This window comes from Xanthomonas sp. BRIP62411 (genome assembly GCF_003993525.1).
GTDB lineage: Bacteria > Pseudomonadota > Gammaproteobacteria > Xanthomonadales > Xanthomonadaceae > Xanthomonas > Xanthomonas euroxanthea.
The window spans coordinates 54,891-112,561 of the sequence record NZ_QEZI01000014.1; the positions used below are offsets into that span (position 1 = coordinate 54,891).

Annotated in this window: 50 protein-coding genes (2 of these 50 cut by a window edge); 31 read left to right on the plus strand and 19 right to left on the minus strand. The window is 64.0% G+C overall.

Annotated features, from left to right (window positions below; all coding sequences use genetic code 11):
• Positions 1-365, plus strand: the 3' portion of a protein-coding gene (locus EO139_RS12325; protein ID WP_126970860.1) for a hypothetical protein. It extends 109 nt beyond the left edge of the window; the window shows 365 of its 474 coding nt (coding positions 110-474); its start codon lies beyond the left edge, outside the window; it ends in the stop codon at positions 363-365.
• A gap of 229 nt (positions 366-594) precedes the next feature.
• A complete protein-coding gene (locus tag EO139_RS12330; protein WP_126970862.1) occupies positions 595-783 on the plus strand; it encodes a hypothetical protein in 189 nt (62 codons plus the stop codon).
• 62 nt (positions 784-845) lie between these two features.
• On the opposite strand, the gene gloA is transcribed toward EO139_RS12330, so the two are convergent.
• The 4 genes from gloA to EO139_RS12350 all read right to left on the minus strand — a co-directional run bounded on the left by gloA (position 846) and on the right by EO139_RS12350 (position 5,207).
• Positions 846-1,370 (minus strand): lactoylglutathione lyase, encoded by a 525-nt coding sequence (gene gloA / locus EO139_RS12335; protein ID WP_104583264.1) that lies wholly within the window; start codon positions 1,368-1,370, stop codon positions 846-848.
• Between the two features lie 218 nt (positions 1,371-1,588).
• A complete protein-coding gene (locus EO139_RS12340) occupies positions 1,589-2,920 on the minus strand; it encodes a copper resistance protein B (RefSeq protein WP_126970864.1) in 1,332 nt (443 codons plus the stop codon).
• Positions 2,917-4,725 (minus strand): copper resistance system multicopper oxidase, encoded by a 1,809-nt coding sequence (locus EO139_RS12345; protein WP_206515147.1) that lies wholly within the window; start codon positions 4,723-4,725, stop codon positions 2,917-2,919. The genes EO139_RS12340 and EO139_RS12345 overlap by 4 nt, the downstream gene beginning before the upstream one ends.
• Before the next feature lie 80 nt (positions 4,726-4,805).
• A complete protein-coding gene (locus EO139_RS12350; RefSeq protein ID WP_126970868.1) occupies positions 4,806-5,207 on the minus strand; it encodes a CopL family metal-binding regulatory protein in 402 nt (133 codons plus the stop codon).
• A 132-nt stretch (positions 5,208-5,339) separates the two neighbouring features.
• Between EO139_RS12350 and EO139_RS12355 the strand changes: the two genes are divergently transcribed.
• Complete coding sequence (locus EO139_RS12355) at positions 5,340-6,443, plus strand: PLP-dependent cysteine synthase family protein (protein ID WP_126970869.1); 1,104 nt, start codon at positions 5,340-5,342, stop codon at positions 6,441-6,443.
• A 99-nt stretch (positions 6,444-6,542) separates the two neighbouring features.
• A complete protein-coding gene (locus tag EO139_RS12360; protein WP_126970871.1) occupies positions 6,543-8,567 on the plus strand; it encodes a M3 family metallopeptidase in 2,025 nt (674 codons plus the stop codon).
• 97 nt (positions 8,568-8,664) lie between these two features.
• Here EO139_RS12360 and fabB read toward each other — a convergent pair whose 3' ends face one another.
• Both fabB and fabA read right to left on the minus strand, forming a co-directional pair.
• Positions 8,665-9,873: a beta-ketoacyl-ACP synthase I gene (gene fabB, locus EO139_RS12365; protein WP_119128306.1), complete on the minus strand. Its 1,209-nt coding sequence runs from the start codon at positions 9,871-9,873 to the stop codon at positions 8,665-8,667.
• The gene (fabA, locus tag EO139_RS12370; RefSeq protein ID WP_104649437.1) at positions 9,873-10,388 is read right to left on the minus strand and encodes a 3-hydroxyacyl-[acyl-carrier-protein] dehydratase FabA; all 516 of its coding nucleotides are present in this window, start codon (positions 10,386-10,388) and stop codon (positions 9,873-9,875) included. The genes fabB and fabA overlap by 1 nt, the downstream gene beginning before the upstream one ends.
• Positions 10,389-10,725: 337 nt before the next feature.
• Between fabA and dinB the strand changes: the two genes are divergently transcribed.
• From dinB to EO139_RS12395, 4 genes are all read left to right on the plus strand, one after another.
• On the plus strand, positions 10,726-11,805 hold the full coding sequence (gene dinB, locus EO139_RS12380) for a DNA polymerase IV (protein WP_104583272.1): 1,080 nt from the start codon (positions 10,726-10,728) through the stop codon (positions 11,803-11,805).
• Positions 11,806-11,986: 181 nt separating this feature from the next.
• The gene (locus EO139_RS12385; protein WP_104649375.1) at positions 11,987-12,667 is read left to right on the plus strand and encodes a phosphoglycolate phosphatase; all 681 of its coding nucleotides are present in this window, start codon (positions 11,987-11,989) and stop codon (positions 12,665-12,667) included.
• A gap of 369 nt (positions 12,668-13,036) precedes the next feature.
• The gene (locus EO139_RS12390) at positions 13,037-15,280 is read left to right on the plus strand and encodes a TonB-dependent siderophore receptor (RefSeq protein ID WP_126970875.1); all 2,244 of its coding nucleotides are present in this window, start codon (positions 13,037-13,039) and stop codon (positions 15,278-15,280) included.
• A gap of 91 nt (positions 15,281-15,371) precedes the next feature.
• A complete protein-coding gene (locus EO139_RS12395) occupies positions 15,372-16,286 on the plus strand; it encodes an alpha/beta hydrolase-fold protein (RefSeq protein WP_126970947.1) in 915 nt (304 codons plus the stop codon).
• Between the two features lie 118 nt (positions 16,287-16,404).
• Here the strand turns inward: EO139_RS12395 and EO139_RS12400 are convergent, their stop codons facing one another.
• Both EO139_RS12400 and EO139_RS12405 read right to left on the minus strand, forming a co-directional pair.
• Positions 16,405-16,797 (minus strand): TfoX/Sxy family protein, encoded by a 393-nt coding sequence (locus tag EO139_RS12400; protein ID WP_104583274.1) that lies wholly within the window; start codon positions 16,795-16,797, stop codon positions 16,405-16,407.
• Positions 16,794-17,276: a GAF domain-containing protein gene (locus EO139_RS12405; RefSeq protein ID WP_126947103.1), complete on the minus strand. Its 483-nt coding sequence runs from the start codon at positions 17,274-17,276 to the stop codon at positions 16,794-16,796. Before EO139_RS12405 ends, EO139_RS12400 begins: the two co-directional genes overlap by 4 nt.
• 117 nt (positions 17,277-17,393) lie before the next feature.
• On the opposite strand from EO139_RS12405, the gene bioD reads away from it, so the two are divergent.
• Entirely contained in the window at positions 17,394-18,068 is a 675-nt protein-coding gene (gene bioD, locus EO139_RS12410; RefSeq protein WP_126970877.1) for a dethiobiotin synthase, read from the plus strand.
• Between the two features lie 311 nt (positions 18,069-18,379).
• On the opposite strand, the gene EO139_RS12415 is transcribed toward bioD, so the two are convergent.
• Positions 18,380-18,715 carry a phasin family protein gene (locus EO139_RS12415; protein WP_104583276.1) on the minus strand — a complete coding sequence of 112 codons (336 nt, stop codon included), beginning with the start codon at positions 18,713-18,715 and terminating at the stop codon, positions 18,380-18,382.
• Positions 18,716-18,907: 192 nt separating this feature from the next.
• Positions 18,908-19,261: a 6-carboxytetrahydropterin synthase QueD gene (queD, locus tag EO139_RS12420; RefSeq protein ID WP_039529685.1), complete on the minus strand. Its 354-nt coding sequence runs from the start codon at positions 19,259-19,261 to the stop codon at positions 18,908-18,910.
• A gap of 282 nt (positions 19,262-19,543) precedes the next feature.
• On the opposite strand from queD, the gene EO139_RS12425 reads away from it, so the two are divergent.
• Positions 19,544-22,165, plus strand: coding sequence for a TonB-dependent receptor (locus EO139_RS12425; protein WP_126970879.1), 2,622 nt, complete (start codon positions 19,544-19,546; stop codon positions 22,163-22,165).
• Positions 22,166-22,269: 104 nt separating this feature from the next.
• Positions 22,270-24,555, plus strand: coding sequence for a transferrin receptor-like dimerization domain-containing protein (locus tag EO139_RS12430; RefSeq protein WP_126970881.1), 2,286 nt, complete (start codon positions 22,270-22,272; stop codon positions 24,553-24,555).
• A 147-nt stretch (positions 24,556-24,702) separates the two neighbouring features.
• On the opposite strand, the gene EO139_RS12435 is transcribed toward EO139_RS12430, so the two are convergent.
• A complete protein-coding gene (locus EO139_RS12435; RefSeq protein ID WP_104649381.1) occupies positions 24,703-26,091 on the minus strand; it encodes a DEAD/DEAH box helicase in 1,389 nt (462 codons plus the stop codon).
• Between the two features lie 308 nt (positions 26,092-26,399).
• Between EO139_RS12435 and EO139_RS12445 the strand changes: the two genes are divergently transcribed.
• A complete protein-coding gene (locus EO139_RS12445) occupies positions 26,400-27,458 on the plus strand; it encodes a fumarylacetoacetate hydrolase family protein (RefSeq protein ID WP_206515146.1) in 1,059 nt (352 codons plus the stop codon).
• Between the two features lie 43 nt (positions 27,459-27,501).
• A complete protein-coding gene (maiA, locus tag EO139_RS12450; protein WP_126970883.1) occupies positions 27,502-28,164 on the plus strand; it encodes a maleylacetoacetate isomerase in 663 nt (220 codons plus the stop codon).
• A gap of 1,001 nt (positions 28,165-29,165) precedes the next feature.
• On the opposite strand, the gene EO139_RS12455 is transcribed toward maiA, so the two are convergent.
• Positions 29,166-30,299: a PilT/PilU family type 4a pilus ATPase gene (locus EO139_RS12455; RefSeq protein WP_104583280.1), complete on the minus strand. Its 1,134-nt coding sequence runs from the start codon at positions 30,297-30,299 to the stop codon at positions 29,166-29,168.
• 98 nt (positions 30,300-30,397) lie between these two features.
• Here EO139_RS12455 and EO139_RS12460 point away from each other — a divergent pair, with 98 nt between their 5' ends.
• The 14 genes from EO139_RS12460 (at position 30,398) to EO139_RS12525 (ending at position 46,601) form a co-directional block, all read left to right on the plus strand.
• Positions 30,398-30,781 carry a DUF4398 domain-containing protein gene (locus EO139_RS12460; protein ID WP_039525328.1) on the plus strand — a complete coding sequence of 128 codons (384 nt, stop codon included), beginning with the start codon at positions 30,398-30,400 and terminating at the stop codon, positions 30,779-30,781.
• Positions 30,778-31,668 carry a hypothetical protein gene (locus tag EO139_RS12465; RefSeq protein ID WP_115677892.1) on the plus strand — a complete coding sequence of 297 codons (891 nt, stop codon included), beginning with the start codon at positions 30,778-30,780 and terminating at the stop codon, positions 31,666-31,668. Before EO139_RS12460 ends, EO139_RS12465 begins: the two co-directional genes overlap by 4 nt.
• A gap of 345 nt (positions 31,669-32,013) precedes the next feature.
• A complete protein-coding gene (locus EO139_RS12470) occupies positions 32,014-32,232 on the plus strand; it encodes a YdcH family protein (RefSeq protein ID WP_002814034.1) in 219 nt (72 codons plus the stop codon).
• A 280-nt stretch (positions 32,233-32,512) separates the two neighbouring features.
• The gene (locus EO139_RS12475) at positions 32,513-33,883 is read left to right on the plus strand and encodes a pyridoxal-phosphate dependent enzyme (RefSeq protein WP_104583283.1); all 1,371 of its coding nucleotides are present in this window, start codon (positions 32,513-32,515) and stop codon (positions 33,881-33,883) included.
• Between the two features lie 101 nt (positions 33,884-33,984).
• On the plus strand, positions 33,985-35,184 hold the full coding sequence (locus EO139_RS12480) for a cystathionine gamma-synthase (protein ID WP_126970885.1): 1,200 nt from the start codon (positions 33,985-33,987) through the stop codon (positions 35,182-35,184).
• A gap of 92 nt (positions 35,185-35,276) precedes the next feature.
• Positions 35,277-36,560, plus strand: a complete 1,284-nt coding sequence (locus EO139_RS12485; RefSeq protein ID WP_241235955.1) for a glycosyltransferase family 4 protein — start codon at positions 35,277-35,279, stop codon at positions 36,558-36,560.
• Positions 36,561-36,652: 92 nt separating this feature from the next.
• The gene (locus EO139_RS12490) at positions 36,653-37,438 is read left to right on the plus strand and encodes an ABC transporter permease (protein WP_042827951.1); all 786 of its coding nucleotides are present in this window, start codon (positions 36,653-36,655) and stop codon (positions 37,436-37,438) included.
• On the plus strand, positions 37,435-38,721 hold the full coding sequence (locus tag EO139_RS12495; RefSeq protein WP_102580569.1) for an ABC transporter ATP-binding protein: 1,287 nt from the start codon (positions 37,435-37,437) through the stop codon (positions 38,719-38,721). The genes EO139_RS12490 and EO139_RS12495 overlap by 4 nt, the downstream gene beginning before the upstream one ends.
• Before the next feature lie 39 nt (positions 38,722-38,760).
• Positions 38,761-41,049 carry a methyltransferase domain-containing protein gene (locus EO139_RS12500; RefSeq protein WP_241235956.1) on the plus strand — a complete coding sequence of 763 codons (2,289 nt, stop codon included), beginning with the start codon at positions 38,761-38,763 and terminating at the stop codon, positions 41,047-41,049.
• Positions 41,050-41,098: 49 nt separating this feature from the next.
• On the plus strand, positions 41,099-42,160 hold the full coding sequence (locus tag EO139_RS12505; protein ID WP_102580568.1) for a glycosyltransferase family 4 protein: 1,062 nt from the start codon (positions 41,099-41,101) through the stop codon (positions 42,158-42,160).
• A gap of 20 nt (positions 42,161-42,180) precedes the next feature.
• Complete coding sequence (locus tag EO139_RS12510; RefSeq protein WP_126970951.1) at positions 42,181-43,929, plus strand: glycosyltransferase; 1,749 nt, start codon at positions 42,181-42,183, stop codon at positions 43,927-43,929.
• 35 nt (positions 43,930-43,964) lie between these two features.
• A complete protein-coding gene (locus EO139_RS12515; RefSeq protein ID WP_206515039.1) occupies positions 43,965-44,564 on the plus strand; it encodes a glycosyltransferase in 600 nt (199 codons plus the stop codon).
• 77 nt (positions 44,565-44,641) lie between these two features.
• The gene (gmd, locus tag EO139_RS12520; protein ID WP_012439287.1) at positions 44,642-45,676 is read left to right on the plus strand and encodes a GDP-mannose 4,6-dehydratase; all 1,035 of its coding nucleotides are present in this window, start codon (positions 44,642-44,644) and stop codon (positions 45,674-45,676) included.
• A complete protein-coding gene (locus EO139_RS12525; RefSeq protein WP_102580566.1) occupies positions 45,660-46,601 on the plus strand; it encodes an NAD-dependent epimerase/dehydratase family protein in 942 nt (313 codons plus the stop codon). The genes gmd and EO139_RS12525 overlap by 17 nt, the downstream gene beginning before the upstream one ends.
• Before the next feature lie 898 nt (positions 46,602-47,499).
• Here the strand turns inward: EO139_RS12525 and EO139_RS12530 are convergent.
• The 6 genes from EO139_RS12530 to EO139_RS12555 all read right to left on the minus strand — a co-directional run bounded on the left by EO139_RS12530 (position 47,500) and on the right by EO139_RS12555 (position 53,673).
• Entirely contained in the window at positions 47,500-49,680 is a 2,181-nt protein-coding gene (locus tag EO139_RS12530; RefSeq protein WP_126970889.1) for a hypothetical protein, read from the minus strand.
• 40 nt (positions 49,681-49,720) lie between these two features.
• Positions 49,721-50,137: a GtrA family protein gene (locus EO139_RS12535; RefSeq protein WP_164739832.1), complete on the minus strand. Its 417-nt coding sequence runs from the start codon at positions 50,135-50,137 to the stop codon at positions 49,721-49,723.
• Positions 50,134-51,084, minus strand: coding sequence for a glycosyltransferase family 2 protein (locus EO139_RS12540; RefSeq protein WP_102580563.1), 951 nt, complete (start codon positions 51,082-51,084; stop codon positions 50,134-50,136). Before EO139_RS12540 ends, EO139_RS12535 begins: the two co-directional genes overlap by 4 nt.
• Entirely contained in the window at positions 51,074-51,772 is a 699-nt protein-coding gene (locus EO139_RS12545; RefSeq protein WP_104561987.1) for an NAD-dependent epimerase/dehydratase family protein, read from the minus strand. The genes EO139_RS12540 and EO139_RS12545 overlap by 11 nt, the downstream gene beginning before the upstream one ends.
• 210 nt (positions 51,773-51,982) lie before the next feature.
• The gene (locus EO139_RS12550; protein WP_126970891.1) at positions 51,983-52,927 is read right to left on the minus strand and encodes an electron transfer flavoprotein subunit alpha/FixB family protein; all 945 of its coding nucleotides are present in this window, start codon (positions 52,925-52,927) and stop codon (positions 51,983-51,985) included.
• Positions 52,927-53,673 (minus strand): electron transfer flavoprotein subunit beta/FixA family protein, encoded by a 747-nt coding sequence (locus EO139_RS12555; RefSeq protein ID WP_126970893.1) that lies wholly within the window; start codon positions 53,671-53,673, stop codon positions 52,927-52,929. Before EO139_RS12555 ends, EO139_RS12550 begins: the two co-directional genes overlap by 1 nt.
• A gap of 230 nt (positions 53,674-53,903) precedes the next feature.
• Between EO139_RS12555 and rfbB the strand changes: the two genes are divergently transcribed.
• From rfbB to rfbD, 4 genes are all read left to right on the plus strand, one after another.
• On the plus strand, positions 53,904-54,959 hold the full coding sequence (rfbB, locus tag EO139_RS12560) for a dTDP-glucose 4,6-dehydratase (protein WP_126970895.1): 1,056 nt from the start codon (positions 53,904-53,906) through the stop codon (positions 54,957-54,959).
• A gap of 61 nt (positions 54,960-55,020) precedes the next feature.
• A complete protein-coding gene (gene rfbA / locus EO139_RS12565) occupies positions 55,021-55,908 on the plus strand; it encodes a glucose-1-phosphate thymidylyltransferase RfbA (RefSeq protein WP_104583292.1) in 888 nt (295 codons plus the stop codon).
• The gene (gene rfbC, locus EO139_RS12570) at positions 55,905-56,462 is read left to right on the plus strand and encodes a dTDP-4-dehydrorhamnose 3,5-epimerase (RefSeq protein WP_104583293.1); all 558 of its coding nucleotides are present in this window, start codon (positions 55,905-55,907) and stop codon (positions 56,460-56,462) included. The genes rfbA and rfbC overlap by 4 nt, the downstream gene beginning before the upstream one ends.
• Positions 56,459-57,367 carry a dTDP-4-dehydrorhamnose reductase gene (rfbD, locus tag EO139_RS12575; protein ID WP_126970897.1) on the plus strand — a complete coding sequence of 303 codons (909 nt, stop codon included), beginning with the start codon at positions 56,459-56,461 and terminating at the stop codon, positions 57,365-57,367. The genes rfbC and rfbD overlap by 4 nt, the downstream gene beginning before the upstream one ends.
• A gap of 115 nt (positions 57,368-57,482) precedes the next feature.
• On the opposite strand, the gene EO139_RS12580 is transcribed toward rfbD, so the two are convergent.
• Positions 57,483-57,671, minus strand: the 3' portion of a protein-coding gene (locus EO139_RS12580) for a mannose-1-phosphate guanylyltransferase/mannose-6-phosphate isomerase (protein WP_104535074.1). It continues 1,215 nt past the right edge of the window; only the last 189 of its 1,404 coding nucleotides appear in the window; the start codon falls outside the window, past its right edge; its stop codon occupies positions 57,483-57,485.

The following is a 57,671-nucleotide window of genomic DNA, read 5'->3' on the forward strand; positions in this document are numbered from 1 at the left end:
TGGTGTTCGTGCTGCTTCGCCTGCAGCGCGATGCGCAGCTGGTCTCGCGCACCCAGGCGCTGGCCTGGCTGCACGCGCAGGACCAGACCGGCAGTCTGCGGGCGGATGCATTGCGCGACATCGGAGATCAATGCCTGCTGATTGCAGGCCTGTTTCCCGGGATCGCGCAGCGCCGCCGGCTCAGCGTCGACTACTTCATCGAACTGGGCCGCGGCGCATATTTCGAAGTGGCCGACACGCAATACAGCGATGCAGGCCTGTTTGCACAGTTGGCCGGGACCTACCGCGAGCTGGTCCGCACACTTGCCGCACTGCGCCCGCCGCGCCAGTGGCAGCGCAGTCACGGCGGACTGCTGCATGCGTAGCTAAGCGCACTTCCGGGGCGGTCCCGACAGATGTGGGGACCGCCCCGACTGCCAAGTGCGCACGATGCGCTCACACTCAGCCCGCAACTGAGCGTTCTAGCCGACTGCGGACCGTTGTCTGATGGACCAAAGCACTGTGCGGTTGATCGCTGTCCGCGCGATCTGACAGTGCCATGTCGCATTGCGTGGGGGACACGCAATGCGACGCTGTTTCCAGGGGAAGGAATCCATGAAAGCGTTTATTGCGGTGGCGGCCTCGGCGCTGAGCGGCGCCGCAATGGCCAGCGATGTCCCGCCCGGCGTCGTGGCGCACGATGGCACCCGCATCTGGGTGCATGGCGCGCGGACACATGCGGGAGCGGTGGTCTCCGCTGGCGCAGCCTGTTCGCGCGCGGCGTTTGGTGGCAAGTGCCGGTAGCGTAATGCTTGAAATCGTCGGTGCCCGGGAACTCCGGGCACCTTGCCATGCGGTGTTATGCGTTACGCCAGCGGCGTATTGGAGATGATCTCCACCCAGTAGCCGTCCGGGTCCTTGATGAAGGCCAGGTGCTTCATGCGGCCGTCTTCCAGGCGTTTCTGGTACGGCACGTTGAGGCTGTCGAAACGCGCGCAGGCGGCGTGGATGTCCGGTACCGAGATGCAGATATGGCCGAAGCCGCGTGGGTCGCTGTTGCCGTCGTGGTAGACCGGGCCGTCCTGGGTTTCGGTGCCGTGGTTGTGGGTGAGCTCGAGCACGCCGGGGATGCCGGCCATCCATAGCCGACGCGCGGCATCGTCGTCGGGGATCGCGGTGCCGTCGGGCAGCAGGGCCAGGAAGTACAGGCTGAACTGCGCATCGGCAAAATGGCGCGCATCCAGCAGGCGGAAGCCCAGCACGCGCGTGTAGAAATCCAGCGAACGCTGCGCATCCTTGATGCGCAGCATGGTGTGGTTGAACACGAAGCCGGCGGTGTCGGCAGGTGCGGCGCTGGCGCCGGGGACGTGTTGCAGGTCGGTCAAGGGCATTGTGGTCTCCTCGGTGGAATGTGGTGGCAGGTCGGGCTGCGCTGGGCGCCGATGGTAGCGGGGCAGGGGTTGTCGGTATGTCTGCAGGGTGCGTATCGGTGATCTGGCACTCGCGCTCTGATCGATCGCGCGCGACAGCACGACTTGGGCTGGTCAAGCGCGTGGCATGGGCCTGCATTGGAATCCCGATGGCCAGGCCCATGCGCACACCGGCTGTCTCAGAACCAGATGCGCACGCCGGCGACGAACCGGCTGTCGCGTGCAGGCTCATCGTCGATCGCAGCGCGGCGGGCGGTGTCGCCGAAGCTGCGGCTGTGCACCCAGCCGATATAGGGCGCGAAGCGGCGGGTGATTTCGTAGCGCAGCCGCAGGCCGACCTCGACCTGCTCCAGGCCGCTGTCGACGCCGCGCCGGTCATCATCGGTGAGGGCGATGCTGGCTTCCACACGCGGTTGCAGGATCAGCCGGTTGGTGAGCAGCACCTCGTACTCGCCCTCCAGCCGCAAGGCGGCGCGGCTGCCACTGCCGACGTAGAGCGTGGCTTCGGTCTCGAACTTGTAGGGTGCCAGTCCCTGCACGCCGAAGGCGGCCCAGCTGCGATGCTCGCCCGCCCCGATGTCCTGGCGTGCACCGACCAGCAGATCCCACCATGGCGAGATGGCGTGGCCATAGAACGCCTCCACCGATGCGGCCTGCGTGCGCCCGTCCTGCCGCTCGCCTTCGCTGCGCAACCAGAGCCGGTCGATATCGCCACCGATCCAGGCGCGTGCTTCCCAGTCCTGGCCACTGCCGCGCGTGGTGTCGAAGGCTTCCAGCCGATCGAGCAGGACGTAGTGATTGATGCCTGGCGCGTGCATCGCATGGTGCTGCAGGGGTGCGAATGCCGCAGCGATTTCCTCGGCCGTGGGCTCGGGGATCGGCATGCGTGGCACTGCGCTGGCGGTGGGTGATGCCGGTGTTTGCGTCGTTGCTTGGGGATGCGGCGCGTGTTCCATCGCGGCGTGATCCATCGCCCCGTGCTGCGCCTGTCCATGTTGCATCGACGCATGCTCCATGGACGCGTGATCCATCGACGCGTGCTCCATCGCGTCGTGGTCGCTGTCTACCTGTGATTGCAGGGTGTGGTCCAGTTGCGGATTGGCAGAGGTCTGGCGTGCGGCGTGCTTGACATCGGCGTGCTGCATGCTTGCGTGGTGCGTCGATGTCGGCACTGCCGAAACGTCGGCGTGTACCGGGCGTTGCGCAGGCGTGCCGTCAGCAGCGTTTGTCGATGCCGATGCCGATGTGGTGCTGGAGTGCTGCGCGTGGTGCAGATGTGCATGATCCATCTGCATTGCATCTGCGCTCACCTGCGCGGATGACGGCGATGTCGCTGTCGCGATGGACGTTTGCGGCTGGGAAGCCGTCGCCTGCTCAGCCACCTGCATTGCATGCGCGTCATCGGCATGCGCGGATGGCGCCATCGCTGCATGCTGATGCTCCTGTGCAGCAGCCGATGCGCTCAGCAGTAGTGCGAGCAGCGCCACGTGTTGCGTATGCAGTGCGCTCATGCCTCCACCCGCACTTCGCGCATCATGCCCGCTTCCATGTGGTACAGCAGATGGCAATGGTAGGCCCAGCGACCCAGCGCATCGGCGCGGACGCGATAGCTGCGGCGCGTGCCGGGCGGCATGTCGATGGTGTGCTTGCGCACCTGGAAGTTGCCGTCGGCGTCTTCCAGATCGCTCCACATGCCGTGCAGGTGGATGGGGTGCTGCATCATGGTGTCGTTGACCAGCACGATGCGCAGCCGCTCGCCGTACTGCAGCCGCAAGGGCTCTGCCGAGGCGAAGGCGATGCCGTCGAACGACCAGGCGAATTTCTCCATATGCCCGGTCAGATGCAGTTCGATCTCGCGCCCGGGCTCACGGCCGTCCGGATCCTCAAACAGGCTGTGCAGGTCGGCGTAGCACAGCACCCGGCGGCCGTTGTCGCGCAGGCCAACGCCGGGGTCGTCCAGGCGCGGTGCGGTGGCATTGCTGCGCATGTCGATCAAGGGATTGCCATCTTCGCTGGCAGGGTGGCGTGGCGTCTTGTCGTGCGCATCCGCCGGGGCAGCGTCATGCGTGTGCATGGAATGCCCCGCATGCGCGGCCTGCATCCCGGCGGCGCCGTGCATCGGCGGTACCGCATGGTGCATGCCATCGCCGTGCCCCATGTCCTGCATGGTCAAGATCGCGCGCGGGTCCAGCGCTGGTATCGGCGCCTGCAACCCCTGCCGCACCGCCAGCGTGCCGCAGGCGAAACCGGTGCGGCCCATGTCCTGCGCGAACAACGTAAACGCATCCTGGCCGATCGGTTCGACCAGCACGTCGAAGGTTTCGGCCGCCGCGATGCGCAGCTCGTCCACGCTGACCGGATGCACGTACTGGCCGTCGGCGGCCACCACGGTCATGCGCAGGCCGGGGATGCGGATGTCGAAGTAGGTCATCGACGAGCCGTTGATGAAACGCAGCAGTACCTTCTCGCCTGGCCTGAACAGGCCGGTCCAGTTGCCGGCCGGGGCGACGCCGTTGAGCAGGTAGGTGTAGGTGTTGGCGTTGACGTCGGACAGGTCGGTCGGGGTCATGCGCATGCGCCCCCACATGCCGCGGTCGGCCAGCGTCGCGCGCAAGCCGTCGTCGCGCGCATCGCGCAGGAAATCGCCCACCGTGCGCTGCGCGTAATTGTCGTGGCTGGGCATCTGCTTGAGCCGCCGGAATAGCGCGGCCGGGTCCAGGTCGGTCCAGTCCGAGAGCAGCACCACGTGCTCGCGATCGTGCCGATACGGCGGCGGCGCCAGCGGGTCGATGACGATGGCGCCATACAAGCCAGCCTGCTCCTGGAACATCGAATGGCTGTGATACCAGTAAGTGCCGGACTGGCGCAGCGCGAAGCGGTAGTGATGTTCCTGGCCCGGCGCGATGCCGTCGAAACTCATTCCCGGCACGCCATCCATGCTGGCCGGCAGCAACAGGCCGTGCCAGTGCACCGAGGTGGGTTGGTCGGCCAGCGCATTGCGCACGCGCACGCTGACCGTGTCGCCCTCGCGCCAGCGCAGCGTGGGCGCCGGCAGGCTCTGGTTGACGGTGATGGCGCGGCGCGTGCGCCCGGTGAGGTTGACCGGCATGCGGCCGATCTGCAGCGATTGGTTGCTGCCACGCAACTCGGGCGTCGCCGGGGGGGCGGCACGTGCAGCGCCGCGCCACAGCCCGCCGGTGGCGGCGATGCCGCCCAGGGCAAGGCCTTGCACGAAGCGGCGTCGGCTCAGGCCCCCATTGGAGGGTGGATCGAAAGAAGTTGGATCGAACGACATGACATCTCCACTGCGGCCCACCCACGAAGGCGGGCGCATGCATCGCTGGGAAACCCACGCAACACGCGCGCGGGACCGAGGACGGCCAAGGCCGTCGGCGCTCAGGCGATGGGAGGTCGAACCGGTTGCTCGGGCACCGGGCTGCCGCGTCCTTCGGCCAGGGTGGCAGGCAGGGTGGGGCGGCCAGGCAGGCCGGCGGGCACCGCAGGCAGGGTCAGCAGGGCGAGGCTGCAGTGCTGCAGGCAATCGCAGCTGCCCAGCTTGCAGCAATCGGCCGCGTGCGCGTGCCTGGGCTGGTCCGGGGTATGCGCCGCAACGGGTGGCTGCGTGTCCTCATGGCACGGCAACGCGGCCGGCATCGCCGCGTGCGCCATCGCTGCGGCCGACGCCGTCCCGGCCGAGGCCATGGCCGGCAGCGCCATGCCCACCGACGCCCAGGCGCCGGTGGCCGTATTGGCAACCAGGCACAGGCACAGCAGCAGGCGGAGCAGGCAACGCAGCACGGGCAGTCAGGGCGGCGGACAGGTGCGGCCAGCATAGCACCGGCGCCCAGCTGTCCGCCCGATGACCCGCCCGCCGTGGCCGCGCGCCAGGCAGCGGTAGAATTGGCGCTTCCTTCGCCGCACAGTCCTGCCATGTCGCAGCGCCAGTGGGTGGCCGCCGCCATCCAGAAGATCGAGGCCGATTTCAACCGTTCGGCCGACACCCATCTGATTCCGATGGACCTGCCGGGCTTTCCGGGCATCGACCTGTATTTCAAGGACGAGTCCAGCCACCCGACCGGCAGCCTCAAGCACCGGCTGGCGCGCTCGCTGTTTTTGTATGCGCTGACCAACGGCTGGCTGCGTGCGGGGCGGCCGGTGATCGAGGCGTCCAGTGGCTCGACCGCCATTTCCGAGGCCTATTTCGCGCGGCTGCTGGGTGTGCCCTTCATCGCGGTGATGCCGGCGTCGACCTCGCCGGAAAAGATCGCCGCGATCCAGTTCCAGGGCGGCCGCTGCCACCTGGTCGAGCGTGCCTGCGATCTGGACAGTGCCTCGCACCAGCTCGCACGCGAGACCGGCGGCCATTTCATGGACCAGTTCACCTACGCCGAGCGCGCCACCGACTGGCGCGCCAACAACAACATCGCCGAATCGATCTTCAAGCAGCTGGCCGAGGAGCCGCATCCGATTCCCGACTGGATCGTCTGCAGCCCCGGCACCGGCGGTACCAGCGCCACGCTGGGCCGCTATGTGCGCTATCGGCGCCATGCCACCCGCATCCTGTGCGCCGACCCGGAAGTGTCGGTGTTCTTCGACGGTTATTGCCGCGCGGTGGACGGGCACTGCCCCAAGGAGCTGGCCATCACCGGCGGCTCGCGCATCGAAGGCATCGGCCGCCCGCGGGTGGAGTCCAGCTTCATCGCCAGCTGCGTGGACATGATGATCAAGGTTCCCGACGCCCTGAGCCTGGCGGCGATGCGCCATGTCAGCGCCACGCTCGGCCGCCGCGTCGGTGGTTCCACCGGCACCAACTTCGTCGGCGTGCTGCAGGCCGCCCAGCGCATGCGCCAGGCCGGCCGCAGCGGCTCCATCGTCACCATCCTGTGCGATGCCGGCGAGCGCTACGCGCACAGCTACTACGACCCGGCCTGGTACGCGGCGCGCGACATCGACGTCACCGACAGCGATGCGGCCATTGCCATCGCCGTCAACGGCGGCGACTTGCCGGCGCTGCCTTGTGCAGCGCTGGAATGACCGCCATATCCTGCGCGCCGCTGGCAAAACCGTTGCGTATCGCAACCTCTGCCAGCGCCTCATCCTGATTCCTGATCCAGTCCACTGCCGGAGCGCCCCATGACCAACCCGCTGCTCGACCTGTCCGGACTGCCGTCCTTCGATGCGATCCGCCCCGAGCACGTGGGCCCGGCGATCGATCAACTGCTGGCCGACGCCGAGGCCGCAGTGAAGGCGGCCGAGCAGGTCAGCCCGGTCAGCTGGGACAGCTTCGTGGTGCCGCTGGACGATGCCACCGAGCGGCTGTGGCGCGCCTGGGGCCAGGTCGGCCATCTGCAGGCGGTGGTCAACACGCCGGAGCTGCGCGAGGCCTACAACAGCAACCTGCCCAAGCTCAGCCGCTTCGGCAGTGCGCTGGCGCAGAACCTGGCGCTGTACGCGCAGTACAAGGCGCTGGCCGACGCGCCGGAAGCGGCGCACTACGACGCCGCGCGGCGCAAGGTGCTGGAAAACGCGCTGCGCGATTTCCGCCTCGGCGGTGCCGAGCTGGATGACGCGTCCAAGGCCCGGTTTGCGCAGGTCCAGGAAGAACTGTCCGCGCTGGCCGCCAAGTTTTCGCAGAACGTGCTCGATGCCACCGATGCATGGTCGTACGTAAGCGAAGACGAAAGCGAGCTGTCCGGCCTGCCCGCTGAAGTGGTCGCCGCGGCACGCGCCGCCGCCGAAAAGGACGGCGTGCCGGGCTGGAAGCTCACCTTGCAGATGCCGTGCTACCTGCCGGTGCAGACCGATGCGGACAATCGCGAACTGCGCGCGCGGCTGTATCGCGCCAACGCCGAGCGCGCTTCCGAGTTCGGCGATGCGGCGCTGGACAACAGCGCCAATATCGATCGTATTCTGGCCCTGCGCGCCGAGCTGGCGCAGCTGCTCGGGTTTGCCAGTTACGCGGAGTATTCGGTCGCCACCAAGATGGCGCAAAGCCCGGACGAAGTGATGGGCTTCCTGCGCGATCTGGCGGTGCGCGCCAAGCCGTATGCGCAACGCGATCGCGCCGAACTCGAAACCTTTGCACGCGATGCGCTGGGCCTGGACGAACTGCAGGCCTGGGATCTGGCCTACGCCAGCGAAAAACTCAAGCAGGCGCGCTACAGCTTCTCCGAGCAGGAGGTGAAGCAGTACTTCACCGAGCCGAAGGTGCTGGCCGGCCTGTTCGATGTGATCCACAGCCTGTATGGCCTGACCGTCAAGCTCGATCGTGCGCCGGTCTGGCATGAGGACGTGCGCTTCTATCGCCTGGAAGATGCGCAGGGCGCGCTGGTCGGCCAGTTCTATCTGGACCTGTACGCGCGCGAAGGCAAGCGGGGCGGCGCGTGGATGGACGATTGCCGCAACCGCCGCGACACCGCCAATGGCGTGCAGACGCCGCTGGTGTATCTGGTGTGCAACTTCGGCCGCGGCAGTGGCGATGCCCCGGCCACGTTCCGGCATGGCGAAGTCACCACGCTGTTCCATGAAATGGGCCACGGCCTGCATCAGTTGCTCACGCGCATCGGCGAATTGGGCGTGGCCGGCATCAACGGCGTGGAATGGGACGCGGTGGAACTGCCCAGCCAGTTCATGGAGAACTTCTGCTGGGAATGGGAGCGCGTGCAGGCGATGACCGCGCACGTGCAGACCGGCGAGCCGCTGCCGCGCAACCTGTTCGATCGGCTGCTGGCCGCGCGTAATTTCCAGAGCGGCATGTTCACCGTGCGCCAGCTGGAATTCGCGTTGTTCGACATGCAGCTGCACAGCAGCTTCGACCCGACCCAGGACAACGTGCTGCAGCTGATCGAGCGCGTGCGCGACGAGGTGGCGGTCAACCGCCCGCCGGCATGGAATCGCTTCCCGCACCAGTTCAGCCACATCTTCGCTGGCGGTTACGCGGCCGGTTACTACAGCTACAAGTGGGCCGAAGTGCTCAGCGCCGATGCCTACGCCGCCTTCGAGGAAGCGCCCGAACATGTGGCCGACATCGGCGCGCGTTTTCGCCATGAAGTGTTGTCGCGTGGCGGCAGCCGCAGCGCGGCCGACAACTTCCGCGCATTCCGTGGGCGCGCGCCGAGCATCGATGCGCTGTTGCGGCATAACGGCATGGCCGGCTGAGCCGGGATTGGAGGATCGGGAGCGGGGTGTGCCAAGCGCGCGCTCTCGGCCCACCGCCCCCAATTTCCGGTTCCGCGCGGCGCCTTGCGCCGTGCCACTACACCCGGCCGAACACCAGCGCCGCGTTGGTGCCGCCGAAGCCGAAGCTGTTGGACATCACCGTGTTCAACGTGGCGTCCCGGGTCTGCCGCAGGATCGGGAAGCCTTCGGCGCGCGGGTCGAGTTCGTCGATATGCGCCGAGCCGGCCATGAAGCCGTCGCGCAGCATCAACAGGCTGTAGATCGCCTCGTGCACGCTGGCGGCGCCCAGCGAATGGCCGGACAGCGCCTTGGTCGAGGACAGCGGCGGCACGTTGTCGCCGAACACCTCGCGCACCGCGCCCAGTTCGGTGACATCGCCCAGTGGCGTGGAGGTGCCATGGGTGTTGAGGTAGTCGATCGGCTGCGTCAGGCCGTGCATGGCCATGTGCATGCAGCGCACCGCACCTTCGCCGCTGGGCGCGACCATGTCGGCGCCATCGGAGGTCACGCCATAACCGAGCAATTCGGCATGGATGTGCGCGCCGCGCGCGATGGCGTGGTCGTAGTCCTCCAGCACCAGCATGCCACCGCCGCTGCCGATGACGAAGCCATCGCGCTGCGCATCGTAGGGGCGCGAGGCCACCGCCGGGCGGTCGTTGAAGCCGGTGGACAACGCGCCCATCGCATCGAACATCACGCTCATGGTCCAGTGCAGTTCTTCGCCGCCGCCGGCGAACATCACATCCTGCGCGCCATGCCGGATCAGATCGGCGGCCGCACCAATGCAATGCGCCGAGGTCGCGCAGGCCGCCGACAGCGAATAGCTCAGGCCGCGGATCTTGAACGCGGTTGCCAACGAGGCGGAGACCGACGAGCACATCGTGCGCGGCACCATGTACGGGCCGACCTTGCGCACGCCGCGGTTGCGCAGCAAATCGGCGGTTTCAACCTGCCACTGGCTGGACCCGCCACCGGAGCCGGCAATCAGGCCGGTGCGCAGGGCGCTGACCTGCTCGGCATCCAGTCCGGCATCGGCGATCGCATCGCGCATGGCCAGATAGGCGTAGGCCGAGGCATCGCCCATAAAGCGTTTGAGCTTGCGGTCGATCAGGCTGTCCAGATCCAGCGCCACCGCGCCGCCCACCTGGCTGCGCAGGCCGGCCTCGGCATGATCGGGCAATGCGGTGATGCCCGAGCGGCTCTCGCGCAAGGCGCTGGAGACGGTGTCCAGATCATTGCCCAGACAGGACGTGATGCCCATTCCGGTGACGACGACACGACGCATCAGAAATTCTCCGTTGAGGTGAACATGCCCACGCGCAGATCGTTGGCCGTGTAGATTTCGCGCCCGTCCACCAACATGCGTGCATCGCTCTGCGCCATCACCAGCTTGCGGTTGATCACGCGGCTGACATCGATTTCGTAACTGACCAGTTTGGCGCTGGGCAACACCTGGCCGGTGAACTTGACCTCGCCGCAGCCCAGTGCGCGGCCGCGGCCTGCGGCACCGATCCAGGTGAGGAAGAAGCCGGTCAGCTGCCACATCGCGTCCAGGCCCAGGCAGCCGGGCATCACCGGGTCGTCGATGAAATGGCAGCCGAAGAACCACAGGTCCGGGCGCACGTCGAGTTCGGCGCGGATCACCCCCTTGCCGTGCGCGCCGCCGCTGTCGCTGATCTCGGTGATGCGGTCGAACATCAGCATCGGATCGTTGGGCAGGCGGGCACTGTCGGGCCCGAACAATTCCCCGCGCGCGCTGGCCAGCAGCTGGTCGCGCGAGTACGCACTTTGACGAGTCATGACGAACGTTTCCTGCAAGAAGCGAAAGGCGAGGCGGGCAAGGGTGCATGAGGGCGCGCGGTTCAATCAAACGTTTTATCCGTACGCATGCGTGCTGTTTTCAGCCGCGCGCGCAGTGCAGCAAGTGCGTTGTGCCGACAATAGCGAGCGCAGGCGATGGCATCCGGCCAAGCGCGGTCAGGCGTGCGTACTCGGGGCAGGACGCTGGGGAAAAGAGACAGCGGCGGGTCCTACCGACGCTTGCGTCCGTTCGCGCCCGGGCTGCCTGACCTGGCGCAAGGCGTGAGACGCGGCTGATTTATCATTGCCGGTACGCTTTCGAAGAGATGCCAGCTTGATGCGCAAGATCGTGCACGTGGACATGGATGCGTTCTACGCGTCCGTGGAGCAACGTGACGACCCATCGCTGCGTGGCAAGCCGGTGGTGGTGGCCTGGCGCGGTGCGCGCTCGGTGGTGTGCGCAGCCTCGTACGAAGCGCGCACCTATGGCATCCGTTCGGCCATGCCGGCGCTGCGTGCCGAGCGCCTGTGTCCGGATGCCGTATTCGTGCCGCCGGATTTCGCGCGCTACAAGGCGGTGTCGCGGCAGGTGCGCGAGATCTTTCATCGCCATACCGATCTGGTCGAGCCGCTGTCCCTGGACGAGGCCTATCTGGACGTCACGCAGGCCAAGACCGGCATGCAGCTGGCCACCGAAATCGCGCAGCTGATCCGCACCCAGATCCGCGAGGAAACCCGGCTCACTGCATCGGCCGGCATCGCACCGAACAAGTTCCTGGCCAAGATCGCCTCGGACTGGCGCAAGCCCGATGGGCAGTTCGTCATCGCGCCCAGTCGCGTGGATGCGTTCCTGCTGCCGCTGCCGGTCAACCGCATTCCCGGCGTGGGCAAGGTGATGGATGGCAAGCTGGCGGCGTTGGGGATCGTCACCGTGGCCGATCTGCGGCTGCGTCCCCTGGAAGAGCTGCAAGCGCATTTCGGCAGCTTCGGGCAGAGCCTGTACCGGCGCGCGCGCGGCATCGACGAGCGCCCGGTCGAGCCGGATCAGGAGGTGCAGTCGGTGTCCTCGGAAGATACCTTCAGCGAGGACATCGCGCTGGAGGCACTGGATCCGCACATCCTGCGCCTGGCCGAAAAGACCTGGCTGGCCACGCGGCGCACCGAGCGTATTGGGCGCACCGTGGTGCTCAAGTTGAAGACTTCCAACTTTCGCATCCTGACCCGCTCGTACACGCCGGATCAGCCACCGGCCTCGCTGGAGGCATTGGCGGAGATCGCGCTGGCGCTGACCCGGCGCGTGGAGTTGCCCGACGACACACGCTATCGCCTGGTCGGTGTGGGCTTGAGTGGTTTCAGCGACGCAGAAGCGGGCGCGGTACAAGGCGAGTTGTTCGGCGAGATGCCGCAGGCACAGTGAGTGCGCGTGCCGTACCCGCGTTGCTGCGGGCGTGGCGTGCAGCGTGCAGCGATGACGGCAGCCACGCGCGCCTGCGCACCTGCATCGGCGCCTGCATCGAACATCTGAGGCGCGCCACGGTGACGCGCCCTGAATCCCGTCGCTCGTACACTGCAGGCCGCTCCCCAACGAGAATGTGCGCATGTTTCCGTATCCGCTGGTGATCTTCGACCTGGATGGCACGCTGGTGGACAGCGCACCCAATATCGCCGAAGCGCTCAATGCCACCTTGCAGGAACTCGGGCTGCAGCAGTTCAGCGAGGCGACGATCCGCAGCTGGATCGGCGAAGGAGTGCACGTGCTGCTTGCCACCGCCTTGCGCGAAGCCGGCGGCACGCACGATGCTGATACCGAGATGCCGGTGATGATGCGTCACTACCAGGCCAGCCTGCTGCACAACCCGCAGCTCTATCCCGGTGTTGCCGAGGCATTGGCCGGCCTGCGCCAGGCCGGTGCCACGCTGGCGTTGTGCACCAACAAGCCCGCTCGCTTCATCGCGCCGCTGCTGGAGCATCTTGGCATCGCTGCGCATTTCAGCAGCGTGCTCGGTGGCGATTCGCTGCCGCAGCGCAAACCCGATGCGGCGCCGCTGCTGCACCTGGCCAGCCAGTTCCGGCTCACCCCGCAGCAGTGCCTGATGGTCGGCGATTCGGCCACCGATGCGGCGGCGGCAAACGCTGCGGGGATGCCGCTGGCGATGGTGCGTTACGGCTATCTGCGCGGCTTCGATGTGCAGGGCGCCGGGGCGGTGGCGATCATGGATGACATGCGCGAGCTGCTTGCCTTGAAGCAGAACGCGCAAGGGGATCGGCACCGGGTATAGGCAGCGTCCAGCATGGCTTGCAGCAGCAATGCCGCACTCGGCTCGCCGCCCTGGATCAACGTCGCAGGCATGAAACCGGCAGCGTAAGCCAGCCGGCATGCGCACCTGTCTGCAGTGGTGCGCAGCGCCTTGCGACAAAGCGCTGCTCTGGTTCCGCCAGTGCCGCATGCCGCTCCGCTAGCGCGTTCGTTCCATTTGAGAATGAATCGCATCCGTGTAGAATGTGCGGACAATTTTGACTGCGTCAGCGCCTGGCAAGCACATCATGCGCCTGCTGCACGCAGCTTCCCCACGTATCACCTCAAGCCGTCGCCAGAGGTCCATCGCCTGTCGAGAGGTTTGAGAATGTCCGCATCACGCCGGTCATGGATGTCTGCGTCTGCACGTCGGCCCGTGTTGTCCCACCGTCAGCTGGTGCTGGCCATTGCGCTCGGCTGTGGCAGCGGCATCTGCAGCGCATCGGCCGAAGACGCCGCGGCCGAGCCGCAGTCGCTGGACACCGTGCACGTCACCGCCGCGCAGATCGCCCGCCAGGCCCTGGGGTCATCGGTCATCACCGCCGAGGACATCGAACGGCGTCCGCCGGTCAACGATCTGTCGCAGTTGCTGCGCACCATGCCGGGCGTCAACCTCACCGGCAACAGTGCCTCCGGCCAGTACGGCAACAATCGCCAGATCGATCTGCGCGGCATGGGCCCGGAAAACACGCTGATTCTAGTCGATGGCAAACCGGTGGGATCGCGCGATGCGGTGCGCATGGGCCGCAGCGGCGAGCGCAATACGCGCGGCGACACCAACTGGGTACCGGCCGAAGCGGTGGAGCGTATCGAAGTGCTGCGCGGCCCGGCGGCGGCACGTTATGGCTCCGGTGCCTCCGGCGGCGTGGTCAACATCATCACCAAGAAGCCCACCGGCGATCTGACCGGCTCGATGAGCATGTTCGGCCTGGTGCCGCAGCACAGTGCCGAAGGCGGCGGCCAGCGTGCCGGCTTCCAGCTCAGCGGACCGCTGAGCGATACGTTCTCCTTCCGCCTGTATGGAAACCTCAACAAGACCGATCCGGATTCGCTGGAGCTCAATCGCCGCTTTGCCAGCAGTGCCGCCGCGGTGCCGCCGGCCGGGCGCGAGGGCGTGCGCAACAAGGACATCAACGGCCTGCTGCGCTGGGATCCGGTCGAAGGCCAGGTGATCGAACTCGATGCCGGCGTCAGCCGCCAGGGCAATCTGTATGCCGGCGATCGTGCGGTCAGCGCCGATGGCCTGGCCGGTGCCGACCTGGGCGCCTTGTTCGGCAGCGAAACCAACACCATGATCCGCCGCACCGCCTCGCTGACCCATCGCGGCACCTGGGCGCTCGGCACCTCGCGCCTCACCGCCGCCTATGAAGGCACCGACAACACCCGCCTCAACGAAGGCCTGGCCGGCGGGCCGGAAGGCTCCATTGCCGCCAGCCTGCTCAACTCCACCGCCACGCTCGACAATCTCAACATCGACGGCGAGTTCAACCTGCCGCTGCAGGCCTGGGCCGAGCAGGTGCTGACGCTGGGCTTCGAGCGCCGCCAGAGCCGCCTCAGCGATGCGTATTCGATGTCGCAGACGGTGAGCGCCGGCGGCGGCTTTCCCGGTCTTGCCAATGGCACGCGCAGCCCGCGCAGCGAGGCCACGCTCAGCGCGGTGTATCTGGAAGACAACATCTACGCCAGCGAGCGGCTAACGCTGACCCCGGGTGTGCGGCTGGATCACCACAGCCAGTTCGGCAACAACCTCAGCCCCAGCCTCAACGTGCAGTACAAACTCAGCGAAGACTGGTTGCTCAAGGGCGGCATCGCGCGCGCCTTCAAGGCACCCAACCTGTACCAGTCCAACGCCAATTATCTGTATTACACGCGCGGCAATGGCTGCCCGGTGCTGTTCCCCAATCTCGGCTCGGGCTGCTATATCCAGGGCAACGACGATCTCGATCCGGAGACCAGCATCAACAAGGAAATCGGCATCGAGTGGGCGCCGCAGACCGGTCACCATGCCTCGCTCACGTATTTCCACAATGCCTACGACGACAAGATCGTCGCCGGAATGGTGCCGGTCGGGGTCACGGTCGACCGGCGCGGGCAGGTGTTCCAGTGGACCAACGCATCGGAAGCGATCGTGCAGGGGGTGGAAGGCAATCTCACCCTGCCGCTGCTGGGCGAGCAGGGCCGCGTGTTGAAGTGGAATACCAATGTCACCTACATGATCGAGAACAAGAACACCGCGACCGATCAGCCGCTGTCGGTGATCCCGGAATACACGGTCAACACCACGCTGGATTGGCAACCGACCCAGGCCTTGTCGTTGCTGCTCACCGGCACCTTCTACGGCAAACAGGAATCGGCCACGCAATCGAGCACCAGCGGCGGCGCCATCGCCCCCGACTCGCGCGACCCCTACGATCTGTGGGGCGTCAGTGCGCGTTACCGCATCACCCGCAAGGTCAGCGTGGGCGTCGGTGTGGACAACCTGTTCGACACCCGTCTGTTCCGCGAAGGCACCAACAACACCAGCGGTGCAGCGGGTGCAGCTACCTACAACGAGCCCGGTCGCGCGTATTGGGCGAGCCTGAGTTTCGGTTTCTGACAGCAATGCGGCAGCGCGCGCGAACGTGGGCGCACGACGAGGAGAACATGCAGTGACGCGACGTGATTCCTGGTGGCTTGCCTGTGCCGGCGTGCTGACGTGGATCGTCGGCACGGTGCCGGCTTTCGCACAGCCGGACCTGAGCCGCACGATCGGCAGCACTGTCGCCGATCGCCCCAGTGCCTCGTATGTCTTCAGCGCATTGCGCCTGGATTCGGCCGATGGCCAACGCCATTACCGCGTGCGCATTGCCACCCCCAAAGCGGCGCCACCGCCGGCGGGATATCCGGTGGTGTATCTGCTGGATGGCAATGCGGCATTGATGGAACTGGATGAGCGCCTGCTCGACAGCCTGTCCACCCACGGCGATGCGCCGGTGCTGGTGTTCATCGCCGACGACAGCGCATTGCGCATCGATGCGGTGGGGCGCAGCCTGGACTACACGCCTGCGCGCTACGACGACGGGCGGGTGGAAACCGATCCGCTGAATCCACAGCGCAGGACCGGCGGTGCGGCGGCATTCACGCAGCTGATCGCCACACGTATTCGCCCGCAGGTGGAAGCGCGCGTGGCGGTGGATCGTCAGCGGCAGACGCTCTGGGGCCATTCGTATGGCGGGCTGTTCGTGCTGCAGGTAGTGCTGACGCAGCCGCAGCTGTTCCAGCACTATGTCGCGGTCGATCCGTCGCTGTGGTGGGGCGATGGGTTTATCGTGCAGCAGGCGCAGCGAGTGGTCGAGCAAGCCTGGGACGCCTCGGCAGACATACAGCAAGCCACGCGTCGTCTGACGCTGCTGGCAGGCGAGGGCGGAGCACCGGCGAACCCTGCAAGACCGGATCGTCCGAGGCGGCCGCGTGCAGATCCACGTGCCGCACAACACCTCGTAGCGCTGCTGTCGGCGTTACCGGGCCTCACCGCCGAGTACCGACCGCTGCCCGGCCTCAGCCATGGCCAGACGCTGGGTGCATCGCTGGCACCGACGTTGCGCGATGCAGCGGCGCGTTGACGACACTCCATCAAGCAGGCGATCGAAGCGACGCCGCGCTGGGCATCAACAGGTGCGCTCTCGCCGATCGCAGCGCTGGCGACGCACGCATGCGGCGGCGGCCACCCGGCACAGGCGCTCAGTCGTCGTGCGTCTGGCCCAGGTCCGCAGCGTCGTCGGCAGCCTCGATCAGGTCGCCATGTGTGTCGTCGTTATCGGCACGTGCGTAGTGCACGGTTTCCACCGGCCCGGCGACCGCGCGGCCGCGCACCGGCAACAGCGCGCTCGCCGCTTCGTATTCGGCCAGCAAGGCATGCCGGCGCGCTTCCGGCACGTCCTGCCAATGGCAGTCGGTCAACGCGCCTTCCAGCGAATACAGCAGGTTGAGACTGGGCTTGAAGCCGGCGCGGCGCACCTTGACGAATGCGCCCACCGCGCCTACCGCCTGCAGATCCTGCTGCGTGCGCAGGCCGACCTGGCGCAGCCACGCTGCACTTTTCGGGCCGATGTTGCGCAGCCGTTCGGTGGTCACGTCAGCGCGCCGACAAAGACCTGCGCAATGGCTTCCAGGCCGCGCTGATCGTCGGCGTCGAAGCGATCCAGCTCCGGGCTGTCCAGATCCAGCACGCCGATCAGCACATCGCCCTTGACCAGCGGGATCACCAGCTCCGAGCGCGAGGCCGAATCGCAGGCGATATGCCCGGGGAAGGCATCCACGTCGGCAATACGCTGACTCTGCCGGGTGCTGGCGGCCGCGCCGCACACGCCCTTGTCCAGCGGAATGCGCACGCAGGCCGGCAAGCCCTGGAACGGCCCCACCACCAGCTCGCGGCCGTCGTAGAAATAGAAGCCCGCCCAGTTGAGCGACGGTAGCGAATTGAAGATCAGCGCAGCCAGGTTGGCGGCATTGGCGATCCGATCCGGCTCGCCGTGCACCAGTGCCTGGGCCTGGGCGGTGAGCTGGGCGTATTGTTCCGGCTTGCTGCCGGTCAGCGAAGAGGTGGCGAACATGGCCGAAGTTTAGCAGCGGCCGTCCGCAGCGGCATTGCGACTCAGCCGCGCGTTCGGATCCGCACGCTATGCTGCGCGCCCCCACGGCAACCGCGGCGCGGCCGCAGGAACACACGCATGCAGCTTCCGGCGTTGTATGTCACCGGCACCGACACCGGCATCGGCAAGACCATGGCCAGCACCGCGCTGCTGCACGCACTGCGCGCGCAAGGCCGCACGGCGGTGGGCATGAAGCCGGTGGCCAGCGGTTGCGAAAACACACCGCAGGGCTGGCGCAACGAGGACGCGCTGGCGCTGCAGGCCGCCAGTGCCCCGCAACCCCACTACGCCACCCTCAATCCCTATGCCTTGCCGGCACCGCTGGCACCGGAACTGGCTGCCGCCGATGTCGGTGTGACCCTGGCGCTGGAGCCGATCGCCCAGGCCTTCGCGCAACTGCGTGCGCAGGCCGAGGTGGTGGTGGTGGAAGGTGTCGGCGGCTGGGCTGCGCCGTTGAGTGCCGAGCTGGACCAGGCCGACCTGGTGCGCGCGCTCACGCTGCCCGTGGTGCTGGTGGTTGGCATCCGGCTGGGCTGCATCAATCACGCACGCCTGACCGCTGCGGCGATCGCCGCCGACGGGCTGGACTGCATCGGCTGGATCGCCAACGAGATCGACCCGCAGATGGAGCGCATCGAGGAGAACATCGGCATGCTGCACCAGCGCCTGGCGATGCCGTGCTGGGGCCGGATCCGCTGGGCACCCGGTGCCGACGCCGCCCGCCAGGCGCAAGGGCTGCAGCTGCCAGCCTAGTTAGAGGCGGTCATTGCATGTTCTGCTGTTGCGGACAGGCTCTTCATCGGCCCGGGCTGCGGCCCGCGCGCGCGGCCGTAGAGATCACGGCCGTGCTTCACCTCGCCGCGCCTGCACTTCCGGCAAATGGGCGGTGCGCCGTCGTTCCCGTGCACCCGGCTCCGTACGCTGACTGCGGCGGCCGCATGCCGGCGCTGGATCGAAGACGCCCGCACAGAAAGCAATAAAAAAGCCCGACAGAGGGAGGGATCTGTCGGGCCGGATTGCATGGGGGGAGGGACCCATGCAAAGACGCTGAATGTTGGCGGCCGTTACCTGCGCCGGTTCTTGCCTGTTGCGCCGGCCTGTTCGCTGCCGGTGTCGAACTGCTGCTTTGCAAACTGTCCAAGCTCGCTGGACATCTTCAATCCCATCCCGACCACTTCCTGATTGGCCGAAGCCAGGCGTTCCAGGTTGTCGCGGGCCAGTTGCAGGCCTTTTGGCCAGAGCGTCTGGTAGGCACCCAGGTCGCGTGCCTGCGCAAACTCACCGAAAAACGTGGTGGTTGCGTTGACGTTCTGCTCCAGCGTGTCCAATGCCAACTGGTTGGCACGTGCTGCGACAGAGGCGAACTGACTGGTGAAGCTGTTTTCGAACTGCGCCGACATTGCGAACCCCTCGGGGAAAGCCGTGACCGTTTGTTGCGTTGCAGCATACGCGGATATTGCTGCGATGCAACACGTTTGCTGAAAATTTCCGAAATCGCCCGGAAAATGGCGTGGAATCAATCAATTATCCGTGCCCCACAAATGGCAAGGCCGCCCGGGAGGCGGCCTTGGGTCACAGACTGCGCTACGTGATCACCCGCGATAGCGGCAGCCGGAGGTGCAGGTTTCGTGCACCACGATCTCGCTCAACTGCGGCAGCGCCGGCTTGAGCTGGTTCCAGATCCAGATCGCCAGCCGCTCGCTGGTCGGGTTTTCCAGCCCCTCGATGTCGTTGAGGTAATGGTGGTCCAGGCGGTCGTAGATCGGTTGGAAGGCGGCCTTGATGTCGCCGAAATCCATGATCCAGCCGGTCTCGGCACCGGGTTCGCCGCTGACGTGCAGCTCGACCCGGAACGAATGCCCGTGCAGGCGGGCGCACTTGTGGCCGGGCGGCACATTGGGAAGCCGATGCGCGGCCTCGAGCGTAAAGACTTTGAAGATATCCATGCGCGCCATTGTAAGTGCGCTGGTGCCTGCCGGCTGCTCCGATCGCGGCGACACACCGGACTGGTGCGCCCGCGTGGCATCCACAACATGGGTTGGCCGCAGGCCGCAACGCGCTGGAGCGCCACACCCGGCCGCACAAAGTCCAACGCGTCCTACCGCGTCTGGCCAACGGCGTGTCTCACCGCGCGTCATATCTCTATGCAGATCTGTAATTTTTGTTAATCGATTGCGCGTGGCCCACTGCAACACCCCCATTCATGGAGGCCGTGCGTGAAGCGCCCGATGCCTTATCTGCTGTCCGCTGCCGTTCTGTCCGCGCTGATTCCCCTCGCCCATGCCGATGACGCGACACCCGGCGCGGGCAAGACCCTGGCCACCGTCAGCGTCACCGGCTCCAACATCAAGCGCACCGATAGCGAAGGCCCGAACCCGGTGCAGGTGATCGACCGCCAGCAGCTGGAGCAGTCCGGCAAGGTCACCGTCGCCGACGCGCTGCGTGCGATCTCGGCCAACACCGGCAACGCCACCAACGAAACCACCAACAACGGGTGGGCCTCCGGCTCGGCGGGCATCGGCCTGCGCGGGCTGTCGCAGAAGAACACGCTGGTGCTGCTCAACGGACGCCGCCTGGCCAACTACGGCTTTCCTGCCAATGGCCTGGGCGACACCTTCGTCAACCTCAATGCGCTGCCGCTGGTGGCGGTGGAACGCATCGAGGTGCTCAAGGACGGTGCCTCCGCCGTATACGGCTCCGATGCGGTGGCCGGCGTGGTCAACATCATCACCCGGCAGGATTTCCAGGGTGCCGAGCTGGGCTTGAGCGGCGGCAGCTCCGATCAGGGCGGCATGGATACCCAGCGTGCCAAGTTCATCGGCGGCATCGGCGACCTGGACAGCGACGGCTACAACATCCTTTTCAGTTTCGACGCCTACAACCGCGACCGGCTGGATCAGGACCAGCGCGCGCTGACCCGCTCGGGCATCTACACCGACCTGCCCGGCGGGCGCTGGAACGGCTGGTCGGCCAAGGGCGCGCGTTACCTGGTCGGTGGCCGCTCGGTGCCGATGCTGGATGCGCAACGCAACTGCCCCGCCGGGACTGTGCTCACCGCCAGCGCACCGATCGACGGCCTGGCCGGCGACACCTGCGGCTTCAACCAGGCCGCGTTCACCACGCTGATCCCCTCGACCAAGCGCTATCAGGCCTACACCAACGCCACCTTCCGGCTCAGCGACACCGTCGAAGCCTTCGGCGAGGCGCTCTACAGCGAGGTCAAGGGCGTGTCGATCTTCGGCTCCAGCCCGTACTTCACCCTGGAGGGCGGCCGCTTTGCATTGAATGCCAGCAGCGGGCTGGCCGAGCCGGTGTCCAACCTGCTGCCGGCCTCCAGCCCGTACAACCCGTACGGCAGCGCGGTGCCGATCGAATACACCTTCTTCGACCTGGGCCAGACGCTCAAAACCAATCGCTCGCAGTCCTACCGCTTTCTCGGCGGCGTGCGCGGCAAGACCGAGCGCTGGGACTGGGAAGCGGCGGCGTTCGCCGCGCGCAGCACCGAGCATGAGACCGTCTCCGGCGGTTTCGCCAATCGCTTCACCCTGGCGCAGGCGCTGGCCGACGGCAGCTACAACCTGCTCGACCCGTCGGCCACGCCGCAGTCGGTGATCGACGGCATCAACCTCAGCACGCTGCGCCCTGCGCAATCGACCTTGCGCGGCGTCGATGCCAAGGTGTCCGGCAACCTGTTCGAGCTGCCGGCCGGCAGCGTCGGGTTCGCCGCCGGCGCCGAGTGGCGGCAGGAGGAACTGGTCTCGCGCAATCCCTGGCAGATCGACCAGGGCCTGCAGATCCGCCCTGCCATTGCCGCGGTGGATGGCGAGCGCAGGGTGTCGGCGCTGTATGCCGAGGTCAACCTGCCGCTGCTGCAGTCGCTGGAACTGCAGCTTGCCGGGCGCGGTGATCATTACAGCGATTTTGGCGAGGCGTTTTCGCCCAAGGCCAGCCTGCGCTGGCAACCGCTGGACGCCGTGCTGGTGCGCGCGGCCGCCTCGCGCGGCTTTCGCGCACCTTCGCTGTCGGAGAATGCGGCCAGCACCAATATTTCCTACGGCTCGGTGGTCGACCCGTTCGATCCGGACGTGCCGGGCTCGCGCCAGAATCCGACCTTCTTCACCGTCGGCAACACCGCGCTCGAACCCGAGCGCACGCGCAGCTACAACCTTGGCGTGGTGCTGTCGCCGTGGGCCGACACCAGCCTGAGCGTGGACTGGTACAAGATCGAGCTGGAGAATCTGGTCGGCACCGGCAACAACGCCACCATCGTGCAGAACAACGACCCGGCCGACGTCATCCGCGACGCGCGCGGCACGCTGGTGGCGGTGTACAACCGCTACCAGAACCTCAGCGAACTGACGACCTCGGGGATCGATGTGGAACTGCGCCAGCGCTGGCGCACCGAAGCAGCTGGCAACTTTGGCCTCAACACCGCCTATACCCACGTGCGCGATTACCGTCGCCCCACCGTGGTCGGTGGCCCGTTGCAGGATTACGCCGGCAGCAATCTCGGCCCGTCGCTGCCACGCAACAAGGCCACCACCACGCTGGACTGGAACCTGGGCACCGTCAGCGCCGCACTGACCTGGTACTACACCGGCGGCTACGACCAGAAGGCCAGCGCCGCGGCCAGTGCGGTGCAGTCGCGCGTGGGCGACTACAACCAGTTCGACCTGTATCTGGGGTACACCGGGATCGACAAGCTCACCCTGTATGCCAAGGTCGAGAACCTGGCCGACAAGCAGCCGCCGGTGGATGCCTCGTTCCCGGGCATTCGTGCCCCTTACGACTTCACCCAGTACGACCTGCGTGGGCGCTACTTCACCGTGGGCCTGGACTATCGATTCTGATCGGCACACGCACGGCCCATGCACGCCCGTGCGATGGTGCGTGCTCCAGCGTGCTGTCTCAACCCAATCGCCGTTCGCCCCCGGACACTCTTCAAGGAACTCCGATGACGTCTTCGCAGCATGCCTGGCTGCTCGCCCTGGCCTTTGTCGCACCTTCCCTCGCCGCCCAACCTGCGGCCCAACCCGTTGCGCTGCCGGGTTACGACGCCGCTGCCGCACAGGCGCAGCGCGCGCTGGAAGCGCGTTTCGATAGCGGCCTGAAGGACGCCGATTATCGTGGCTGGTTGAAGCAATGGGCGTCGGCGCCCAATCACGTTGGCGCGCCGCACAACCTGGAGAACGCCCGCGATCTGCAAAACCGCTTGCGCGGCTACGGGTGGGACGCGCGCATCGAAACCTTCCAGGTGCTGTGGCCCTCGCCCAGGAGCTCGCAGCTGGAACTGCTCGGGGCCAAGCCGTATGTCGCACGTCTGAAGGAGCCGCCGCTGCCAGGCGACAGCACCTCCACTCAAACCGAGAACGTCTTGCCGCCCTACGTCATCTACGGCGGCAATGGCGATGTCACCGGCGACCTGGTCTACGTCAATTACGGCATCGCCGAAGACTACGAAGCGCTGGCGCGCAACGGCGTGGACGTGCGCGGCAAGATCGTCATTGCCCGCTACGGCAAGGGCTGGCGCGGGCTCAAGCCGCGGCTGGCGCAGGAGCATGGCGCGATCGGCGCGATCATCTATTCCGATCCGCGCGACGACGGGTATTTCCAGGATCGGGCCTATCCGGATGGCCCGGCGCGCAATCAGTGGAGCGTGCAACGCGGCTCGGTCGCCAATTTCGCCATCTATCCCGGCGATCCGCTCACTCCGGGCATCGGCGCCAGCAAGGGCGCCAAACGCCTGAAGATCGACCAGGCCGGCAGCGTGTTGAAGATCCCGACCCTGCCGATCAGTTGGGGCGACGCGCAGCCCTTGCTGGCCGCGCTGGGCGGGCCGGTGGCACCGGAGGACTGGCGCGGCGCGCTGCCGATCACCTACCGCATCGGCGGCGGCGACACCGCGCGCGTGCATCTCAAGGTGGATGCGGAGTGGGGTAGCAAGACCATCTACAACGTCATCGCCACCCTGCGCGGCAGCGAGTATCCGGACCAGTGGGTGGTGCGCGGCAATCACCGCGACGGCTGGGTGTTCGGTGCGGCCGATCCACTCTCGGGCACCACCGCCTTGCTGGCCGAAGCCAAGGCGATCGGCGAGCTGGCCAGGCAGGGGCAGCGCCCCAAGCGCACGCTCGTCTATGCCAGTTGGGATGGCGAGGAGGCCGGACTGCTCGGCTCCACCGAATGGGCCGAACAGCACGCCGACGAACTGCGCCGCAAGGCGGTGCTGTACGTCAACACCGACGGCAACGGGCGCGGCTTTCTCAATGCCGGCGGCAGCCATGCGCTGCAACGCCTGGTCAACGGCGTGGCGGCGGACCTGCGCGATCCCGACAGCGGCGTGAGCGTGCTCGAACGGCAACGCGCCCGCGCCCGTATCGATGCGCTGGCGGCCACCGCCAAGCCGGCGCAGAAGGACATCGCCAGGCAGGTCGCGGCCGGCGGCGACGTGCCGCTCAAGGCGCTGGGCTCGGGCAGCGACTACAGCCCGTTCCTGCAGCATCTGGGGCTGACCACGCTGGATCTGGGCTATGGCGGGCAGGGTGGCGGCAGCGGTGTCTATCACTCGCTGTACGACTCCTACGATTACTTCGCGCGCTACATCGATCCGGATTTCAGCTATCTGCCGCTGTTGTCGCAGACGGTCGGCCGCACGGTGCTGCGCGTGGCCAACGCGCCGGTGTTGCCGCAGCGCTTCGGCGACTTCGCCGATGCGGTGGCCGGCTATGCGCAGGAACTCAAGCAGCAGGCCGACAGCGACCGCACTGCCGCACGCACCCAGGCCGAGTTGTTGCAGGCCGGCGCCTATGCGGCTGTCGACAACCCGAACCGGCCGCAACGCGCACCGGAGCCGAAAGCCGCGGTGCCGCAGATCGACTTCGCTGCACTGGAGCAGGCGATTGCCCGCCTGCAGGCCAGCGCCAAGCGCTATGACGATGCACTGGCATCGGGCGGCGGCGCCTTGGATGCACGCGCGCGCGGCAAGCTCAATGCATCGCTGCAGCGCATCGACCAGACCCTGCTGGCCGAAGGCGGTCTGCCGGGCCGGCCGTGGTACCGCAACCTGATCTACGCCCCCGGCCTGGCCACCGGTTACGAGGTCAAGACCCTGCCCGGCATCCGCGAAGCGCTGGAAGACCGGCGCTGGGAGGATCTGAGCGCCTATATCGTGCAGACCGCTGCGGTGCTGGATCGGTATCGCGAGGCGATCGATCGCAATACGGCGTTGATCGAGGGTTAGGGACGTGACGGACTGCGTCGGGTGTCTACGCGCAGTCCTGTTCGCACCGCATCGCCTGCGCCGTGCCCACAAAAAAAGCCGCCCCGAGGGGCGGCTTTTTCAGTGCAACGCAGACCTGGGCGCCGGTCGTGCCGGCGCACGGGATTTTCAGCGCGTGCCGCCCGGACGCTGACCGCCACGGCCGCCATCGCGACGGCCTGCGCCGGCACCGGCAGCAACACCGGCCTGACGCGGACCGCTGCTGCGCTGGCCACCGGGCTTCTTCGGGCCGGCATGCGCATGCGCCTGACGCGGTGCATCGCCATGCGGACGACGCGCGTGGCTCTTGCGCGGCGCGCGATCGCCACCCGGCTGCTCGGCACGCCCCGGCGCGCTATTGCCCCAACGGATCGGGGTCTGCGGCTCGTAGCCCGGCACGTCGCGGATTTCCACATCGCGGCCCAGCATGCGCACGATCTGGCGCAGCAGCTTGGCTTCGTCCTGCGCCACCAGCGAGATCGCCTCGCCGGTGGAGCCGTTACGGCCGGTGCGGCCGATGCGGTGCACGTAGTCTTCGGCCACCATCGGCAGGTCGTAGTTGATGACCTTGGGCAGCTGGTCGATGTCGATGCCGCGCGCGGCGATATCGGTGGCCACCAGCACGGTCACGCGGCCGGCCTTGAAGTCGCTCAGCGCACGCATGCGCTGGCCCTGGCTCTTGTTGCCGTGGATCGCCGCGGTCTTGATGCCGGACTTCTCCAGGAACAGCGCCAGCTTGTCGCTGCCATGCTTGGTGCGGGCGAACACCAGGGTCTGCTCGCGGCTGTCCTGCGCCAGCAGGTGCAGCAGCAGGTCGCGCTTGCGCGCGCCATCGACCGGGTGCACGCGGTGGGTGATGCTCTCGGCCACGGTGTTGCTCGGGGTGACCTGGATCTGCATCGGGTTGCGCATGAACTCCAGCGCCAGCTGCTTGATGTTCTCTTCGAAGGTGGCCGAGAACAGCAGGGTCTGGCGGTCCTGGCGCGGCAGCTTGGTCAGGATGCGCTTGATCGAGGGCAAAAAGCCCATGTCGAGCATGCGATCGGCTTCGTCCAGGATCAGCACTTCGATGCCGGACAGGTCCACGCTGCGACGCTCGATATGGTCGATCAGCCGGCCCGGGCAGGCGATCAGCAGGTCCACGCCACGACGCAGCGTGTCCAGCTGGTTGCCCATGCCCACGCCGCCGTAGATCACCGCGCTGGGGATGCGCAGGTACTTGCTGTAGCCGCGCAGGCTGTCGTGCACCTGGGTGGCCAGCTCGCGGGTGGGGGTCAGGATCAGCGCGCGCGGCTTGCGCGGGCCGTTGACCGGCTGCGGCGAGGTGCCCAGGTGCTGCAGCAGCGGCAGGCCGAACGCGGCGGTCTTGCCGGTACCGGTCTGTGCGCCGGCCAGCAGGTCATGGCCTGCCAGCACCAGCGGGATCGCCTGCTGCTGGATCGCAGTGGGGGTTTCGTAGCCCTGCTCGGCCAACGCGCGCAGCAGGAAGGGCGCCAGGCCCAGGGATTCAAAAGACATCAGGAAGCTCCAAGTAAAGCGTCGCCACCAGGACAGGCCCGGAGCGCAAACGCATTGCAGATGCAAAAAGGTGAGGCTCGGAGCGTTCCCGTGAACCGCGCTGCGAGATGGTGGAACAACCCAATCAAGGAACGATGGGTTTGTCGGCACCACGAAAGGCGTCGGGTGGGGCGGGCGAGCGGATCGATCGATCCTGGCCTCGCCGGCTGTCCCTAAGGGAAACGGACGGCCGCATGCAGACCGGGCCAGTGTACGCGCGTTTGGCGCGCTGCACAAAAGGCCAGTTCCCCGGTTGGGCTACGGGTCAGTTGTTTCAGGTGCAACCACCCTTGTGGCAGGCCGTACAATCGACCGATCAGCCACAGCATTGGATGGTCATGAAGCTAGGTTCCCTGAAGGAAGGCGGCCGCGATGGCAGCCTGATCGTGGTCGCGCGCGACCTGCGCACCGCGGTTCGCGCCACCGGCATCGCGCCCACGCTGCAACGCGCGCTGGAAGACTGGAGCAATGTCGCGCCGCGCCTGAATGCCTTGTCGGCCTCGCTCAACGAGGGCAGCGCCGATGGCGTGTTCGACCTGGATCTGCAGGCGCTGGCCGCACCGTTGCCGCGCGCCTACGAATTCGTCGATGGCAGCGCCTACCTGCCGCACGTGGAGCGCGTGCGCCGCGCGCGCAATGCCGAGGTGCCGGAGAGCTTCTACACCGACCCGCTGATGTACCAGGCCACCAGCGCCGGGTTCTACGGCCCGCGCGATGCGATCAAGGTGATCAGCGAAGACCACGGCATCGACCTGGAGGCCGAAATCGTGGTGATCACCGACGATGTGCCAATGGGCGCCTCGCCCGAGCAGGCCGCCGCGCATATCCAGCTGGTCGGCCTGGTCAACGACGTGTCGCTGCGCAACCTGATTCCGGCCGAGCTCGCCAAGGGCTTTGGCTTTCTGCAATCCAAGCCGCGCTCGGCGCTGTCGCCGGTGTTCGTCACCGTCGATGAGCTGGACGAGGCCTGGCGCGACAACAAGGTGCACCTGCCGCTGGTCACCCACGTCAATGGCGCCTGGTTCGGCGCGCCGGAAGCCGGCAACGACATGCAGTTCGACTTCGCCCAGCTGATCGCCCACGCCGCCAGGACCCGGCCGCTGTCGGCCGGCACCATCGTCGGCTCCGGCACCATCGCCAACCAGGACACCACGCTGGGCGCCTCGTGCTTTGCCGAACAGCGCGTGGTGGAAACCCTGCGCGACGGCGCGCCGCGCACGCCGTTCCTGTCCTTCGGCGACGTGGTGCGGATCGAGATGGTCGCCGCCGATGGCGCCAGCATCTTCGGTGCGATCGAACAACGCGTCGAACGTCAGCCGCTGCCATGACATCGGCGCGTGTGCACGCACAACAGCGCATGCGGGGCCGGGCATGAGTGCGCCACTGGAATTGTTCTCGTACTGGCGCTCCAGCGCCGCGTACCGCGTGCGCATCGGCCTGCAGCTGAAGGCGCTGGCCTACCTCGCGCATCCGGTGCATCTGGTGCGCGATGGCGGCGAGCAACACGCCCCGGCGTATGCGCAGCTCAACCCGCAGGAACTGGTGCCGACGCTGCGGCACGGTGCGGTGGTGGTTCCGCAGTCGCTGGCGATCCTGGAATATCTGGAAGAGGCGTTCGCGGACACCACGGCCCTGCTGCCGGCTGCGCCGGCCGAGCGCGCCCGCGTGCGCGCCCTGGCGCAGCTCATCGCCTGCGATGTGCATCCGCTCAACAATCTGCGTGTCACCCAGCTGCTGGAGCGCGCGTTCGCGCTGGACGTCGCGCAACGTCAGCACTGGACCCGGCACTGGATGCAGCGCGGGTTCGCCGCGCTGGAAACGCAACTGGCGCGCGATGCGCACACCGGGCGCTTCTGCCATGGCGATACGCCAGGCCTGGCCGATTGCGTGTTGATTCCGCAGCTGTACAACGCGCATCGCTTCGAGGTCGATCTGGCGCCGTATCCGACCTTGCAACGCATCGAGCAGGCCTGCCTGGCGCTGCCGGCCTTCGATGCGGCACGGCCGGAAATGCAGGTGGATGCGGTGGCGTGAGGGCAGGGTATCAAGCCCTCATCCGCCCTGCGGGCACCTTCTCCCGCCGCGCGGGAGAAGGGTATGCCGGGCACCGACACGCTGGCGGCCGGCCAGGTACTCCCGGGAACTGGCTCGCCGCTGGTGCATCAGGGCCCTCATCCGCCCTGCGGGCACCTTCTCCCGCCGCGCGGGAGAAGGGTATGCCGGGACACCGACACGCTAGCGGCCGGCCAGGTATTCCCGGGAACTGGCTCGCCGCTGGTGCATCAGGGCCCTCATCCGCGCTGCGAGCACCTTCTCCCGCCGTGCGGGAGAAGGGTATGCAGGGGAGCCGACGCGTCAGCTTCCGGCCAGGCATTCCGGGCGAATGGCTCGCCGCTTTGCACGACCGCTGATCCTGGTGTCGCCATCAATGAGAGGAGAGGCTCGCAACGCCGGTCGAGGTGCTTCGGAGAGCGCCGTAGTGAGGGCCTTGGAGAAACGCAGGATGCGCTCTGCAGAAGCGGATGACGTGCTTCGGAGCAGGTGAGGCGCTCTGGAGAAGCCGGATGATGTGCTTCGAAGTAGGTGAGGCGCTCTGGACAAGCCGGATAATGTGCTTTGGAGCAGGTGAGGCGCTTTGGACAAGCCGGATGACGTGCCTCGGAGCAGGTGAGGCGCTCTGGAAAAGCCGGATGATGCGCTTCGGAGCAGGTGAAGCGCCCTGGAGAAGCCGGATGACGTGCTTTGGAACAGGTGACGCTCTAGAGAAGGCAGGTGATGTGCTTTCGAGCGGGTGATGTGCCTGGAGAAGGCAGCAGTGCTGGAAAAGGTGCCGCCGACCGCGATGGTGCCCGCCCTGAGCCCTTGGGTGACGTTCCGGTGTTACCGACGTGTTTCTCCTTCTCCCGCGGGCGGGAGAAGGTGGCGCGCAGCGCCGGATGAGGGTGCCTGCGGCAGCGCCAGCACGCCGGAAAACCCAGCGCCGGCAGTCGTGATCCATCAGTGCTGCCGCATGCCGCGTCTCGCTACCGAATCCATCAGATAAAGCCGTGGCTTATCTTCGGTGCCGCTGCCGTTTCGTAGTCCGCATACGGGTCGTGCTCGCCGGAGCCGCCCTCGGACAGGCGGAACTTCAGCGCCAGCCCGTCGCGCGAGTCGGCCGCGCGCAGCGCTTCCTCCTGCTCGATTTCGCCGGACTTGACCATGCGGAACAGGCACTGGTCGAAGGTCTGCATGCCTTCTTCCAGCGATTCTTCCATCGCCTGCTTGACCTCGTGCACCTGGCCGCGGCGCAGCAGGTCGCGGATCATCGGCGTGTTGAGCAGTACCTCGGTCGCCGGCCGGCGGCGTCCGTCCACGCCCTTGACCAGGCGCAGCGACACCACGGCGCGCAGATTCAGCGCCAGGTTCATCAGCACGTTCTTGTGCGCGCTCTCGGGAAAGAAATTGAGGATGCGCTCGATGGTCTGGTCGGCATTGTTGGAGTGCAGCGTCGCCAGGCACAGGTGGCCGGTCTCGGCGAAGGCGATCGCCGCCTCCATGGTCTCGGCGTCCAGGATCTCGCCGATCAGGATCACGTCCGGCGCCTCGCGCATCGCGTTCTTCAGCGCGCTCTGGAAGGCATGCGTGTCCAGGCCCACCTCGCGCTGGTTCACGATCGACATCTTGTGCTTGTGCAGATACTCGATCGGGTCCTCGATGGTGAGGATGTGCCCGGTGGTGGTGCTGTTGCGGTGGTCGATCATCGAGGCCAGCGAGGTCGACTTGCCCGAGCCGGTCGAGCCGACCACCAGCACCAGCCCGCGCGGGGTCATGATGACGTCCTTGAGCACCTGCGGCAGGTTCAGCTCTTCGATGCTGGGAATCCGGCTGCGGATGGCGCGGATCACCATGCCCACCTCGCCACGCTGCTTGAACACGTTCACGCGGAAGCGGCCGGCGTCCTGCAGGGCGATGGCCATGTTGAGTTCCAGCTCGCGCTCGAACTGCGGCACCTGGCCTTCGTCCATCAGCGAGTAGGCGATTTTCTTGACCATTCCCGGCGGCAACCCCGTATTGCCGAGCGGGTAGAGCTTGCCTTCGATCTTGATGTACACCGGCGCGCCGGTGGTCAAGAACATGTCCGAGGCATTCTTCTCGGTCATCAGCTTCAGGAAGTAGCCGATATCCATGCGCAATGGTTCCCCAACAAACAGCAGCGTCTCGTTGCAAGTACGCCGCAGGCTTCCGACAATGGCCGTGCTCGAGACTTCTCGCTACGGCTCCCCTAATGACGGCTAGCTTCGCATACTTGCGGCGATCCCTGTATGGCATCGCCTGTTTCATGGTTCTTTCCTCTCCTGCTGCTGCCCAGGTGGCACCGGAGCTCACCGCCGCCGAACAGGCCGTGCAACGCGCCACCCAGGCCGATGCCGACCAATACGCCCCCGACCTGGTCAACCTGGCCCGCCAGGAACTGATGCAGGCCCAGCAGGCGCAACTGGACAAACGCCAGCGCAAGCAGGTGCCGCAGATCGCCTTGCGCGCAGCGGCCGACGCCGACCTGGCCAAGGCGCGCAGCGAAGAGGCGGTGGTCACCGCCCAGCTGGAACAACGCCGCAAGGAAGTGGCGCAGCTGCAGAACAGCCTCAACACCGGGGAGGCCGGCCGATGAAACTGCGTCCGCTCCTCTATCTTGGTGTGCTGAGCCTGGCCACGCTGCCGCCGCTGGCGATGGCAGCCAAGGACGACCCGCAGGCCGATGCGCTCAACCGGCGCCTGGCCGCGCTGCAGAACGACCCGCAGACCAACGACCTGGCCCGCTACGAGCGGCTGCAGGCGCAGCAGAGCGTGGCGGCGCTGGCCGAGGCCAAGCGCCGCGACCGCGACGAACTGGTGTTCCTGGCTGACCGCCGGGTCGAAATCGCCGAACTCACCGCCCGCACCGCGCTGGCGCGGCGCGAACTGGATCGGCTGGAGGGCACCCGCAACGACCTGCTGATCGAAGCCAGCCGCCGTGACGCCTCGCGTGCGCGCCAGGAGGCCGAGCGTCTGCGCGTGCAGGCGCAGATCCAGGCCGAGGAGGCCGAGCGCATGCGGCAGGCGGCCGAGCAGGAGACCCTGGCCCGCCAGGACGCCGAGCTGGCGCTGACCAGCGTGGCCGGCAAGCAGACCGCCAAGCTCAATGCGGCCCAGCAAAAGGCCGTGCAACTGGCGCACGAAGAAGCCGAGCTGGTGGCCGGGGCCAAGTTGCCATCCGCCAGGTTCGACAGCCGCGGCGAAGTATTTTCGTTGGGCAGTGGCGCGTTTGGTGGCAAGGCGGCGCTGTCCGGCGATGCCGCAGGGCAGGCCAAGGCGCTGGCCGAATACCTGAACATCGGCAAGAAGGGCCGGGTCAGCATCGTCGGCTACGACAGCGATGCGGCCACGGCCAAGAAGCGGGCCGAAGCGCTGCGCGACGCGTTGGTGGCTGCCGGCGTTGCCAGTGCGCGTCTGCAGGTCAATGGCACCAAGGCCGCCGCCAGCAAGACGCGCGCTGCCGAGGTTGTTGTCTCGCCGTGATGCAAGTGGTTGGAAGTTAAGGTCTTTTAACCCGGGCATGACGCCCGGTTGAACCGCGGTCACTGATTGGCACAGGGAACGGCAAAAGCGGCCGTTCCGGCCTTGAACCCCCTCCGCGACCGGCGTAGGGTCGTACTCCCGGGCAGCACTCCGCTGCCTGGACGTACGGAGGGCCGGGCCAGTGACGCAAGGGCACGCATCAACGCAATTCGGCGGGCAGCGTGTGGGTTCCGCCAGTGCGCCTGCCATTGTGATCCGTGAGTCTTCCATCCCCAAGCAGCGCCCCGTGCCGCCCGCGGCCGGGGCGTTCTTGTTTTAAGTGTTTCAAGTGAAGGAGGTAACGCCATGTTCGAAGGGCAACCGCAGACCGAAATCGACGCATTGGTCAAGTCCGATCCCGAGTTCAAGCAGCTGTACCAACGCCACAAGCTCTTGAACAAGAAATGCATGGATGCCGAACTCGGGGTGCTCCCCATCGACGACGTGACCTTGGGCCAGATGAAGCGCGAGAAGTTGCAGGCGAAAGAGAAGCTCACCCGGATGTACGACCAGCTCACCCACTGATCCTTCCCCACCGTTAGAACAAGTTCACCGTCGCGGGCGGTGGCGGCCTCCTCGTCGGCTTGCCACCGTCCGCGTCTTTCTATGCGCAACCTGTGGGTCACGCGGCGGGCAGGATGGCGCCAACGCCCGCCCCGCGGCCGGACAGTCAGGTCATGGCAGCGCGCGTTGGGCCCGCCCGTTCACGGGCCGGCGCGATCGGTTCCAGTCTGAATGAGCATTCCCCAGCGGTTCGTCGGATAATGGGCGGCCAAGCCCCGCGCGACGCAGTGACGATATTCCGATGGCGATCCATTCCTCCGTACTCGAACTGATCGGCAACACGCCGATCGTCAAGGCACAGCACCTGGACACCGGCGTCTGCGAGCTGTTCCTCAAGCTGGAGGCGGCCAACCCCGGCGGATCGATCAAGGACCGCATCGGCCTGTCGATGATCGAAGCGGCCGAACAGCGCGGTGACCTCAGCCCTGGTGCGACCCTGGTCGAAGGCACTGCCGGCAACACCGGCCTGGGTCTGGCACTGGTCGCCCAGCAGAAGGGCTACACGCTGATCCTGGTGGTGCCGGACAAGATGAGCCGCGAGAAGATCTTCAACCTCAAGGCCATGGGCGCCCAGGTGGTGCTGACCCGTTCGGACGTGGCCAAGGGCCACCCGGAGTACTACCAGGACCTGGCCGCCAAGATCGCCGCCGAGACCCCGGGCGCCTACTTCATCAACCAGTTCGGCAACCCGGACAACCCGGCCGCGCACGAATTCGGCACCGGCCCGGAAATCCTGGCGCAGATGGACGGCAAGCTGGACGCGATCGTGTTCGGCTGCGGCAGTTCCGGCACCATGACCGGCCTGTCGCGCGCGTTCGCCACCGCATCGCCGCAGACCGAGCTGGTACTGGCCGACCCGGTCGGCTCCATCCTGACCCAGTACATCGAAGAGGGCACGGTCAGCGAGAAATCCGGCAGCTGGCTGGTCGAAGGCATCGGCGAGGACTTCCTGCCGGATATCTCCGACTTCTCGCGGGTCAAGAAGGCCTATTCGATCACCGACGCGGAAAGCTTCCACACCGCGCGCGAGTTGCTGGCCAAGGAGGGCATCCTGGGCGGCTCGTCCACCGGCACCCTGCTGGCCGCCGCGCTGAAGTACTGCCGCGAGCAGACCACGCCCAAGCGCGTGCTGGTGTTCGTCTGCGATACCGGCAACAAGTACCTGTCCAAGATGTACAACGACTACTGGATGCTGGACAACGGCTTCCTGGAGCGCCCGCAGCACGGCGACCTGCGCGACCTGATCCTGCGCCCGTACAACAAGCGCGACACCGTGGTGGTCGGGCCGAAGGACCTGTTGACCACCGCCTACCAGCGCATGAAGCTGTACGACGTCTCACAGCTGCCGGTCATCGATGACGGTGAGCTGGTCGGCATCGTCGACGAGAGCGACGTGCTGTTGCATGTGTACGGTGACGAGGCGCGCTTCCGCGACCCGATCTCCACCGCCATGGTCAGCAAGCTCGATCGCCTGGATGTCGCCTCGCCGATCGAAGCGCTGCTGCCGGTGTTCGACCGCGGCCAGGTCGCCATCGTCATGGACGGCAACCAGTTCCTCGGCCTGATCACCCGTATCGACCTGCTGAACTACCTGCGCCGCCGCGTGCAGTGATCGCAGGCAGGGTCGGGTAGCGCCGCGCGCCCGGATGAGACGCGCGGCACCGGCCATTCAGACCTGCTTGCTACAATCCGCCACTTTTTCCGGGAACCTCCATGTCCAATCGCACCCCACCCAGCCACGATGGCGAGCGCGCACTGTCGCTGGCGACGCTGGCGATCCATGGAGGGCAGTCGCCGGATCCCAGCACCGGGGCGGTGATGCCGCCGATCTATGCGACGTCCACCTATGCGCAGTCCAGCCCGGGCGAGCATCAGGGCTTTGAATACTCGCGCACCCACAACCCCACGCGCTTTGCCTATGAGCGCTGCGTCGCGTCGCTGGAAGGCGGCACGCGCGCGTTCGCGTTCGCCTCCGGCATGGCTGCCACCTCCACGGTGATGGAGCTGCTGGATGCCGGTAGCCACGTGGTGGCGATGGACGACCTGTACGGCGGCACCTTCCGCCTGTTCGAGCGCGTGCGTCGCCGCACCGCCGGCCTGGATTTCAGCTTCGTCGACCTGACCGATGCGGCCGCCTTCGAAGCCGCGATCCGCCCCGAGACCAGGATGGTGTGGATCGAGACCCCGACCAACCCGATGCTCAAGCTGGTCGACATCGCCGCCATTGCCGCGATCGCACGCAAGCACGGCCTGCTGATCGTGGTCGACAACACCTTCGCCTCGCCGATGCTGCAACGCCCGCTCAGCCTGGGCGCCGACATCGTCGTGCACTCGGCCACCAAGTACCTCAATGGCCACTCGGACATGGTCGGCGGCATCGCGGTGGTCGGCGACAACGCCGAGCTGGCCGAGCAACTGGCCTTCCTGCAGAACTCCATCGGCGGCGTGCAGGGGCCCTTCGACAGTTTCCTCGCCCTGCGCGGCCTCAAGACCCTGCCGCTGCGCATGCGCGCGCATTGCGACAACGCGCTGGCGCTTGCGCAGTGGCTGGAAACCCACCCCGCGATCGAAAAGGTGATCTACCCCGGCCTGGCCTCGCACCCGCAGCACGCCCTGGCCCAGCGCCAGATGTCCGGCTTCGGCGGCATCGTCTCGATCGTCCTCAAGGGCGGCTTCGACGCGGCCAAGCGTTTCTGCGAGAAGACCGAGCTGTTCACCCTGGCCGAATCCCTGGGCGGTGTGGAAAGCCTGGTGAACCATCCGGCTGTCATGACCCATGCCTCCATCCCGGTGGCCCGCCGCGACCAGCTCGGCATCAGCGATGCGCTGGTGCGGCTGAGCGTGGGGGTTGAGGATGTGGGGGATTTACGCGGGGATTTGGAACGTGCCCTTGAGGCGTCTCGTTCTTCATGACTGCGTCGCCGCAACGACAGGACGTGTTCGCGTATTGGCGGAGTGGGCTGGCCGGCCTTCGCCTGCAGTCGTGGGTACGCCAACAGTCCTGGTTGCAGCGTATCTATCGCATTTTCCCGCAGCGTTGGCGCGACCGCGTTTCTTCCACGCTGTCCGCCCGCTCTTTGGTTCAAACGCGGTTTCAGCGCACCGCCGCCTGGGAGCTGTGCGCGAAAGGCGCTGACGCTTGCTTGCCGATGGACGCTGATATCTCCGTCACCCGGATTCCATCGGTGGGGATCAACATTGTCGGCTATCTCCGTGGCGAATTCGGGCTGGCGGAGAGCGCAAGGATGTATGCGCGTGCGCTGATCAGCGCGCGCGTTCCCGTGTCGTTGTATGACCTGGACATGGGACTTGCGCACTCCTGGGACGACCGGAGTCTGGATGGCCTCATCGACCAGCGCATGCCGCACCAGGTCACCGTCGTCTTCGTCAACCCCGACTACCTCCAAGCCGCGTTCGAGAAGATCGGCCGTGCCCGCATGGACGGGCATTACGTCATTGCGTGCTGGTTCTGGGAACTTGAAGTGATTCCGCCAAGTTGGCTGAGTGCCATTGCGCTGGTGGACGAGATCATGGTGGCCTCACGATTCATCGAGGATGCGTTCCGCAGCGTGACCGACAAACCGATCATGCGACTTCCGCTGCCACTCTCTGACCAGCCTGATAGCGGTTTGCAGAGACAGGACTTCGGGCTGGACCCGGAAACCTTCGTCTTTCTTTTCACGTTTGATTTCCACTCCTTCGTGGCCAGGAAAAATCCCCAGGCCGTGGTCAATGCATTCAGGCATGCGTTTCCCGTCGATCGCAACGATGTGCGTCTGGTCGTGAAGTCAAGCAATGGGCATATGTACCCCGAACAGATGGCGGAACTCCTGAGCCTGGTCGCAGCTGACAAGCGGATCCTGCTGCGGGACGAGGTGATCGACAGGATGCATGTGCGCGCGCTGCAGCGATGCTGTGACGTGTATGTATCGCTGCATCGGGCCGAAGGCTTCGGGTTGGGGCTTGCCGAGTGCATGTCACTCGGTAAGCCGGTCATTGCAACGGGCTGGTCGGGCAACATGGAGTTCATGACGGACAGCAACTCCTGCCTCGTAGACTACGACCTGGTGCCGGTTGCGGGCCGATATCCGGAGTCGGATGGCGCGCGCTGGGCAGAGCCGCGCATCGCATCTGCCGCAGCTGCGATGCGTCGGCTTGCGGACGACCCGTCACAGGCGCGGCGGCTGGGCGAAGCAGCCAGGGACGATATCTGCGCAAGGCTTGCTCCCCGAAGCGTAGCGGAGCACCTGCTGGCAAGGGCTGCGAAGGTGGTCGCGTCAGCGCACTGACGGTGGCTGGTTTTGTCGACCCTGTGATGTAGCGATCTGGTTACCCCGCTTCACCAAAGTAGTGAACACTTTCAGAGGTAGCAACGTTGGACATGATCCGGTCCGTATGGGCCTTCCGATACTTCATCCTGTCGTCGATCAGGAATGACCTGCGTCTGCGCTTCCTGCGCAGCAAACTCGGTGCATTGTGGATGATCATCCACCCGCTCATGCAGGTGCTGATCTTTGCGACGATTCTTTCCGAGGTGCTGGCCGCGAAGCTGCCAGGCGTCAATAACAAGTTTGCTTACGCCCTGTATCTGATGGCCGGAACGCTTTGCTGGACCCTGTTTGCCGAATGCATTGGCAAGTGTGTTTCATTGTTCGTGGATAACGGCAATCTGATGAAGAAGCAGGCCTTCCCGCGGATATGTCTCCCACTCATTGCCGGCGGCACCGTCATGGTGAACAACCTGCTGCTGTTCCTGGCAATCATCATCGTGTTCGCGATTCTGGGGCACACCTTGGGGCCGCAGGCAGCCTGGCTGCCGCTGCTGATGCTGCTGACATTGGCTTTCGCGATGTCGATCGGATTGCTGCTCGGCGTCTTCAATGTCTTCGTGCGTGACATCGGGCAGGTCGTGCCGGTCGTTCTGCAGGCAATGTTCTGGGTGACGCCTATCGTTTACACCATCGATATCCTTCCCGCGCAGACCCAGGAACTCTTCAAGCTCAATCCGCTGTTCCCGCTTGTCAGCGCTTATCAGGGAGTACTTCTTTACGGGCGTTCCCCGGCGTGGATCGAGCTTGTCCCGCTCATGCTGGCGACCCTCGTCCTGTGTGTCCTGTCGTTGGTCGTTTTTCGCCGCGCGAGTGCCGAAATGGTGGATGCCCTATGAGCCCTGTGTTGATGGTTGAGGGGCTGGGGAAGTCCTATCGTGTCTGGGGTAGCGAGTGGCTACGCGCCGCCAGCTGGTTCGGGTTGAAGGTCAAGCCGCGAGAAGAGCACTGGGTTCTGCGGAATGTCGGGTTTTCGGTCGCTCCGGGTGAGTCGATCGGGATCATGGGGCGCAATGGCGCCGGAAAGAGCACATTGCTCAAGCTGATCACCGGTACCTCGCAACCTACCGAAGGACGCATCATCCGGCATGGCCGTATCGCCGCGATTCTCGAGCTCGGCATGGGTTTCAATCCGGACCTGAGTGGCAGGGAGAATGCCAGACATTCAGCCGGGCTGATGGGTTACACATTGGAACAAATCGACAAGGTGTTGCCCGAGATACAGGAGTTTGCCGAGATCGGAGAGTACTTCGATGAGCCGGTACGCACCTACTCAAGCGGTATGCAGGTGCGCGTCGCGTTTGCGGTGGCCACCGCATTTCGGCCCGATGTACTCATCGTCGACGAAGCATTGTCGGTGGGCGATGCGTACTTTCAGGCGAAGTGCTTCAAGCGCATCCAGTCTTACAAGGACGAGGGCATGACGCTCATCCTCGTCAGTCACGCGGTCGGAGATGTTGTCAAACACTGCGATCGTGCCATTTTGATCAAGGACGGTAGCGTGCATGCCGATGGGCCCTCGCGTGAGGTCTCCAACCTTTATCTGGACGAGTTGTTCGGCAAGAAGCCTGCATCGCTTCAGGCACAGGCCGATGATGCGCCAGGCCAGATGCACGCTGGCGATGAGGATATCTTTCATACGCGCCCTTACTACAATGCCGGTGAACATCGCTGGGGGCAGGGCGGTGCGCGAATACTCGATTATGTCGTTGTCAGCGGCGGGGAGGAGTTTCCTGCTCGCGTAGAGAGCGGTACCAGGACGGTATTTTACGTCAAGATCGCCTTCGATCAGGATTTTGACAGTGTAGTGCCCGGGTTTTTGATTAAAACCCTCGAGGGTCTATTCCTCTACGGCACCAACTCCTTCCTTTCCAGTGAGGGGCGGTCCGGGATTTCGGTAAAAGCGGGACAGGTCATCGTCTGCAAGTTCAGCATGCCTCTCGACCTCAATGAAGCGAACTATCTGGTCTCGCTCGGCATTTCCAGTGGTGACCCGCTTGTGGAATTGACGCCGCTGGATCGTCGTTACGACGCCATCGTGCTGAACGTCGCAAGAGGGATGCAATTCTGGGGGATGATGGACCTCAAGGCCGATTTCGAAATCGTAGAAGCGTTGTCATGACGGCGTCAGGATCTACCATCACATCAGAGAACATCAGTCATGACTGAAACAATGCATATTGGCGCGCGCGTGGCCGCTCTGCCTGAGAAATATCAGCCGATTTTCGGACACCCCGAGCTTTCGGAGGGAAGTTCGCGCGGCTGCGAAGACAGGTTTGTGCTGATTCGCGAATGTGCGCAAAGGCTCCAGGGAGAGCTTGGTCGCCCACTGCGGGTGCTGGATCTCGGCTGCGCCCAGGGATTTTTTTCATTGAGCCTGGCGGCCGAGGGGCATCAGGTCCACGGTGTGGATTTTCTGGATCTCAATGTCGATGTGTGCCAGGCGTTGGCCCAGGAGCACCCGACGTTCGCTGCGTCATTCGAGCACGGGACCGTGGAAGACGTTATCGCGCGGCTTGATCCAGACCAGTACGACCTTGTCCTGGGGCTGAGTGTCTTTCATCATCTGGTGCATTCCCAGGGAATTGCGCGGGTGGCGGGGTTATGCCGCAAGCTCTCCGAGGTCACCGACGCCGGGATCTTCGAGCTGGCATTGCGTGAGGAGCCGCTGTACTGGGGGCCTTCTCTGCCGCACGACCCTGCGGAGTTGTTGACCGATTATGCCTTCACCAGATTGTTGTCGAGGCAGGCAACCCATCTGTCTTCGATTTCCAGGCCGCTGTACTTCGCCAGCAGCAAGTTCTGGTACGTGGGCGAGGCTGTCGGCAGGTTCAGTTCCTGGTCGGGCGAGGCGCATGCCTATGGGCGCGGAACGCATCAGTACAGCAGGCGCTATTATTTCGGCGACAAGGTGTTCGTCAAGAAGATGACGATGGGCATCGGTGGGCGCGCCGAAATCAATTGGCAGGAATTCAATAACGAGGTCGAGTTTCTCAGAAATCCTCCTGCATCGTATCCCGTACCACGGCTGATTGCGGCCTTGGACGATGCATCGGATTTGTTCCTCGTCAGGGAGATGTCCGGCGGACGCCTGCTTTCGGAGTTGATCGACGACGGCTCGCCCTACGATCCGGACAAAGTAGTCTCCGAATTGCTTGAGCAATTGGTAATGCTCGAGCGCGCGGGTCTTTATCACAATGACGTGCGTTGCTGGAATGTTCTGATGTCGCAGGAAGGCAAGGCCATTCTGATCGACTACGGCGCCATTTCTGCCGAAGCCACCGATTGCTCCTGGCTGGGCGACTTGTTGCTGTCCTTCCTGATTACGGTCAAGGAGATCCTGCAACGTCGCATTGTTCCGGCCAGTCCCGGTCGGGAACCGGCTTTGGACTTCATGACGCTTCCTCCTCGTTATCGCAATGCCTTCATCCAGGCATTTGGGGGAGACCAGGCACGCTGGACGTTTGCAGAGCTGCAAGAGTGCCTGGCGCGCTCTGAACCGGTCGCATTGCATGCGCCCGAGTGGACATCGCTTTACAGCCACATGCAACAGGCGTTGCTGAGCTACAACACGCGCCTTGGCGCCCTCTATACGCAGAGCGAGCATGACCGTGTTGAGCTTGCGGCACGCGCATCCTTGATTGAGCGCCTGCAGGTAGGTGCTCAGCAGGCCCAGGACAAGCTTGCAACCCTTCAGCTGGAAGCAGAGACGGCCGATAACCGCTACCGCGATCTGGAAAAGGTGAGTAGCGAACTGCAGGAGTGGGCAAAAGATCTGGAAAGGCGCACTGCCGAAGCCGAGGACAGGGAGAAGCAGCTCAACAAGGGCCTGGCGGATCGGGAGGCCGAGAACGCAAGGCTCGTCTCGCAGATTTCGGTGCTGGAGTCCGAGCTGGAGGAGCGTCAACGCGTTCGTGAACTGTCGGAACTGCTTGCCGCTGACCTCAGTCGACTGGTCGAAGAGCGCGATGGCATGCAGGTCAGCATGTCGGAGATGGAGCGCGTCAACACGCAGCAGCAGTCAACCATCGACGAACTGCAGGCGAAAATTGTTTCGCTGGTTCAGCGCGTCAATAGGTCGGAGACTGCCGGCGCCGCGGACGCACGCAGGGTGAAGGAGCTGCAGCTGGATCTGTCCCATCGCTTGCAGGCCCTCGAGGACGCACGTAGCCGCATTCGTGAACTTGAGTTGGCAGTGGATATGCTGGAGGGCCAGATCGGAGAGCTTCATACGAGCCGCTCATGGCGTGTGACAGCACCTTTGAGATGGGTCACCATGAAGGTGACCAAGCGTGGCGGACCTCTCGTGGTTCATGCGCCGCAGCGGCTGGAGCGCACAGAGCCTGTGCTTGCGGAGGATGAGGTGGCAACGCCCGCCGATGTGGCCATCGACAAGCAGCTGGCAGCGCTGGATCAGTTGGGTAGCCGGATCAGGAAATCGAAGAAATAAGGACAGGGATTGCCATGTACCGGCAAGGACATCATGAAGGGGAATGTAGGTGAAAAGAGTTATTGTGCTTGGCGCGCAAGTGCCGTTTGTCAGAGGCGGCGCGGAGCTGCTTAACGAAGAGCTTGTCAAGCAAATCAATCTGTGGGGCAAGCAACGCCAGGTCGTCGCAGAGCTGGTGCAGTTGCCCTATAAGTGGTATCCAGAAACAGAAATTCTGTCTTCCATGCTCGCATGGAGGTTGTTGAATTTGAACGAAAGTAATGGTCAGAAAATCGACCTGTGCATTTGCACCAAGTATCCGACCTATGCCGCCTCGCATGCCAATAAGGCGCTTTGGCTCGTGCATCAGCATCGAGTGCTTTATGACCTGGAACGTACGCGCTTCGATCAGCCCCACCTGACCGCGAAGGATTCGGCGGTGCGTGATGCCCTGCGAGCGTCCGACCGGGAGTTGCTGGCGGAGATCGAGCCTCGATATACCATTTCTCAGACGGTTACCGACCGTCTGCAGCAGTACAGCGGTCTGGGCTCTGAGGTTCTCTATCCGCCGTCGAAGCTGGCGCCATTCATCACCTCGGGAGACTATGGCGACTACGTGCTGTGTATCGGTCGTCTTGAGGTGATGAAGCGTCCCGACCTGCTGATCCGGGCCGCGAAGCATGTCCCCCATGCCAAGGTGGTCATCGCCGGAACCGGTGCCAGCGAGTATGCCCACTCCCTGGCACCGCTGATCCGCGAGCTGGGCCTGACGGATCGCGTCGAGCTTGCAGGTTTCGTGGAAGACGAGAAGCTGCTCGAGCTGATTGCCAACTGCCGTGCGGTCTTCTACTCGCCGGTGGATGAGGACTATGGTTTTGCGACGCTGGAAAGCTTCGCCGCCTACAAGCCGGTCATTACGGTTGACGATAGCGGTGAGGTGGGCAGGATCGTCGAGTCCACCGGCAGCGGTTGGGTCACAAGTCCTACACCAGAGGCGATCGCTGAGAGCCTGCTCGATTGTTATGCGAAAGGACCGGCGCAACTTCGTGCATTGGCTGAGGCTGGTCAGCACATGAGTACCTCCATTACCTGGGATCGCGTGATAAGCAATCTGGTGGAGAGCCGGCTTTGAGTACGCCGTTTCGCATCGCGATGGTCGGGCCGCATCCTCCGGAGCGCTCAGGCATTGCAGAGTACACGGCAGGTCTGTCGAACCTGCTGCGAGATCAAGGGCTGCAGGTCGATGCGATTGCACATGCCGATCTTGTTCGCCTCGGGATGAACAACACCGTCCACAGACTGCTTGGAGCGGATGCGATCGTTTACCAGATGGGTAACCATCCAGCGTTCCATGGATGGATGCTTCCGTTGATGGCAGCAGCGCCGGGAATCGTGCATCTGCATGACCTTGTATTGCATCATATGGCCGCTGGCGTTCTGAATGAAGAAGGCCGCCTTCTCAACGGCGACTATTTCAATCTTCTGGAAAAGTGGTATTCCAGCACCGATGTAAGGAGCGCCAAACTAGCGCTTCGTAGCGGATCGCCCGTCTGGAATCGGGAAGATGTGGTGCGTTTTCCGCTGCATCAAGTGGCCACCAAACTGGCCACTGAGGTAGTGGTGCACTCACGCTATGCAGCCGATCAGATCGGCAAGGACTTTCCCTGGCTCCCCGTGACGGTGGTGCCGCAGTTGTACCCGACGGTCGCTCAGCATCGCATTCGTGACAATCTGCGCACCATCGCGTTGCTGGGCGGTGGGCATACGAATCGTCGCTTCGATTGGATTGTGCAGGCGCTGTCGGAGATCGACTCCGAACTGAATGGGCCGATCACGTTGGAAATCGCTGGTCAGGTAGAAGCAGCCGTACTCGATCAGCTGGAGAGTATTGCAGACCTGCGTAACGTGCAGCTGATCAATCATGGCCATCTAGACGACGATCAGTTCAGTAAGGTATTTGAGCGTGCGGATTTGATGATTGCCCTGCGCCAGCCAACGATGGGCGAGGCGTCGGCTGTCGTATGCAAAGCGATGCAGGCGGGTCTCCCCGTCATCGTATCGGATCACGGTTGGTATGCAGAGCTGCCCGCTTCGGTAAAAAAAGTCGCGCCGGATGCAGAATGCCCGGACGCTCTGGCAGCGTTGCTGCGTCAATTGACGCGCGACCCTGCAACCTATGCCGCTTGGGCCGAAGAGTGTTCCGATGCATCAAGACGGCTGGCGCTTGATCCTTATGCAGCCGCGGAAGGATATGCGCGGCTGCTGAGACGCCATCGGGTTGTTTCCGATTTCAAGGACTGTGTGGCTGATGCGGTCGCAAGCCTGAAGGTCGACATCGATTCTCCGCTTGCCGAGGAGCTGCATCGAATCGACGTGCTGAGCAGCCTGCGCGGAGATCGCTGGGTTAATCCGGCCCTGGCAGCATTGAAGGATCAGGAGCTGGATTCGCATGCGCGTGTGGTTGGGGCAACAGTGGGACCCTATCCCTACAGTGAGCCGTTACCGGAAGAGGCCTTTCAGGGGCAGGCTGCCGTTGCTGAGCAGGAGGTGCTGGTTGCCGAGCCGTCCAGCATAATCTCGTTGCGTGTCGAATTGACCAACAACAGCGAGTACTCCTGGTTCAGTCCGCTCGGTCACGCATTGCGGCCGTTCGGCATTTATCTCGGACACTTCTGGATTCATGCCGAAACACCGACGGCGGTAGCCGAACAACCTCGCCATTTTATTCACGATGCGGTCGCGCCGATGTCTTCTGCAGTTCACGATCTCACAGTCCGCGCTCCGGCAGTCGCAGGTGACTACTACCTGGAGATTGATCTAGTCCAGGAGTCGGTCTGCTGGTTCAAAAGCCGTGGCTTTTCACCGGCCCGACTTCTCATTCGAGTAGAAGCCGCTCAATAATGAGCGGCGTGCTCATCCACCACAGGTCCTTATCCATGAAAAATCGTATGAAATCTCCTGTTTCCTTCGGCTCCGTCGCCGTCCTGGCGACGGTGATTGCGTTCACCGGCTGCTCGAAGGCCCCGGAGGCAGAACAGCCAGCGAAGGCCGAACCCCAGCAGGCCGCCCAGACCACCGAAGCAGGCGGCATGTCGACTCCGTTGACGCAGGAGCAGGTTGGCGCACGCTACGCCATTGCCTCAGAGCCGGTACTGGTCAACAACGGCGAGCTGGTACGGGTTGCAGTGTCTGTCACCAATTCGGGTAAGGTCGCCATCAACTCAAAGGGCACACTGCCGGTCAATCTCGCCATCTCCCTAGTGGATGATTCCGGCAATGTCTCGAACCGGGACTTCCTGCGCGCTCCGCTTCCTGCCGAGGGCATTCCGGCGGGTGGCTCCGCTGAAGTGGTCGCAGATGTGCCCAGCCAGGCGGTGATCGGGAAAACGCTGCGATTCGGCCTCGTCCAGGAATCGGTGGCGTGGTACAGCGACTTCAAGGTGGATTCGCTCGATTATGGCCCCCTGACTTCGTGCCAGGACCAGGGCAAGGAAACGGTTTGTGGTGCGGGCGGAAAGCCTTTGGCCACGCGCTGAGACTCAATGATCATCGGAACGAGCCGCGTTCAATCCCGGCTCGATTCCGTAACTTATAAGTAACCAAGAGAGGGATGATGAAAACTGCGTTGATTACCGGCATTTCCGGCCAAGACGGTGCCTACCTGGCCCAGCTGTTGTTGGATAAGGGCTACCGCGTGTTCGGCACATACCGCCGTACCAGTTCGGTCAATTTCTGGCGGATCGAAGAGGTGGGAATTGCAAATCACCCTAATTTGCACCTGATCGAGTACGACCTGACCGACCTCGGTTCGAGTATCCGCATGCTCGAGAGCACGGGCGCCACCGAGGTTTACAACCTGGCGGCCCAAAGTTTCGTGGGCGTATCGTTCGACCAGCCGACGACGACCGCGCACATCACCGGCATCGGCCCGGTCCACCTGCTGGAAGCCATTCGGCAGGTGAACAAGGACATCCGGTTTTACCAGGCCTCGACATCGGAAATGTTCGGCAAGGTGCAGGCGGTCCCGCAGATCGAAAGCACGCCGTTCTATCCTCGCAGCCCTTATGGCGTTGCCAAGCTGTACGCGCATTGGATGACGGTCAATTACCGTGAGAGCTATGGCATCTTCGGCTCCAGCGGAATTCTGTTCAATCATGAAAGCCCGCTGCGCGGCCGCGAATTTGTGACGCGCAAGATCACTGACTCGGTGGCCAAGATCAAACTTGGACGCTTGGAATGCCTGGAGCTGGGCAATCTGGATGCCAAGCGCGATTGGGGTTTTGCGCGCGAGTACGTGGAAGGGATGTGGCGCATGCTTCAGGCCGATGAGCCGGATACCTTTGTTCTGGCGACAAATCGCACTGAAACCGTCCGTGATTTTGTCAGCATGGCCTTCAAGGGGGCCGGAATCGACGTCGAATTCCGCGGCAAGGATGCAGATGAAACTGCAGTGGATGTCGCTACCGGCAAGGTGGTGATGCGCATCAATGCGAAATTCCACCGTCCTGCAGAAGTGGATCTGTTGATCGGCGATCCCGAGAAGGCAACGCGCGTCCTCGGCTGGAAGCCTGAAACCACGCTGGAGCAGCTCTGCCAGATGATGGTCGAGGCCGATCTCAAGAGGAACGCGCATGGCTTCTCGTTCTGATCTGAACGGTAAGCGGGTTCTAGTCACTGGCGCGTCCGGTTTCACCGGCCGCTATGTGGCTGATGAACTGAAAAATTTAGGCTGCGAGGTGCTGGGGCTTGGCGGCTCCGATCACTCCGCACCGGACTGGGCTAGCGGCCTGGCCTCTGTCGACCGTCATTATCAAGTCAACCTGCTCGATCAGGATGCCTTGCGTGAGGTGCTGAAGACTACCCGTCCGGACATTATCATTCACTTGGCTGCGCTTGCGTTTGTCGGTCACGGGAGTGCAGATGATTTCTACAACGTAAATTTGATTGGCACGCGTCATTTGCTGCAGGCAGTGGAAGAGGCTGAAATTTCTCTCGAGCGGCTCCTCATCGCCAGCAGTGCCAATGTTTATGGCAACTCCTCGGAAGGGCGTTTGGATGAGTCGGTTGCTCCGGCACCAACAAACGATTACGCCATCAGCAAGCTGAGCATGGAGTACGTGGTTCGGCTTTGGCAGGGTCGGCTGCCTGTCACCGTAGTCCGACCATTCAACTACACGGGTAGGGGGCAGTCGGAAAACTTCCTCATTCCCAAGATTGTCTCGCACTTTGTCCGGCGAGAGCCACGGATCGAGTTGGGAAATCTGGATGTGTCGCGTGACTTCGGTGACGTCAGGGCAGTGGCATCGGCCTATGGCAAGCTGTTGCAATCAGCCGACGCCATCGGTCGTACAGTCAATGTGTGCTCCGGAACGGCTTATTCCCTTCGGGAAGTGATCGACCTGTGCACACAGATCACTGGCCATTCGTTGGAAGTCTCTGTGAACCCGAAGTTTGTGCGTAGCAATGAAGTCAAGATGCTATGCGGCGATAATCGATTGCTGCAGGAGCTCACCGGGAGCTGGACGTCTCCGCCGTTGCGGAAAACCCTGGAATGGATGCTCGAAGAAGGCTGAGTGAAGCTCGGCCTCGCGAAATGCTGGCAGCTGGCTGGCTTCGTGATCCATCTACGCGTATGCGCACGCAGAAGTCTGAGGTGCGGTGACTGATGTGGCCAGACAACCTACGTCACGTTCGGTATGACGTGACGTAGGTTGCTTGGTAGACATGCGATCAATGGTCGATCTGAGATACATGATTCCGCGGCGCGTGCTGTCAACCACGTGCAAGGGCGCGCACCTGATACGGGTCAGGTAACGCCAGGCCTGATTGCATTTGCTGGCTTGCCCGCCCACGGCCAGCGACTGCTAGGGCGTGCGGCCCAACAGCTGCATAGACCTGAGTGAAATGCCCAGAGCGCGCGCGTCCGAAGATATTCCAAGCTCGACTGGTGAGGCTGGACGATCGAAGTGCAGTTCGACCCTGACTTCATCGCCAGCCGCCAATTTTGGCAGGGCAATAGTGATCAGTTGCGGCTCTGGGGCCGATGCTGTGAGGGTTTGGTGCTGCCAGTTGCCACCATTCACACGAATACCAACATCCATGGATTGGCGTCGTGGGGCCCAAAGGCCACCAGCCTGCATGACCAGTCGAGCGCCTGCGTCTGCCGACGTTTCCATCCGCATTAAAAGGCCTGCATCCTCGCCGACGGACCATACTCCGAAGGGTTCATCTGTTGACCAGCCATTTGTCAGAAATGGTCTCAGGTCAGCAGGACCTATTCTATCACCTGCCGAAATAACCGCGGACCTGGTTGAAGCAGCATCCAGGGAGGACTCGGTCTCTCTTGCCGTACAGCCTGGAAGTAACAGGCATAAGACGGAAGCTAGAAGTGCAGCCTTAATGTCGCGATTGATGGCAATCATTTTGAATTCCGTATGCCAGTTGTGCTGAGGCGACGCATATTTCGTTCGGTCAGTCAGTCGACTCGATCGGAGCGAATTTGATCCAATCGAATGCCATGCCGAATCCAGAAGAGTGATTGTCGACCGGAAGCAGGAAGGTGGCCCTGTTGTTGCCATCTTTCAGGAAGGACGAGGGCAATTCTCCATAAAACTCATTGGAAGTGATCCAGCGGACCGGGACCACATGGCCGTTCACTGAAATCGCGAGCTTCTCAGGGTGTATGCCGGGGGCGATGGACATGACCTTTCCCCGAACTCGATAAACCCGGCCAGTTGGTTTTAGCTGGAATTGAAGCCATGGATTCTCAACGACGGTCCACGAGAATGAAGCATGTTCCATACGTCCTTCACGTTGCCACTGGGCATCCTGCCATCCGCGTCCCGGCGCAGGCACGTCCAAATTCCACCAGCGGCCGAAATCCCACCTAAAGCCTGCCTCCCGTTCCCTGTGGCGGAACTGATCGAAAGCCAGAGGCCAGGGAGACGGCGCGAGCATGGCGCGATAGCGCCGCGAAACGGCGTCGTTGCGCAACGAAAGCTCGTCTTTACGCGCATCACTTAGCGGTACAACGCCCTCTTCGGGAATGCGCACGATCTGCGTCCTGCTCTTGTCTGCGCGATACAGAACGCTTTGCGGCGGCGACGTATAGTCTGGTCCATCAATGGCTGGGCCTGAACTGAACTCCCAGTGGTCAGGGTATTCTGCGCATCGGCCGGTGCGGCCTCTTTCATCTGCGTGTTGCCAGTCGTTCTCAGGTTGATTGCAGATCTGTACCACGTCGATCGGCTTGCCGTACAAATAGGTTAGCGCGTTCATCATGTTTTCCCGGAGCATCCACACGCTGTTGATAAGGTGGGAGCCATCGAGAATGAGAAGATCGCGGTCGTTGGCGATATCCGGCAGGCTTACAGCCACGTCCTGGAGGACTTTGCGTTCTGTATCAGAAATCTGTGAGTAGTGATGGAACTGGAACATTTGTGCCGCCATGCCCAGTACGATCAATACGGTGCCGAACACCATTGCCAGGGTTCGACGGGCTCCAGAAAACAGCATGACCAGAGCCACCGTGGCCAATGCTCCGCCTGGAGTCGCGAAGAGGAAGGTGCGTTGACTGATGCTGGTATGCGCGGGTGATGCAAGAAAGGGGAGATAGCCGACGGCGGCAAATGCCACGCCGGTAACGAGCACCCGTAGCGACCAACGCACGCCGATTTGCTTTTCCGGGGGTGGTGCGGAAAAGGGTTCGCGTATGTAGCGGAGCAGAGCCAACGCCATCAACGCAATGGCCGACAGGTACCAGAAGCTGCGGTACTCGACGAAGAGAATCCTTCCGGCGTCGATCCAACCGCCCACTACGCTTCGGCCGATGCCCGTGTAAAACATCACCAGGGCGCGCTCTTTAAGCAGGGCAATGCCACCGGCCTGGCTCTCTAACAGATGCCCTTGGTAGGTCGAGCCAGTCTTGGCAACGTAGTAGATATAGGCTAAGCAAGCCAATATGCCTATGCACCAGACCAGCGAAACATACCAGCGACGGAGGGGAAGTCTGACCGTCTCCACCAATCCGAATCGGCACCAGAGCAACAGCAGAGGCAAGATGGCGTATGCCAATGCCACTTCATAGATCAGCGTGGCAACAACCAACATTGCGGTAGACACAAGCGATACCAGGATCGCCCTGCTCTTGCCCATCAATTGACTTCCATATGCATGCACTATCCCTGTCACGCCGGCAAATGCCAGCAAGACAGACCAGTTGATATGGAAGGAGCGGAACGACAGCTGCATTGTATCTGCGGGATAAATGACCACCAGCAGCGCCAGCAACACGGCATAGAGCCGCGAGCGCAGCAGCCACCACCCCAGGATTCCGCCGCAAACACCCTTCAACACCAAGGCCAGCATCTGCAACAGATGCATGGCGAAAAAGGAGTTTGGCGATAGTTGGTACGCGATCGCATTCGGCAACAGCATGAGGGGCCGCATGCGGTGGCTGGGAAGCGGCCCGCCCTCACCAACCACGTAGAACACGCCGTGGCGAGTGAACAGGTTCAGAAGATCCCATTCCTCGATATGTCCCATCATGTTGAAGCCGAAGGGAAGCCAAAGCAGCATGACGATCGCTGTGGAGCAAGCGATGAACAACATGGTGCGCTGGGAAGCGTCGTTGCGGATTAGGGGAGTGGACATTCGATGGCTTGTTTGGTTGCAGTTGCGGCGTAGGTTGGATTTAGACGTGATCGCGACGTCGGTCCCGGTTGAACACCCAGAAATTCATCACGAGAAATACCACGACAGGCACGACGACGGCCGAGAACGCAATGCCCCACGCGTAATGCAAGTGCAGACTGTTCACAGCCACGCCCATCCCGATGATGGACAAGGCGAGGTTGAAGCTGTGCAGCAAAATGAAGCGCAAGCCTTCCGAACTCAGATGACCAGAGGACACGAACGTGAAACTGCGGTGCGCGACGAAATTGATTGGCACCAACACCAGGTAGCAGAGCGCCGTGGCCATGGTTGGCTGCATGCCAAGCTTTGATACAGCCACCCAGGTAAGCACACTGAAGGCGACGGTACTGGCGCCACCAACGATGCAAAAGCGCAGAAAGCGTGCGGCCAGGGCGCGATGGCGCTGTGATATCACTTCACGGTCTCTTGCTCTTGGCCTACGTTGAGCTGTTGGCCCTTTATGTATTGGGGACGATTGCTGACGTTGAGCAGCACGCGCCCTACGTACTCGCCCACCACGCCCAGCGCGAGTAGCTGGATGCCGCCCATGATCAATACCGCAACGATCAATGACGTCCAGCCGATGACGGTGTGCGGCCAAAGCAGCTTCTGCAGGATCAGCACGATGGCGCACAGAAAGCCGAGGCCGGAAGAGACGATTCCTGTCAGCGACGCTACCCGTAATGGTGTGATCGAGAAGCTTGTCGCCATCTGCATCCACAGTGAGATCGACTTGCGCAGGCTGTATCCAGACTTGCCGTCGCTTCGGGCGTGGTGCTCCGCTTCAATGGTGGTGATATTGCTGGTGCTCTGAACGATAAGGCCATCGACATAGACGAAGGGGCCGCCGTAGCGCAATATCTCGTCACGAACTTCGCTGATCAAGCCGCGGAATGGCGAAAGATACAGCCCGCGAGGTTTGGCGAGCAGCCACGACGCCATGCGGTCATTGAACTGGCTGCCGAGGCGCTTCCAGAGAGCGTGCCGCCGGCTTTTGAACTGCACGTAGCAAACATCGGCTCCACTTCGCAGCTCGGCCACGACGCGCCCGATGTCGGACGGCGAGTGCTGCAGATCGTCATCCATGGTTACGATGTAGCGGCCGCGTGCCACACCGAATCCAGCCATCAATGCATTGTGCTGCCCCGCGTTCTTGCGCAGGCGGACTCCCTTCAACCAGGGCCGGGAGGTGCACAGCCCTGTTATGACCTGCCAGGAGTTATCCGGGCTGCAGTCGTACACCAGTACGACTTCGAACTTGTCGGTGAGCGCAGTCAGCGACTCCTCGAGTTTCTCGACAAGCGTGGGCAGGATGGTCGCGCTGCCATAGACCGGGATGACGACGGAAATATCAGGTTGCATCGCTCGTTCCGTAGTATTTGCGAATCAGCCTGGCGATGTATCCGGGAGAAGAATCAATGCCGATGGCGGTTGCATAACGAACAAATGGCGCCGGATCAGGCATGGCACCGCCGCCACGGTCCACGAAGTCGATGCTTGCCTTCTTGCCCAGCGTGGCCTCCAGCATCGAGACCAGCTCGAGCAGGGTGACATTTTCTGGCGGAGCCAGATCCAGCACGGCATTGGTTTCGAGGCGGCGCTCCACCAGATGAAGGGTCACTCGGGCAACATCTTCTACGTCGATCAGGCAGCGCACTGCCTTGACCCAGATGCGTAGCGGCTCCGCATTGCGAATACCACTGGCAAGGTAATTGGACAGGGTGTGTGGATTGTCAGTGCGTCCCACGACTTGAGGCAGGCGCAGGATCAGATACTCGTCGCGTTCCGCAATCAGCCGTTCCATTCTCAGCTTGTGGCGGACGTAATGGGTTTCCGCGCGGTCGGGGTCTGTCACGCTGCACGTGCTGAAGTACACGAACCGGCCCCGCGCCTCGTCCAGAGCCTTGACCAGCAGACGTGCTTCCCTTTCGAATGCCGCCGGATCGGTCTCGGATGAATTGGACACCCCGGAGGCGAATACCGTGGCGTTGAGCTCAGCGAGCCTATCTGCTGCGAAGGATCTGGCCAGCAGGCCATTACCGATGATCACTTAATTACCAATTCCCATTTATCGACGTTGTCCTTATGCAGCGCTGGACAACTACAAGGCCGCCGACGCCATACGATCGTCCCGGGCCAACACTTGCTTCGGCCGCGGCGTGTCCCCGTCAGGCATGCAAGCGGCGAAGAGTGGCGCCGCCACGCTGACGGCGCAGTATACCGTCAGCCGTGGCGGCCATCGTAATCTTGAGAGTAGCCGTTAGCCCAAGGCCTGTTCCAGCTCCGGCAACAGCGTGAACAAATCCCCCACCAACCCGATATCGGCAATCTCGAAGATCGGCGACTCGGGGTCCTTGTTGATCGCCACGATCGTGCCGGCGTCCTTGATGCCGGTCAGATGCTGGATCGCCCCGCTGATGCCGATCGCCACGTACAGCTCGGGGGCGATGATCTTGCCGGTCTGGCCGACCTGCAGTTCGTTGGGCACGTAGCCGGCGTCCACGGCGGCACGCGAGGCGCCCACGGCGGCGCCGAGCTTGTCGGCCAGGCTGTAGATGTGCTGGAAGTTCTCGGCCGAGCCGACGCCGCGGCCGCCGGAGACCACGCGCTTGGCGCTCTGCAGGTCGGGGCGGTCGGAGCTGCCTGCGGCCAGCCCGATGAAGCGGGTGTGGGTCGGCAGCGCGGCATCTACGGCGACGGACTCGATCGTTGCGCTGCCACCGGCTGCCGCTTCCGGCCAGGAGGCGCTGCGCACGGTTGCCACCACGACCTGGTCGGCCGGTGCCTTCACCGTGATGATCGCATTGCCGGCGTAGATCGGGCGCTTGAAGGTGTAGGCATCTTCGACCGTCATCAGGTCCGAGACCTGGTTGACACCCAGCAGCGCGGCCACCACCGGCATCAGGTCCTTGCCGAAGGTGGTCGAGGGGCCGAACACATGGGTGTAGCCCTGGCCGGCGAGCTGGGCGATCTGCGGCCCCAGGACCTGCGCGATGGCATGTTCGTTGGCGGCGTTTGCCACCGTCAGTACGCGGGCAACACCCGCCAGCTGCGCGGCCTGGGTCGCAACCGCGGCTGGGTCGGCCGCCAGCACGACGACGTCGATGGCCTCGGCCGACACGGCCAGCGCGGCGCTCAGGGTCTTGGCGGTGGCCGCGTTGAGCTGGCCGTTGAGATGTTCGGCAACGATGAGAACCTTGGCCATTACAGCAACCCCTTCTGCTTAAGTGCGGCCACCAGTTCGGCGGCATCCTTGACCATCACCCCGCGGCTACGCTTGGACGGCGGCGCATAGTGGGTGGTGCTGAGGCTGTCGTGCGCAGCGATGCCAAGATCGGCAAATGCCAGCGTTTCCAGCGGCTTGCTCTTGGCTTTCATGATGTCCGGCAGCTTGATGAAGCGCGGCTCATTCAGGCGCAAATCGGTGGTGATCACCGCCGGCAGGTCCACTTCCAGCGTTTCCAGGCCTGCGTCCACCTCGCGGGTCACCGTGACCTTGCCATCGGCGACCACCAGCTTGCCAGCGAAGGTCGCCTGTGGGCGCCCCCACAACGTAGCGAGCATCTGACCGGTCTGGTTGGCGTCGTCGTCGATCGCCTGCTTGCCCAAGATGACCAGGTCCGGCTGTTCCTTTTCGACCAGCTTGAGCAGGGCGCGCGCGGCGGTCAGCGGCTGGATCGCCGCGTCGGTGACCACGTGGATGGCGCGGTTGGCGCCCATGGCAAGCCCGTTGCGCAGATGCGCGGCCGCATCGGCCGGCGCCAGGGTGGCGACCACCACCTCGGTGGCAATGCCGGCGTCGCGCAGGCGCAGCGCCTCTTCCAGGGCGATTTCGTCAAACGGGTTCGGCGAGAGCTTGACGCCGTCGGTGACCACACCGGAGCCATCGGGCTTGACCTGAATGCGGACGTTGTAGTCCACCACGCGCTTGTAGGCGACGAGGATTTTCATCGTGTACGAGATCCTTCAGCTGTTGCGGGAAGGCCCGGCCGCGGCGGCAGGCTCGGGAGTGGGGCCATTCTAACCGGGCAAGCAGTACCATGCGATGGCGTATGGATGCTGCGGCGCAACAGCTTCGCGCAGTGTTTGGGCAATGCTTAGGCCCGGTATTGCCCGGACCGTATATCCTGTGTGGTTTGAAAATGCGGCGCCGCGCGCGCGCGACCAGAGAGGGGTAGACAGTGGCGACTTGGCTAGTAACCGGCGGGGCCGGCTTTATCGGCGGAAATTTTGTTCTTGAGGCAGTCGCGCGCGGGGTCCGCGTGATCAATCTCGACGCGCTCACCTATGCGGGGAACCTGAACACGCTGGCGTCGCTGGAAGGCAATGCCGACCATGTCTTCGTCAAGGGCGACATCGGTGACGGCGCGCTGGTGACCCGGCTGCTGCAGGAACATCAGCCGGATGCGGTGCTGAATTTCGCTGCCGAAAGCCATGTGGATCGCTCGATCGAAGGCCCCGGCGCGTTCATCCAGACCAACGTGGTCGGCACCCTGGCCTTGCTCGAGGCCGTGCGCGATTACTGGAAAGCGCTGCCGGACGCGCGCCGCGAGGCCTTTCGGTTCCTGCATGTGTCCACCGACGAGGTCTATGGCACGCTGGGCGAGACCGGCAAGTTCACCGAAACCACGCCGTATGCACCCAATTCCCCGTATTCGGCATCCAAGGCCGCCTCGGATCACCTGGTGCGCGCGTTCCACCATACTTACGGGCTGCCGGTGCTGACCACCAACTGCTCGAACAACTACGGCCCCTACCATTTCCCGGAAAAGCTCATTCCGCTGGTGATCGCCAAGGCGCTGGCCGGCGAGCCGTTGCCGGTGTACGGCGATGGCAAGCAGGTGCGCGACTGGTTGTTCGTCAGCGACCACTGCGAGGCGATCCGCACCGTGCTGGCCAAGGGCAGGGTCGGCGAGACCTATAACGTGGGCGGCAACTCCGAGCGCCAGAACATCGAGGTCGTGCAGGCGATCTGTGCGCTGCTGGATCAGCATCGCCCGCGTGCGGACGGCAAGCCACGCGCAAGCCAGATCACCCATGTCACCGATCGCCCCGGACACGATCGTCGCTACGCGATCGATGCCTCCAAGCTGAAGAACGAGCTGGGCTGGGAGCCGGCGTATACCTTCGAGCAGGGCATCGCGCAGACGGTGGCGTGGTACCTGACCAACCAGGCCTGGGTCCAGGGCGTGCTGGATGGCAGCTACCGGCTGGAACGGATCGGCGCCGCGGCCTGACGCGACCCCCTAGCAAGCGCCCGCGCATGTCTGCGTGTGCGGGCCTCAACAGGACACCCTGATGACACAACGTAAAGGCATCATTCTGGCGGGCGGCTCCGGCACGCGCCTGTACCCGATCACCAAGGGCGTCAGCAAGCAGCTGTTGCCGGTGTACGACAAGCCGATGATCTACTACCCGCTGAGCGTGCTGATGCTCGCGGGCATCCGCGACATCCTGATCATCAACACCCCACACGAGCAGGCGCTGTTCCAGTCGCTGCTGGGCGACGGTTCCCAGTGGGGCGTCAATCTCCAGTATGCCGTGCAGCCCAGCCCTGACGGCCTGGCGCAGGCCTATCTGATCGGTCGCGAGTTCATCGACGGCAAGCCGAGCTGCCTGGTGCTGGGCGACAATATCTTCCATGGGCATGGTCTGACCGACACCTTGCGCCGCGCCGATGCGCGCGAGCAGGGTGCCACCGTCTTCGGTTACTGGGTCAACGATCCCGAACGCTACGGCGTTGCCGAATTCGATCAGCAAGGCAAGGTCATTGACATTGCCGAAAAGCCGGCAAAGCCCCGTTCCAACTACGCGGTCACCGGCCTGTATTTCTATGACGGCCAGGCCAGCGACTACGCGGCTGCATTGAAGCCCTCGCCGCGCGGCGAGCTGGAGATCACCGATCTCAATCGCTGCTATCTCGAAGCCGGCAACCTGCACCTGGAGCCACTGGGGCGCGGGTATGCATGGCTGGATACCGGGACGCACCAGTCATTGCACGAAGCGGCCAATTTCATCGAGACCATCCAGATGCGCCAGGGTCTGCAGGTGTGCTGCCCGGAGGAAATCGCATTTGGCCAGGGCTGGATCGATGCCGAGCAGCTGGAGCGCCTGGCGGCGCCGTTGTTGAAGAATGACTACGGCAAGTATCTGACTGCATTAGCCAAGCGTGGGGTCGTCCATTGAACGTGATCGAAACGACATTGCCCGGCTGCGTCGTCATCGAGCCTGCGGTCTTCGGCGATGAGCGCGGTCAGTTCTTCGAAACATGGAATGCAGAGCGCTTCGGGCAGCATGGGCTGCCGACGAGTTTTGTGCAAAGTAACGTCTCCACGTCCACTAGGGGCGTGCTGCGCGGTCTGCATTACCAGTGGCCTCGGCCACAGGGCAAGCTGGTGAGCGTGCTTGAAGGTGAGGTCTACGACGTTGCGGTGGATATCCGCGCCGGTTCTCCCCACTTCGGGCGTTGGACCGCCGTTTTACTGAGCGCAGAAAACCGACGCCAGGTCTGGATACCTGAAGGCTTTGCACATGGCTTTGCAGTGCTTTCAGAGAAGGCGTTGTTCAGTTATCTGTGCACCGACGTGTACGTCAAGGAAGCAGATGCAGGCGTGCGTTGGAACGATGCGGCGATCGGTATCGATTGGCCGATCAGCGATCCACTGCTGTCGGCCAAGGACGCCAAGGCGCCGTTCCTGGATGAGGTGCCAGCCGACCGACTGCCGGTGTATATGCCGTGACCACGTTGGTGTTTGGTGCGAACGGGCAGGTGGGTGCGGAACTGTTGCGCGCATTGGCCGCCGATGGCTCGGTGCAGGCAACGACACGCAGTGGTCAGCTGCCTGACGGCAGCGCCTGCGAGACGGCGGACTTCGACGCACCGCAAACGCTAACTGCCTTGCTGGACCGGGTTTCCCCGTCGCATGTGGTCAATGCCGCCGCCTATACCGCGGTGGATCGCGCCGAGCAGGATCGCGCCAGCGCATTGCGTGTCAATGCAACCTCGCCTGGCGTCATCGCCGCCTGGTGCGCATCCCGTGACGTACCGCTGGTGCACTACTCGACCGACTACGTCTTCGACGGTCGGGGTAACGCACCGTATCCCGAAGACGCGCCGACCTCGCCGCTGGGCGTGTATGGCGAGACCAAGCTTGCGGGTGAGCAGGCCATCCGTGCTTCCGGCGCGCAGCATCTGATCCTGCGCACCGCATGGGTGTATGCCTCGCATGGCGCGAATTTCCTGCGCACCATGTTGCGTGTGGGTGCCGAGCGCGATGAGCTGCGGGTGGTGGCCGACCAGGTCGGAACACCGACGCCCGCGGCCCTGATCGCCGATGTCACCGCGCAGTTGCTGCGCCAACGCAGACCAGGCACCTCGGGGACATGGCACCTCACGGCAGCAGGGCAGACCAGCTGGCATGGCTTTGCCGAGGCGATCTTCCAGGAGGCGGTCAGCGCAGGCCTGTTGTCGCGCGCGCCGCGTGTGGTGCCCATCACCACCGCCGACTACCCGACGCCCGCACAGCGGCCGGCATATTCGCGGCTGTCGATCGACAAACTGCAGCGCGATTTCGACATCGTGTTGCCGGACTGGCAAGTCGGCCTGCAGCGCGTGATTGCCGAAATCGCCGCTGCCAGGCACTAGATACGCGACTCTGGCCGGTGGCGATATTTCCGCCGACGCATTCAAGCCGCAAACGCAAACAGCCGGGAATCCCCGGCTGTTTGCTTATGTACTGCAGAATCCCGAAAGCGACCGATCAGGTACGCCCGTAGGTATCTTCGAAACGCACGATGTCGTCTTCGCCCAGGTAGCTGCCGGACTGCACTTCGATCAGTTCCAGCGGCAATTTGCCCGGATTGCGCAGGCGATGGGTCACGCCAAGCGGAATATAGGTACTCTGGTTCTCGGTGAGCAACAGCACCTCTTCGCCACGCGTGACTTCTGC

Bases quoted from the DNA above. Each gene is read 5' to 3' on its own strand.
- EO139_RS12500 (WP_241235956.1), top strand. From the start codon at position 38,761: ATGACTGAAACAATGCATATTGGCGCGCGCGTGGCCGCTCTGCCTGAG.
- EO139_RS12555 (WP_126970893.1), bottom strand. From the start codon at position 53,673: ATGAAAATCCTCGTCGCCTACAAGCGCGTGGTGGACTACAACGTCCGC.
- EO139_RS12330 (WP_126970862.1), top strand. From the start codon at position 595: ATGAAAGCGTTTATTGCGGTGGCGGCCTCGGCGCTGAGCGGCGCCGCA.
- dinB (WP_104583272.1), top strand. From the start codon at position 10,726: ATGCGCAAGATCGTGCACGTGGACATGGATGCGTTCTACGCGTCCGTG.
- EO139_RS12390 (WP_126970875.1), top strand. From the start codon at position 13,037: ATGTCTGCGTCTGCACGTCGGCCCGTGTTGTCCCACCGTCAGCTGGTG.
- EO139_RS12475 (WP_104583283.1), top strand. From the start codon at position 32,513: ATGGCGATCCATTCCTCCGTACTCGAACTGATCGGCAACACGCCGATC.
- EO139_RS12490 (WP_042827951.1), top strand. From the start codon at position 36,653: ATGATCCGGTCCGTATGGGCCTTCCGATACTTCATCCTGTCGTCGATC.
- EO139_RS12510 (WP_126970951.1), top strand. From the start codon at position 42,181: ATGGTCGGGCCGCATCCTCCGGAGCGCTCAGGCATTGCAGAGTACACG.
- EO139_RS12515 (WP_206515039.1), top strand. From the start codon at position 43,965: ATGAAAAATCGTATGAAATCTCCTGTTTCCTTCGGCTCCGTCGCCGTC.
- EO139_RS12435 (WP_104649381.1), bottom strand. From the start codon at position 26,091: ATGTCTTTTGAATCCCTGGGCCTGGCGCCCTTCCTGCTGCGCGCGTTG.
- EO139_RS12525 (WP_102580566.1), top strand. From the start codon at position 45,660: ATGGCTTCTCGTTCTGATCTGAACGGTAAGCGGGTTCTAGTCACTGGC.
- EO139_RS12430 (WP_126970881.1), top strand. From the start codon at position 22,270: ATGACGTCTTCGCAGCATGCCTGGCTGCTCGCCCTGGCCTTTGTCGCA.
- queD (WP_039529685.1), bottom strand. From the start codon at position 19,261: ATGGATATCTTCAAAGTCTTTACGCTCGAGGCCGCGCATCGGCTTCCC.
- EO139_RS12415 (WP_104583276.1), bottom strand. From the start codon at position 18,715: ATGTCGGCGCAGTTCGAAAACAGCTTCACCAGTCAGTTCGCCTCTGTC.
- EO139_RS12385 (WP_104649375.1), top strand. From the start codon at position 11,987: ATGTTTCCGTATCCGCTGGTGATCTTCGACCTGGATGGCACGCTGGTG.
- maiA (WP_126970883.1), top strand. From the start codon at position 27,502: ATGAGTGCGCCACTGGAATTGTTCTCGTACTGGCGCTCCAGCGCCGCG.
- EO139_RS12360 (WP_126970871.1), top strand. From the start codon at position 6,543: ATGACCAACCCGCTGCTCGACCTGTCCGGACTGCCGTCCTTCGATGCG.
- gloA (WP_104583264.1), bottom strand. From the start codon at position 1,370: ATGCCCTTGACCGACCTGCAACACGTCCCCGGCGCCAGCGCCGCACCT.
- bioD (WP_126970877.1), top strand. From the start codon at position 17,394: ATGCAGCTTCCGGCGTTGTATGTCACCGGCACCGACACCGGCATCGGC.
- EO139_RS12405 (WP_126947103.1), bottom strand. From the start codon at position 17,276: ATGTTCGCCACCTCTTCGCTGACCGGCAGCAAGCCGGAACAATACGCC.
- EO139_RS12540 (WP_102580563.1), bottom strand. From the start codon at position 51,084: ATGCAACCTGATATTTCCGTCGTCATCCCGGTCTATGGCAGCGCGACC.
- EO139_RS12480 (WP_126970885.1), top strand. From the start codon at position 33,985: ATGTCCAATCGCACCCCACCCAGCCACGATGGCGAGCGCGCACTGTCG.
- EO139_RS12355 (WP_126970869.1), top strand. From the start codon at position 5,340: ATGTCGCAGCGCCAGTGGGTGGCCGCCGCCATCCAGAAGATCGAGGCC.
- fabA (WP_104649437.1), bottom strand. From the start codon at position 10,388: ATGACTCGTCAAAGTGCGTACTCGCGCGACCAGCTGCTGGCCAGCGCG.
- EO139_RS12530 (WP_126970889.1), bottom strand. From the start codon at position 49,680: ATGTCCACTCCCCTAATCCGCAACGACGCTTCCCAGCGCACCATGTTG.
- fabB (WP_119128306.1), bottom strand. From the start codon at position 9,873: ATGCGTCGTGTCGTCGTCACCGGAATGGGCATCACGTCCTGTCTGGGC.
- EO139_RS12340 (WP_126970864.1), bottom strand. From the start codon at position 2,920: ATGAGCGCACTGCATACGCAACACGTGGCGCTGCTCGCACTACTGCTG.
- EO139_RS12470 (WP_002814034.1), top strand. From the start codon at position 32,014: ATGTTCGAAGGGCAACCGCAGACCGAAATCGACGCATTGGTCAAGTCC.
- rfbA (WP_104583292.1), top strand. From the start codon at position 55,021: ATGACACAACGTAAAGGCATCATTCTGGCGGGCGGCTCCGGCACGCGC.
- EO139_RS12455 (WP_104583280.1), bottom strand. From the start codon at position 30,299: ATGGATATCGGCTACTTCCTGAAGCTGATGACCGAGAAGAATGCCTCG.
- EO139_RS12460 (WP_039525328.1), top strand. From the start codon at position 30,398: ATGACGGCTAGCTTCGCATACTTGCGGCGATCCCTGTATGGCATCGCC.
- gmd (WP_012439287.1), top strand. From the start codon at position 44,642: ATGAAAACTGCGTTGATTACCGGCATTTCCGGCCAAGACGGTGCCTAC.
- EO139_RS12550 (WP_126970891.1), bottom strand. From the start codon at position 52,927: ATGGCCAAGGTTCTCATCGTTGCCGAACATCTCAACGGCCAGCTCAAC.
- EO139_RS12495 (WP_102580569.1), top strand. From the start codon at position 37,435: ATGAGCCCTGTGTTGATGGTTGAGGGGCTGGGGAAGTCCTATCGTGTC.
- EO139_RS12425 (WP_126970879.1), top strand. From the start codon at position 19,544: ATGCCTTATCTGCTGTCCGCTGCCGTTCTGTCCGCGCTGATTCCCCTC.
- EO139_RS12465 (WP_115677892.1), top strand. From the start codon at position 30,778: ATGAAACTGCGTCCGCTCCTCTATCTTGGTGTGCTGAGCCTGGCCACG.